Raw genomic sequence first — 57,671 nt, 5'->3', positions numbered from 1 at the left:
CATAGGACTGGAGACGGCGCAAGGCTTCCGGGGTGATATGGGGTTTAGGAAGTCCACGCGATCGCACATACAAACTGGTGTAATATTCTACCTGTACTTGAATATCTGCCTTCCGTACCCGTAGCGGTGGCACTTTAATTATATGACCTACACAGCGTTCAATTTGGGACTGGGCTTTTTCAGAAACTAACATAATTCTGGCTTGACTGGTGCGGGGTGCAGCCGTGGCTTCTCCCGGACGAGTCACGGGGGTATATGTCCCTGTTTTTAATAACTCTGCTACATCTGGTAATAATTCTGCTGGTAACTCCTGAATATTGTTTAAAACTAAACTTCCTTCCCCTAGCCATTCTAACAGTCCCGGTTTCCCCCCAGCACGACCGAATAAATCTGCGCCGCTAGTTTGCAACATCCCACAATTGACTTTAATTATCGGTTCACGGCGTTTGGGGGAACTAAAATGAATCAGGGCGGCAATATTATCTTTGTCTAAGCCTGGTTCGCCGAAAATTTCGACAGATTTCCGGTCAGTCGCCGCTTCGCGTATTTGTTCCCGCAAACGCAACGCATAGCGACTGGTGCCGACAATTCCCCTTTGGGCTTTGGTAACTAAATATGGTCGCAAAGCTACGGAACGTTCTTGTTCATAGCTTAACGCAGATGTCATCTGTGCTAATTCCTGCGCCAGTTGTCGAGACACAGCTTGAGTAATTTCGGGATATTGATTAACTAAGGCGCGAAACTCCGCCACCGGAATCACCCAGACATGAGATTCTGTGACAGCATTAATTGTGTATGGGGTTAATTCATCTAAGAGTAATTCCTTGAGGTGAATGACTGCACCCGGAAGAAAACCGCAAGGGAAGACAGGGTTGTTTTTATTGGTAATTTCAGTTTCTAGTTGACCATCTAGGAGAATATAAAGTGCTGTTGGGCGAGTCCCTTCTTGAATGAGAGTGCTTGCTTGAGGTATGACTTGTTCTTGAATCAGGGGAGCGATCGCATTCAACACTTCTGATGAGAGAATACTTAAAGTTGTTCGCTCCTGTAACCAGATAACTTTCTCTGGATATATGCTCATGAGTTCCCCGTGTTGTCTGCTTGCTATAACAGGAATTATCCCCAAAAATAGCGATGTGATGAGTGTATCTGATTTGCCGAATCTTTGGGTTCCCTTGGTGCTGTTAGGTTTAATTATACTGGCGGCGGTGTTTTTTAGTCGTAGCCGTTAGTTTCAGAGATATAGGGCAACAGTGAACCGGAAAGCTTGTTTTAAATTTCGATTAATTGACGAGCGTGTTAGTAACAGTTAGATTAGTGCTGATTTTTACTTCCGCATTTACCTGAGAACTCAAAGATGGTGGCAAATAACTCTACAGCAGCTAAAACCGTTGTGAATGTGACATTGGGGGGACAAACCACATTCGCTACAACCTTTGTTCCTACTGGTGCAGCCGGAACGATAAACGGCACTCAAACAAGATTAGGCGGTTTATCTGGTGTTGTTTACGATGCAGTTAATAATGTTTACTACTCGCTTTCAGATGCACGTTCTGATAGTAATGGATTAGCACGCTTTTATACTTTTACTGCTAACTTAAATAATCTTGCCACACCCGAAATCACCTTTACCAATGCTACGCCGTTAAAGGATATTAATGGTAATTTCTTTGCAGCTAACAGTCTCAACCCAGAAGGTTTTGCCTTAACTCAAAATGGTACAGTTTTTGTCGCTTCTGAAGGTGAGGTTAATATCAATGCAGGTATTGTCATTAACCCGTTTATTAAAGAGTTTAATTTATCTACAGGGCAGGAAGTGCGATCGCTGCCCATACCGGCGAACTTTTTACCAGTCATTGTAGATACCAATAATAGCGGGACAATCAATACAGGTGACACCCAAACTTCAGGCGTGCATAATAATTTGGCATTTGAAAGTTTAACTATCACCCCTGATCAAAATACTCTATACACAGCTACAGAAACAGCCCTCTTTCAAGATGGCCCACTAATATCTGACCGTATTCGTCGTTCGCGGATTATCCAATACAATCTAATCACAGGACAGCCAGAAAAACAATACTTATACATTACTGACCTAGCAGCAGAACCACCAACTGCTGAAAGACCACTAACTGGTAATGGTTTAGTGGATTTATTAGCAATTGATAACCGGGGTACATTATTAGCGTTAGAGCGTTCTGCATCAAGTGAAAGTACAGGTGCTAATCCCAGGTACACAATTAAACTTTATGAAGTGAAGCTACAAGGGGCTACAGATATTAGTAGTCAGAATACTTTACCATCAGATATTTCTGCTATTCAACCAGTCCAAAAGCGACTGCTATTAACTCTCGATCCAAATAGTTCTGTCGGTAATGTAGAAGGGTTAGCTTTTGGCCCCACATTACAAGACGGTCGTCAGTCAATTGTCTTAGTCGCTGACAATAATTTTAACACATCAACACAAATATTATCTTTAAGCGCACAAGTCAATACCATCTCTGCAAGTATCACCCAAAGTAGTGATAACACCAGTGTTACAGAAGGTGGTGTGACTGATAGTTATACAGTTGTCCTCACAAGTCAACCCACAACAAACGTTACCATCACTATTAATCCTGGTACACAAGTGACAACCAATGTCAATCAACTTGTGTTCACACCTCAAAACTGGAATATCGCCCAAACCGTCACAGTTACAGCAGTAGATGATAACTTAGCTGAAGGCAATCACACAGGCACTATTCAACACACAGTTACGAGTAGCGATACCAATTACAACGGCATTACCATTGATAGTGTCAATGTCAGCATCACCGATAACGATATCACTCAAGGGACATCAGATCAAGATTTTCTCAGAGGCACAAACAACAACGACATCATCAACGGCTTAGACGGCAACGACTACCTCATGGGAGGTGGAGGTAATGACACACTCGATGGTGGCATTGGTAATGACTACGCATTTGGTGGTGTAGGCGATGACAGCATTAGTGGTGGCGAAGGCTTTGACTTGCTCTACGGCAACGCAGGTAATGATACTGTTTACGGTGGCGAGGGCAATGACAACCTCGATGGCGGTACTGGTGATGATATCTTAGATGGGGGAGCAGGTAATGATATTTACACGGTAGACAGTATTAACGACCAAGTGATTGAGGCAGTTGATGGAGGCATAGATAAAGTTAACTCTTTTATCGACTACACCCTAGGAGATAACCTAGAAAATCTCACTCTGTTGGGTAATGCAGTCACTGGTACTGGTAACACCCTCAATAACCACATCATCGGTAACAATACAGCTAATACCTTAAATGGTTTAGGCGGTGATGATTGGTTGATGGGTAAAGGTGGTAACGACAGACTCAATGGTGATGCTGGTAATGACCGACTTGATGGTGGTACAGGTAATGATACTCTCGATGGTGGGGCGGGTAATGATATCTACGAAGTAGATAGTGTAGAGGATGTGATTATTGAAGCAGCAGATGGAGGTATAGATACAATCATTTCTATCGTAACATTGACATTAGGGGATAACGTAGAGAACCTGAGTTTGGTAGGTAATCAAACAATAGATGGTACTGGTAATGATGCTGCTAACCGAATTATGGGTAATAATCCTAACAATACCTTGATGGGTTTGGGAGGTGATGACTATCTTTCCGGGGGGGCAGGGGATGATACACTCATTGGTGGTGCTGGTAATGATACCTTAGTCGGTGGTCGTGGTGCAGATATCTTTGATTTGACTGGTGTTCTGACTGGTGGCTTTGATACTATCGTTGATTTCAAAGTCGGTGAGGATAACATTCATCTATCTGCATCTGAGGTTAGCTTGACAGCAGGAAGCTTAGACTCTAGCTTGTTTGTATTGGGTAGGAGTGCGACTACAGAAAATCAACGCTTGATCTACAATCAAGCTCAAGGTGAACTATTTTTTGATGCTGATGGTAGTGGCGGTGCTGCACAGGTGCAAATTGCCCGGTTCTCTAATCGTGCGGCTTTAACTGCTGAGAGTTTTTTGATAGTTTAAAGCATACCAGAATCAAGAGGTGCGATCGCCTATCATAATTAAAGATAAAATGATGATGGGATAGATTCCCGACTTCTCAAAGAAGTCGGGGATCTGAGTATTCCGTTTTTTTAAGGTCAATTCAGTAGTTGGCATTGTTCATCTAATGTTGCTAAAGGATGTTCAGTGTCTAGCCATGAAACCTGTGTTTCTAACTGTTCGCAGCACTCCCGCACTAAACGTAAACCTGCATCTCGTGATAGTTCTGCCGTGGTTGGGGTGAACTCTTGCAGAATCTTAGCTTCTATACTTTGATAATGATCTAATTCTGTTCTGAGTTGGGTTAAATATTTTGCCCCTTCTCCACCGTCGGCAATGGCAAATTGCAACACAGAATCAACGTAAGCCTTAACTTGGGGATGTTTCACTCCCTCGGTAGCCGCAGCATACAACAACTCACCATTTAAATACTCAAAATCTGGTACTAAAAGTTGCTCATCTGTGAGTTCAAAGGTACAAACTTCTTTAGTTGGTTTGACTTGCAGATGGTTACTTCTAACTCGGTGAGCCAGTTTTTCCAATAATGCGATGATAGCAATAGTCACACTGGGAAAATTACTATCTATACATCTGACTTCCACTGTACCGAGTTTGTTGAGACGGATGGGATTCCAAGCTGATTTGAGTAAGCTTCCTCCTGCTGCTAAAAATAAATGACGCTCAATTCCAGCTTGATCAATTGCTTCCAACCAAGCATAATAACGTTCAAATTGCAATTCAACTAAACTTTCCACACTTTCAGCATAAGGTCTGAGTCCGCCAACAGCTTGCAAATGGGTGTATACTCCTTCCCAGCCGAAAATTTCACTGCCCCGATAACGAATTGTGTGCGCCGCTAGCCCAATTGCTTGTCCTTCATAAAACGGACACGCCCGCCCTAATGAAATCAATACCGAATCACAAGCTGTAGCTAAGTTGTAAATATTGAGTAGTTCCTCTCGCTCGGCTGGTGTAGAGTTATAGGAGACTGCCACACGCGGATCAATTACCCCTGGCGGTACTTCTAAATGTAGATGTGTCCCCGTGCATTTGCCAGCGTGTAAAAATCTATCGTAGCCGACAGTCCGCGCTTGAATGTGGTAATTAGGCTGATCGCGCATCACTGGCATGATATGTAACGGGTAGCTAGAGAGAGGATAAAGCCGTAAACCTGTTTTTCGTGCTGCGGTTAATGCCAGTTTGAGGTTTTTTAAATACTCTTTTGCTAACTCTGTACCTGTGTAAGCTGGCGGTGTGTTAATCTCCAGCATACACTTGACGAACTCTGGTACAAAGTATTGTGAATTTAAACCTTGATCTGCTGCTGTTTGGCGGCAAATTTGCAAGAATTCATCGGCGCGATCGCTAATTTCACCTGCTTCATCGACTAAAAAAAATTCTTGCTCTAGACCGATGCGACGTTTTACTATATCCATATTATTTTTTTGAATAATCTATTATTAGTTATTAAATTCCAATATCAAATTTTATCTTTTGAATTTTCATAAAAACATTTCTTAATTATATGTAAAATATAACAATTTATATAAATATGTAGTTAAATATAACATCATTGACAATTTACTAATATAAAAGTTAATGTTACTGACTTAATTGATAATACATAGCTGGACTCCAAACCCTAAAATATTCAGCAATTAATATTACAGCAATCTGGGCTAGCAAAAGAGAGTAGGGGAGGCAGTCGAAAAAAACAAGTTTGGTTTTTCCAACAGCCTCCATCATAGTTAAATATAGGCAGCTTGATCTACACGGTGGACATGGCAGAATCAACTAATTTTTTTAATTTCAAGTAGGCTTCTGGTGCTGTCAAACAATTAGAAATGTTACCATCAGGAATACAAAATTCCCAGCTATCTGCGTAATAATGAATCACAAAGGAAGGAATTAGTTTTAAATTCACTGCCTGTCTACCTAATTCTTCTGTTTTTTCTAATAAGCTCTGTTCATCGTGAAACAAGTGGGTACTCATAATCATCACACCATATCTTGACACAACTTGGTAAATATCAGGTGGTGATCGAGTTGTTGGCTTCTAACCATCACCTTCAAAGCTGTTATAAACAGAAAATGTGAGGAACTTGTGAGGAATGCTGATGATTGCTAAAAAATTTGGGCATTGGGAATTGGGTATGGGATTTTTCCCCTTTGCGCCTCAGCTTTCTCAGCTTCCTCTACAATGGGAGATGATTTTAGGAACTGGGGAGTAAATCTTGATTGGCTAAATTTTTGCTCACCAGTGTCTTAGGTAATTGTGACCCCAGCACTATAATCATGATGGTCATGTAAGAAACAAGTGCCATCCATAAAAGGTGATTATTGTGGAGATACCAGCCTGTGACAGCTAGGGGTGTAAAACCTAATCCAAAGGCTAATAAAACGGCATTACGGATGATAGCACCCGACTTTAAGCCGATGAAGTACCCTTCCAACATGAAAGCAGTTGCAGTTAATCCTAAAAGCGGTAGTAACCAAGTGACGTAAATACTGATGTTTTCGTTGATTTCTGCATGATTAGTCAAGAGTCCAAATATTGTATCTGGGAAAATTACAGATGCGATCGCAAAGCCTAGAGCAATAAATAAACTGGTAATTATAGAAATACTCAACAATGGAATCATCTTCTCGGTTGTACCTTTACCCTGAAAGTTGCCAGTTAATGTTTGCGTTGTCATCCCTACACCTTGAATTGTGAACTGACTCAACAGGGCAATTTGCAACAGTAAACCGTTTTCTGCCAAGGTAATAGTTCCCATTGTCGCGCTTAAATTTGTAAAAATGGCATAGGTAGAAATTAACACTAAAAATCGCACCAGAATATTGGTTTTCAGCACAACAGTATCTTTCAATGCCTCCCAATCAAACACTTCTTGTAAGGCGGCTGGTAGTTCTGCCCATTGAATGCTAAAACCCACCCCCAGCAAACCAGTCACTAAGGCAAGATATTGACTGATGGCTGTTGCCAATCCCGCCCCCATGCTTGCCCAACCGCACTTGACAATCATTAAATAGTCCAGCAGCACATTAGAACCATTGGCAATGACAGACATCAGCAGCACCAGACTATTCATTTCTCGCCCGGTAAACCAACCAATTAACACAAAGTTGAGCAATACAGCCGGGGCTGCCCAAATTCTCGCAGAGAAATAATCAGTTCCCGAACTTTCAATTTCTGGAGAACCACTTAAAATCAAAAACCCCATCTTTTGGATTGGGTATTGCAGCAACAGAATCAGTAACCCCAATCCTAGGGCAATTAAAACACTCCGCATCCCAACTAATAATATGGTTTTGTGGTCATCCATGCCTACAGCTTGTGCAGTTAGGGCGTTCACACTGGAACGTAAAAACTTTAACACCCGGTAAAGATAGTCAAAGAGAATAGTTGCAAGAATAACTCCCGCCAAGTGGCGAATATCTGCTAAATGTCCCAAAAAAGCAATGTCAACAATACCCGCCAAGGGTACCATCATGTTGGAAAGCACATTAATGCTTGCCATTTTGTAAAAGCGAGGTAGAAAGTCATACTGGAGTGATACTGCCGCAAATCGCATAAATTGGCTCTAATGCAGTTATTAATGGAAATTGTCACTATTTCAGTTTAGGCGACAGGGCAAGAATATACAGTTTTTTGGTGACTTATGTAAAAAATAACGCGAAGTTTCTATAAATTAACTCGCGTTATTTGCGTCAAAAAATTGTATGGTTAATCGTTATATTTAGACATATTTAGGCAGCAAGTTTTTCCTCAAGAGGAATAAAAGTCTTTTTGCTAGCACCACAGATGGGACAATGCCAATCATCAGGAATAGCTTCAAAGGGTGTACCTGCTGCAATGCCAGAATCAGGATCACCAGTTACAGGATCGTAAATCATGCTGCATTGTCTGCATATCCATTTCCGGGTATTGGGATCTTCACTAGCTACTCTGGTTGTAGGTTCGCCACCATTTAATATTTCTAAAGCTTCTGTGTAGCGATCGGCGTGGTAATTTTCGATAAACTTGAGTAAGCCGAAACGGTGGGCGGCGGCGCGGAAGGTGCCAGCGTGTTCACTGGATTCTTGAGCCTGTTTCAGAAATTCTGCGGCGGCGGGATGATCGCGATCGCGTGCAGCATCTGCGGCAAAATTAGGATACATGGTGGTGTATTCGTAGGTTTCCCCTTCAATTGCCAAAGATAAACAACGAGAAACAATTTCTCGCTTTTGTTCGTCAGTCAAAGCCTCTGGATTTTCTACAACCAATTCTGGGTGTAACAACTCAAAATGAGCAAAAGCGTGTTCGGTTTCTTGTTCGGCGGTTTCCCGAAACAGTTTAGCTAAATCTTTAAATCCTAGTTTACGTGCCACCTCAGCAAAGAATAGATATTTTCGATTCGCCATTGATTCCCCAGCAAAGGCAGCTTCTAAGTTTTGCAAAGTTGTAAAGTTTGAAAGATCCATAAATTTTCGATACCTGACAAGTAATACTTGAAATGGAAAATACAGACTCAAAAATTGAGTAGATGAGCTACCACTTGTATAATTTACATTGTTTGAGACAAATTATTTAGTCCATATTTATTTACGGATTTTTTGAATGGTGACAGGAAAATTGCAGCATCAGCCAGAAGAGGGCAGGGATATTCTGTAGCCTCTAGTGACAGAAAATAAGTTACTTTGCTTGTAGAGACGTTGCATGCAACGTCTCTACAACTAGATTTATCGGCTCAATATGGCTCACGAAACATTTAGCTTGAGAAATTACGCCAAATCAAACAACAGAAATTCTGTACCGATATCTGTGCTGATTTCTAGTTTTTCCTCTCCGTGAATTTGCACACCATCACCTGCTGTTAATTCTTCACCATGCAAAGTTGCGACACCTTGAGCAATTTGTAACCAAGCATAACGATTTGGTTTAAGGTGATAATTGACTATATTGCCCGGTTCTAAAATAGAGGCGTAGATATCCACATCTTGATGAATAGTCACAGCACCATCACGCCCATCTTTAGCCGCAACTAGGCGGAGTTGTCCGCGTTTTTCTTCAGGGGTAAACGCTTTTTGTTCATATCTGGGAGATAGTCCCGACTTGTCTGGTAAAATCCAGATTTGCAATAGGTGAAGTGGTTCAGTTTTTGAGTGATTAAATTCGCTGTGCTGAATTCCATTACCAGCACTCATAATCTGAACATCACCGGGGCGAATCACTGAACCTGTACCTAAACTGTCTTGATGTTCTACTGCACCTGATAGCACATAGGTAAGAATTTCCATGTCACGATGTCCGTGGGTAGGAAATCCGGCACCGGCAGCGATGCGATCATCATTAATCACTCTTAACGCCCGAAATCCCATGCGCTTGGGATCATAAAAATGGCTAAAGGAAAATGTATGATAACTATCGAGCCAACTAATTTGACTACGCCCACGCTCGTTACGATGATGAATTAGGTAGTTAACTGTGTTCAAAGACATGGATTTACCTCATTTGCAAATTAGAAAGTAGTGATTTAGTAATGCTAAATTCGGAGAAAATGAGTGAATGATTAATAAAAGTCTATTGCTACTTTATTGCTAAATAATTTCTATGGGTTGATTATGGTTTAACTTTGTGATTCTGTGGTTGAGGGACTGCCAGAGCAAAAAATATCCAAAATGTAGGGTGCGTCAGCACGAGAAACCCTAGCTATCCCAAGAAAATATTCATACTGACGCACCCTACTAATAGTCGATTCGGATAATTTATTTTTCGGTGTTCTCTAAATATTTTATTTCCGAGAGTTGTTTATCTAAATTTGAACTATCTAAATAGTAAAGTATGGCAATATAAAATGAAAAGTACGCACTTAAAAGTGGGATACTTACCAAAAAGATACTAATATAACTATTCTAACAAACACGATATTATACAACTAAAATGAAGCAAAGAATCGACTACCAAAAAACAAAGACGCAAAGCGGCTAATAACTGCTTTGCGTCTTGATGTCAGGTTTTTAAGAATGTTTTAAACTTTCTTCAACCAGCTAAACATGGCGCGTAAATCTTTACCAACTTCTTCAATGGGGTGTTCTGCTTCTTGACGACGCATAGCGGTGAATCCTGGTTTACCAGCTTGGTTTTCCAGGACAAATTCCCGCGCAAATTGTCCAGATTGAATCTCGCTGAGAATCTTTTTCATTTCCGCTTTGGTTTGGGCGTTGACAACGCGGGGGCCACGGGTATAATCGCCATATTCAGCAGTGTTAGAAATGCTATCACGCATGGTTGCTAAACCGCCTTCTACAACCAAGTCTACAATTAGCTTGACTTCGTGCAGACATTCAAAATACGCTAATTCTGGCTGATAACCTGCTTCTACTAAAGTTTCAAAGCCAGCTTTGATTAAGGCACTCAAACCACCGCATAATACTGCTTGTTCACCAAACAAGTCGGTTTCGGTTTCTTCGCGGAAGGTGGTTTCGAGTATACCGGCGCGAGTGCCACCGATACCTTTAGCATAAGCCATCGCGCGATCGCGTGCCTGACCACTAGCATCTTGATAGACTGCAAACAATGCTGGTACGCCTTGCCCTTGTTCGTAAGTGCGTCTGACTAAATGACCGGGGCCTTTGGGTGCTACCATGACCACATCTACATTTGCAGGTGGTACAACTTGTCCAAAGTGAATGTTAAAACCGTGGGCAAAGGCTAATACATCCCCGGCTTTCAGGTTTGGCTCAATCTCGTTCTTATAAACTGTTTTTTGGACTTCATCAGGTAGTAAGATCATGATGAAGTCAGCAGCACTAGCAGCATCTGCCACGCTTTTCACAGTTAACCCTGCTGCCTGGGCTTTTTCTGCCGACTTACTACCCGGATACAGCCCCACAATTACATTTAAACCACTATCTTTCAAATTTAGGGCGTGGGCATGACCTTGTGAACCATAGCCGATAATCGCAATGGTTTTTCCAGCCAAAAGGTCTAAATTCGCATCTGTATCATAGTACATCCGGGCCATATAAAGTATCTCCTGTCAGCAACCTGTCTCATTTATTGGCAGGTTTTTGATTGTACCTTAAATCGTGTCACCACGAATTAACTTTGGGATGGTGAAAAAAGAATTCTGTACTCAGAAGTTCGCTCAACTTCTCCCCCACCCGTCTTGATTACTTCTGAGACTGTGCAATGTTGGCGATCGCTCACATATATCGTATATCCCCAACATCGATATATTGTTGCATCAGGCTATGTCTCAAAACAAGTCTCTACCCGTTTAGGTGGTTTCTTTATATACTGGTATCAGATTACTAAAAGTGTATTTCAAATTAATTTGATGTATGTTAATGAATTACATAATGTAAAATCTCCAAAAAATCACAGCGCAACTACTCCGTAATTTCTCTAGTTGAACCATAAAACTTTAGTCTAAATGCTGTTTTTATGAAGTTTCTAACAAATTAGCACTGACTCAACAGCCTGTATTAGATACTAAGATTATTAGTCAATTCTTGAACCATGCCTGGCGACTGTTCCTTGAGTTCTGAAACTTATTTAGTACAACTTTTGAATCAAATTACATCAGTTTCCTTGCAAATTCATCAAGGAGCTAATGTTGATGAGGTTTTGAATACTACAGTCGAAGAAACGCGGAAAATCTTGGCGTGCGATCGCGTTCTCATTTACCAAATTCTACCCGACGGTGATGGTGTAATTATTTCCGAGTCTCTTGGTAGGGATGATATCACACCAGTCATGGGTCAACTGATCTATGATCCCTGCTTTGCTGAGAAGTGGATAGAACCCTATCGACAGGGGCGAGTGCAAGTGATTAACGATATTTATACTAGCCAATTGCAAACCTGTCATATCGAGTTACTGCAACACTTTCAGGTGCGGGCTAATTTGGTAGTTCCTATCTTACTCAGGCATGAGTCAACACCTCACCTCTGGGGGTTACTGATTGCTCAACAGTGTATACATCCTCGTCGGTGGCACTCCTTAGAAATCGAGCTTTTACGTCATCTAGGGATGCAGTTAGGTATCGCCCTGGAGCATACACAACAGCAACAGCACCTCCAGCATTTAGTAACCAACCGGGAACAGGAGATTACTGAGCAGAAAGCCGCTTTAGAGACATACAAACAAATAGAGAAAGAGTTGCGCTGGCAAAAAGCATTGTTACGCTCGATGACGGATACTTCTCCGTTGGCTTTTTATGTGGTAGATAACCGCACAGATAACATTCTCTATTTCAATCACCGTTTCTGTGAAATTTGGGGAATTGAACATCTAGAACACCAGATGCAGCGTGATTTATTAAAAAATAATGACATTATTCCCTATTGTGTGTCATTAATTGCAGACGTTCCCGCCTTTGCTGAATCATGCAAACCCCTACAGAGTGAAGAAAATCGCTGCATAGTGGAAGACGAAATTTTGTTTACAGATGGACGGATGATTCGCCGCTTTTCCAGTCAGATTCGGGATGTTCATGATCAATACTTTGGGCGACTCTATATTTTTGAAGATATTACCTTGCGTAAACAAACAGAAGCCGCGCTTAAAGCCAGTGAGGAACGCTGGCAATTTGCCCTAGAAGGTAATGGCGATGGGGTATGGGATTGGAACGCTGAAACTGGGGAAATCTTCTTTTCCCGTCGTTGGAAAGAAATGTTAGGGTTTGCGGAAGATGAGATTGACAGTAACCTGAGCGCATGGGAACAACTGCTACACCCAGATGATAAGACGCGAGTCTATCAGGAAATTCAAAAGCATTTTCGCGGGGAAACTCAACAGTATGTGAGTGAGTACCGCGTCAGATGCCAAAATGGTACTTACAAGTGGATTTTAGATCGGGGTAAAATTGTCACTTATTCAAACAAAGGTGTTCCTCTGCGATTGATTGGCACCCATACTGATATTACTGAACGCAAGTGGATGGAAGAGGCACTCAGAGAGAGCGAAGCCCGTTACCGTTCTGTAATTACCACGATGGCGGAGGGGATTGTGCTACAGCAAGCAGATGGACAGATTATTACCTGTAATCAGAGTGCTGAGAGAATAATGGGACTGACACCTGATCAAATGATGGGGCGAGCCTTGATTGATTCGCGTTGGCGGGCGATTCACGAGGATGGCTCACCGTTTCCCGGAGAAGATTACCCGGCGATTGTTACCTTACGCACGGGAAAACCACAATTTAACGTCGTCATGGGTGTTCATCAACCTGATGGTAATCTCGTCTGGATTTCGATCAACTCCCAACCATTGTTTTATCTGCAACAATCGCAACCCTATGCGGCGGTGGTGTCATTTACGGATATCACAATGCAAAAGCAAGCAGAAAAAGCATTAAAACGGCAGGTAAGACGAGAACGCACCATCCACGCGATCGCCCAAAATATCCGTCAATCCCTCGACTTGGAACAGATTCTTAATACTACCGTGGCTGAGGTACGGCAATTTTTACAAACTGATCGCGTCGTTATCTACCGCTTTAATGCTAACTGGAGTGGTGTGGTGATTACTGAGTCTGTTGCCTCGGAGTTTTTAGCAATTCGGGAGATGGAATTTACAGATAGCTATTTTGTGGAAACCCAAGGGGGAACTTACCATCAAGGGCAAGTTAATGTTGTCTCGGATATTGACAAGGCTAATTTTACCCCCTGCCATTTAGAGTTACTACAAAAGTTACAAGTCCGAGCCAAGTTGGTGGTACCGATTTTGCAGCAACAACAAACTTGGGGGTTATTGATTGCTCACCATTGCAGCGCGCCTCGTCAGTGGCAACCTTTTGATATTGAATTGTTGACTCAACTAGCAACGCAGTTAGCGATCGCCATCCAACAGTCAGAATTGCATGAGCAACTGCAAATTGCCAACCAGCATCTACAAAACTTAGCTTTGATTGATCAATTGACACAACTAGCTAATAGACGCTGCTTTGATCAGCACCTCAATCATGAATGGCATCACCACACCTGTAAACAACGCCCATTGTCGTTAATTTTATGCGATATTGATTATTTCAAGCAATACAATGATACTTATGGTCATTCAGCCGGGGATGTTTGCCTGCAATCAGTTGCTCAAGCCCTGAAACAAGCAGCCAGACAAAGCAACGATTTAGTTGCTCGTTATGGTGGGGAAGAATTCGCCCTGATTTTACCAGACACAGACAGTGATGGCGCGATCGCAGTTGCCCAATTTGTGCAGGAAGCTATCCAAAAACGGCAAATTCCTCACGCTGCCTCTGCTGTAGCTTCATGGGTGACAGTCAGTATTGGCATTGCCACTGTCATTCCTACACCCAATATGGTAGCTCTAGACTTGATTAATGCTGCCGATCAAGCACTTTATCAAGCCAAAGCACGAGGACGCAATAATTACTACATTTATAATGGAGTCATCAATCTCTAGTCCCAAGCTGGCAAGTGGTGAGCATTGATATTAATAAATAGTTATCATATTTGTGAGGGCTAGGGAACAGGGAACAGGGAACAGGTAACAGGTAACAGGTAGCAGGTAACAGGTAACAGGTAGCAGGTAACAGGTAACAGGTAACAGGTAGCAGGTAACAGGTAACAGGTAACAGGTAACAGAGTCAGATAAAAGTCTGCATCTTCAGTTAATCATCAGTAATTAACCGGAATTGATATGAGTGGTTTATAATATGCTGAACTCAGCCCAAAATAAAGCCAAAGAAATCATCCAAAATGTTGTTGAGACTACCCAAGAGAAAACCACTGAAATTACTGAAGAAGCTATTTTTCAAGCTGTTGATCAAGCACTCAATGTAATTGAAATAGCTAGTAAAAGAGTGCGGGAAAGAAATATACCTACAGAAAAAGTTTCCCTAGAAGTTAGCGTCAATATTATGGGATTAATTGAACTCAAAATGCAAGCTAATGTACCTAATCAAGAAGAAGTAAAAGAAGTAATCTTAGCCGTTAATCATAATTCTCATCAGTAGTCAACATTCATCCGCGTACCCTACAGGTTATTGGTAGCGTCTCATAAGAGAAGCAAGCTATATCTGCGTTTATCTGCGTTTATCTGCGTTTAATTATTTGTCTTCTCACTCTCGTTCAGGTGGGCATTGCCAACAAAGTTAAACTCAGAGTTTGAGGCAATTTCCAGCAATGCCCACCCTACACAAATGGTTGGTAAGGTGCGTCAATAAACGTATTTTTCATATCTGATGCACCCTACTAATATCCCAGTAGCGTAAATCCTGTTATTGCACAATATCAGGAATTGCTGATGGATATACAGATTCAGCGATTAATACAGGCTTATTGGTGTATTCTGCTTCGAGTTGCCTTTCAAAACCCGTATCCCAATTAAAGTCGTATTCTCTTTCAATGTCAGCAACAACAAATGGACGTAGTACACCAGTAACCACAACTTGCTCACCATCTCTCACTGGTGTTTGTCCCTGGGGATATAAAACTAATAAATCTTGCCCACCAATTAACCTGTCTTCATCAAGGGTAAAGGCATTATTACCAACAATTTCTTCAACTTCCGCAGGTACGGCAATCACCTGATTATAATATGCGCTGGGATTGGTAGTCAATGTCCCTGGCTTGACTGCGGGAGCAATAGATTGAGCGATAATAGCTGGTTTACTTTCGTATTCTCGATATAAATTTGGATCTAAATCTAGCCCGTATTCTCTTTCAATTTCGGTAATGACAAAGTTAGCCACTTTACCTGTAATTTGTAATTCTGTATTCTCAGGAAGCGCGGCTGGCTTTCCTGAAGCATTCACAACTAAAATTGTTTCACCACTTAGAAATTCATTGTCGCTAATTGTGAATGTACTGGCACTAACTTTTCTAACTGGTTCACTTCTGACACTCACAATTCTACCTAAAAGAGCGTTGGTGTTATCTGCAACTTGTTCAGTAGTCACATTGCTTTCAGATTCACCAATTTCTCTACCACCTAAGTTATTGGTACAAGCAGGAAGAAATATAATTGTCATAGCTAGAGCGATTAAACCTGTTCGTTTGCTGCTCAAGCTGCTAACAGTATGATAATGTTTATTCAACATGAAAAAATCTCCTCGTAACTTTAGCAAAGCTAATTACAAGTTCAGTTGCTAATCGGATAACACCTGACTAAAGCAGATGCAATTACTGCTTGTAATTATGGCAACGAGTAAATTGTTTGCTTTGCAGTAACACACTGATTTCATCCTAATAGGTTAAAAATTAAATGTCTTCTTTCGCAAGAATGAAAAAAAGGCATTACATCCTCGCAAAATCAATCAAGCCCAAGGTATTTGCTTGATTTATCCTGCATTTATGCAATGCCATTTTAATTTATAGACTATAGACTTATTTCATTGGTTGTAGTTTCGTCACTTTCAATTTAAAAGGCCCGACTCCAGTCTCACCAAAAGAGCGCACTCTCACAATATAAGTTCCTGTTTCATTGATGCGGGTAAACAGTAAAGAATTACTGGTACCATCAGGGCCGTCATCATTTTCTGCTACTGTCGAACCATTGGGTGCTAACAGGGTGATGATACAATCAAAGCTATCAGAACTTAAATCAATTGCGAGATTATCGCCTTTATTCAATTTGATAGCATAATCACGAGCAAAACCACCCTGACCTGTGGGAATATCTTTTTCCGAAAGGGTATCAGTAATTTCTTTAAAATCAGTTAATACCACAGGACTATACAATTTATTTTGAGCGAAAGCGGCGGTTGAACTCATCACGATTGCCAATAATGTAGCTGGCAATAGGATAATGTTGCGTAAATTTTTATAAATATGTTTAGTGAGCATAACCAGAGATGTTCCCAAGATAACAGGGTAAGTTTGTTGATTTTTCAGAGATAGGTTGCCCATCCATTAATTTTTGGTATCTTTGTGTTTGACAGGAGTGGCGATCGCTGCTAACCCTAAAACAACAATTCCAGACTGACGCAGTATATGCACAGCAGAGCGCGCCGTAGCACCAGTAGTGTAAATGTCATCCACTAACAATACTGGGTTTTGCGGCGGGCGAGCGCGAAAATCTGAACCAATAGTAAAAGCTGCACTTAAGTTATTTTCTCGCTCCGACGCAGATAAACCAAATTGTGCTTGAGTCTCGCGCACTCTGGCTAAACCATTTTCTTTTAATTTTAATCCAGTTGTTTGACAAAAGCTGTGGGCGATTAATGCCGCTTGATTGAAACCCCGTTGTTTTTGCTTGCTGGGGTGGAGTGGGATTGGTACTACTAAAATTTGTTGCTTTTGATGAAGCGAATTTAATAACCAAGTTTCTCCCATCCATTGTCCTAAAGGACGAGCGATTTGTGGCTGACGTTCATATTTCATTACCGCGATCGCACGTTTAATTATCCCACCATACACACCCCAGCTAAACACAGGTATGGGAGGTTTCCATAAACTATGAGGGTGATGGTGTTGACATTTTTTTAACTGTCTAGTGCAGTTTTCACAAAACACACCGGATGTAGAACGTTGACACAGAGGACAATGAGATTGTAGAAATAAATCCAGAAAGCCTTTCAACATTGGTGAGAGATGACCGAGGCGTGAAACTATATTGTCTCTTAGAGATATTTAACATACACGCGATCGCAGCGTGGAGTTTCCACACCTGTAGCTAGCTGATAGCCGTTGTGTTCATACAATTTGACTGCTTCTACCAACACGCTGGCAGTTTCAATCCAAATTTGTTCAAAACCACGGTTAGCGATCGCTGCTTCTAACTGTTGTAACAAATATTTCCCCAATCCTAAACCCCTGACGCTGGGTAAAAGATACATTTTCCTGATTTCCACGGCATTTTTACCCCGATTTACCGGATAATATGCCCCCGTACCCACTATTTGACTTTGGTGTTCAATTACCCAAAACTCGCCACCTGTGGCTAAATAAAACTCTTCGACTTCCAGCACATCACGATCTGCGCCTTTAGGTTCCCAACCCAAACCGTATTCTGATAATACGTAACTGATGATGGCGGCGGCTTTAGTGCGATCGCTTTTTTGCCAGTTACGAATTAAGAAGTCTTTGTAGTAGCTGTGCATTACCGTTTATGGGTCAGGTGTGTACAGAAAAGTCTTCTGGAAATCTTCCCGAATTTACCCAGCGAATAGCTTCTCTTGCTGATTTTAACGCAGGTGACGCAATCACAGCATGATAAATCAGAATTTCTCCAAGTTTCCCTGGTCTAGAAATTTGTTTTTGGGCATAATCATTCACTTTAACTAGCAATTTTCAACTAGCAAGTCACAAACTGAAAATACCGATAGATTTCTGCTGATTCCAATCATAGAAACTGGTTATCCTACCCTCTAGCTGAGTCTGATACCATGTACTTATTAAGCGTTTCTTAACACTTCAAGTTTAAATGAGTTAAGTCATGAAGTTAAATGTGACAAGATTGCTAATTCTCGGTGTTGTCATCCTGGCATCTGTACCTGCAATTGCTCAAAATCAAGGTAATTCCTTTTCTGGTAGAGTTCAGCGAGTCTGGGAAGATGGATTTAGGTTAAACACCGGTAATCGTGCCATCACAGTCGATACTTATGATATCTGTGGAGATAACACAACCCGGCACATATCGGCTGGTGAGCAAGTCACCGTAACAGGCGAATTTGATGGAGGCGAGTTTGATGCCTTTTCAGTCACTAAAACTAATGGCACAAGAGTTTGCCAGTAGAGGCAACAACAAAGCAACAGACACAGCGCACAAGCAAATCCCAAACCACAAATTTAATTAGCAGCAAAATCTCTGCGTACCTCTGCGCTTACATAAAATAGTGGGAAGTTTGAAAGCCCACCAGTAACACCCTGAAAATCCCAAAAATTTTCAGGGTGTTACGTCCTTTAGGGGTGGGATGAAAAACAACTCAAGCGGCTTTAGCCGCAGTGATATTTTGTACTTGTTATTTATTTACGCTATACTATAAAGCGTAACTTAGTCGATAGTAAATCCCAGTGCATCACGGTAGAACAGAAAACATTCTCTGTAGTTAGAGACGAGTAACCTGATATGTGTTAACCGTAGCGACATAAATAGTGCCTGATTTTACTAACTATGAATTCTAGGCTCTGGATGTAAATTTACCAGTAACTCACTTTCAATTATTGATAATTCATCCAGCCGTTGATTGACAATAGTACGGTCAAAATAAGTATCAGCTAAAACCCAATAAGTACCGAAGTGTCGCGCTTCTGATGCCATCAAACCCTTGTAAAACTTGGCTAATTCTGGCTCAGGACAGTGTGTAGCTAATAGTCCTAAACGTTCATGACTCCGCGCTTCAATTAAACCTGTCACGAGTAAGGAATCTAAAAAACGTTCAGGTTCTTGGGGACGCACAGCTGCTTTTAAACCTGCGCCATAGGGAGGTGGTGAGAGTGGTGCTAAAGGGATATTTCGCCTTTCTAACCATTGATTCACCAATTCAAAATGTTCTAATTCTTCACGGGCGATCGCTGTTAATTCCCGCACCATTTTAGTATTAGAAGGATAGCGAAACATAAAATTTAACGCCACCCCAGCCGCTTTACGTTCACAGTGGGAATGATCCAGCAAAATAATATCTAAGTTAGTAATGGCTTGTTCTATCCAAGCATCACTGGTAGGTTGCTTTAGTGCATTAATGGTTGGTAACACAGAGTTAAGCATAGGGCGATAAAACTAAACAAATAAGAATAGTGCTGAATATGTCAGCAAATCGATTTTAATGTAAATGGCGGTGTTTTAGTTCTGAGGATATAGATCCCCAACTTCTTTGAGAAGTCGGGGATCTGAGTATAATGTTTTTTGAAATTAGTGTTAATAGTTGGTTCAGGGGGCAAATATCCGGTTTAAGAAAGAGATGATTTCAGCCCAAGCAGAGGTAGAAGCGGCGGCATCGTAGCGATAACCATCATCTCGCATGAAAGTATGTTCTGCTTCGTATAAATGTACGCTGTGAGGAATTTTAGCATCCTCAAGGGCTGTAATTAAAGTGTGTCGGTCATTTTCGGGAATGTGAGGATCAAGAGTACCAAGTACAAGCAGCATTTCCCCGTTGACTTCGCTGACTCGGTGGATAGTATCGGCTATTCCCTTACCTAATTTACCACTGGGTATCCCTGTAGGGTAGCAGCAAACAGAGGCTTTAATTTCCTGGGCAAAAGCAGCCCGAAATGATAAATGTCCACCAATACAAAAGCCGAGAGTGCCGATTTTATTGGCATCAACCGATGTGTCAGCTTTCAGGAAATCAATCATAGCCCGACAATCAGCATCATATTCTGCGATCGCAGTTCGTCGTGCATGATCATTACCTCGCATTCTACCAAGGTCATCCGGCTCAATCACTAAACCAATCGGTTCTAGGCGATGAAAAATTTCTGGTGCTGCTACTACATAGCCAAATCCCGCTAAGTAGTTGACTAGGCGAATCATTGCCCCACCTAACTGATAAATATCACTGTAAAATAAAATACCTGGATATTTTCCGACTGGCTTTGGTGATGCCACATAAACACGCATTAAGCTATCATCAACTCTCAACTCCACGTTACGCTGAGTGATTTGCACGTTTTTCTCTCCATCTCATGCTTTCAATAGCTTTTACAGCAGTGAGTCAGCAAATCGGGATAGGGTTAGGGGATAGGAACTGATTAAAAAATTTTATCTAATTTTGCTTATATCTACTCAAAAACTATGCTACAGTGTTTGTATGAGTAAGTTATCTATATCGGAAGCAGCAAAATTAAAAGGTGTAAGTGTTTCTACACTTAGAAGATGGGAATCTGAAGGTAAATTAATTCCTGAGAGAACAGCTAGTGGTCATAGAAGATATGATTTAGCTCAATTACTAGGAATTAAGCCTGATCTATCTTACACAATTGGTTACTGTCGAGTGTCTAGTCATGACCAAAAAGAAGACTTAGAAAGACAAAAACAAGTTGTTGAATTATTTTGCTCTCAAAATGGTTGGCAATTTGAAATCATAGAAGATTTAGGTTCAGGCTTAAACTACAGCAAAAAAGGATTGAAAAGGTTAATCCGATTAATTGTTGATAGTAAAGTTGAACGTCTTGTTTTAACCCACAAAGATAGACTACTAAGATTTGGTAGTGAATTAATTTTTAGTCTTTGTGAACATTTCGGTACTGAAATTGTGATGATTAACCGAACTGAAGATTCTACTTTTGAAGAAGATTTAGCACAGGATGTTTTAGAAATAATTACAGTTTTCTCTGCTCGTCTTTATGGATCTAGAAATCATAAAAACAAGAAAATCATTGAGGAGTTGAAAGAAGTTGCTGATAGGATTTAAAACTGAGTTAAAAATCAATAATTATCAGCGTACTCAATTGATAGGACATTGCGGTGTTGCTCGTCATGCTTGGAATTGGGGTTTAGCACTAACCAAGCAAATACTTGATCACAACAAAGAATACCCCAACTCTCAAATAAAATTTCCTACAGCAATAGATTTACACAAATGGTTAGTAGCATTAGTTAAGTCGGAAAACTCTTGGTATTATCAATACTCAAAATCAGCACCACAAGAAGCTCTACGAGCTTTAAGAACAGCTTGGGATAGATGCTTTAAAAAAATATCAGGTGTACCAAAATTCAAAAAAAGAGGTAAAAACGATAGTTTTACTTTAGAAGGTACTGTCAAGATTTTAGGTTCTAATAAAATTCAAGTCCCTAAAATTGGAGTTTTAAAAACTCATGAAAGACTACCTCAAAAAGAAATTAAATCAGTAACTATTAGCCGTCAAGCTGATAGATGGTTTATTAGCTTTAGATTTGATGTAGAAAAACTAGAAAATAATTCCAATAGTATTGTTGGGGTAGATTTAGGCGGAAAAAATTTAGCTACTCTATCAACAGGTGAAATAATAGAAGGGGCAAAGTCTTACAAAAAATATGAATCTAAATTAAATAGACTCCAATGGTTAAGTCGAAATAAAATTATCAATTCAAATAATTGGAGAAAAGCACAATTAAAAATTGCTAATTTACATCTGAAAATAGCTAATATCCGTAAAGATACATTACACAAACTCACCACACTTTTAGCTAAGAACCACAGCAAAGTAGTAATTGAGGATTTAAATGTATCTGGAATGTTAGCTAACCGAAAGTTAGCAAAAGCAATTTCAGATATGGGATTTTATGAATTTCGTCGCCAATTAACTTACAAATGTGAATTATATAATTCCGAACTTGTGGTAGTTGATAGATGGTATCCCAGTTCTAAAACTTGTTCTAGCTGTGGGACTAAAAAAGAAAATCTCACACTCAATGATAGGGTTTTCAAATGTGAAAATTGTGGTTTTGAGTGTGATAGAGATTTAAACGCAGCAATTAATTTATCCAAAATTAATTTGTCAAAAGCTGTCAGTTAGACAGTGTTAGTCTGTGGACTGGATAATGCCGACATTACCAGGATGAAGCAGAAAATAAACGTCAAACTCTATTTAGTACAAGTTATCTTTTTTAGAAAAGTCTAAGTAGGTAGGTTTGAGTAAGTTTTATGTAACGGACTATTCAATTGTAGAGACGTGGCATGCAAAGTCTCTACCAACTATTGACGATTGACTGTTGCTTTAACTTTTCTCTCATTCCCAGATTACCTTGTAAACCGCCCGTGTGGATTAAAAGCAAGCGATCGCCTATGGGAAAAAATCCTTGTTGTATTAAATCCATCACCCCATAAAACATTTTTGCGGTATATACGTAATCAAGAGGGACATCATGAATTTTGGTAAACTCTTGGCTAAAGGCTAAAAGTTGCTCATTTACCTTGGCATAACCGCCACAATGGTAGTCACAGACTAAATCCCAAGGTGCAGGAGTAGGATATGGTGCAGGTAAATCAGAGGCGAGGTATTGCGTCAGTAAGTTGTTGATATCTTCTCGGAGAAAGTCACCATTTTTCAACACCGGGAAACCAAACACTTTCTGTGGTGATGCTAAGGAAAGAGTCAACCCAGCTAAAGTAGTAGCTGTACCACAAGCCACACAGACAGTATCAAAAGCTGTTTGTACTTCCCGAACTATCTCTGTACAACCGCGCACACCATTGAGATTACAACCACCTTCAGGAATGATAAACACCTCACCAAAACGCTGGCGTAATTGTTCCTGTAATTCTGGGGTGTGACGTTTGCGGTAAGTTTCGCGGTCAACATATACTAATTGCATCCCTTGTTGAGCAGCAAAACTGAGAGTAGGATTCAAGGGTAAAGTTTCCTCACCACGAATCACACCAATAGTGCGAAATCCTAACAGATTCCCAGCCGCCGCCGTTGCATAGATATGATTAGAATAAGCACCGCCAAAGGTGAGTAATGTAGTGTAATTTTGTTGTTTGGCAGCTAAGAGATTGTATTGCAGCTTAAACCATTTATTCCCGTTTACCGTCGGGTGCATCAAGTCAAGACGCAGTACAGATATTTCCACACCTGCATTGTTAGCAATTTGGCTGTTGATGGGCTGTGTGGGTATTGGGCTGATAGCATGGGGCATCATCATACAATTTAGCTTATAGCGTTTTTTAGTCGAATCAGGTACAAATCAGGACTTACGCAACTGACACATTAGTAGGGTGCGTCAAATGTTAAAAATCTGTTAATTTTTCCAGAATAATCTGCGCTGACGCACCCTACAACAAAGTTTCATAATCACACTGGCGTAAGTCCTAAAATTTATCTGCGTACCCTGCGGGCAGCCAGCTATATCTGCGTGCATCTGCGTTTAATTCCGACTGACTGTACCTCACTTGAATGGTAATTGCTGTTGAATTCTCATGATAAACATTGATTCATTTCAATGTTAGATAAATTATCATCCAAACTGACGCTTGACTGGTTGCTTAATAAATATTTCTAATCAATAGCTTTAAATATTGACATTTTACCAATCGAGATTCTCAAGTTAAATATAGGAATAAGCATACTAAAAAACAATAATATTATTTTGGATAACTCCAATGGTCGCAATCACAGAAAATACTCAAATTATTGCTAATCCTGGGCTTTTGACGGTTCAAACTGTAGAAATTGCTAGCGAAACAACAGCTATTCGTTGTTTAGATTGGGAACGCGAGCGTTTTGATATTGAGTTTGGTTTACGCAATGGTACAACCTATAATTCTTTCTTGATTCAAGGTGAAAAGATTGCTTTAGTTGATACTTCTCATAGAAAGTTTGAACAGTTATATCTAGAGTTAATCACAGGATTAATTGATCCAAATCAGATAGACTACCTGATTATTAGTCACACAGAACCAGATCATAGTGGATTAGTCAAAGACATTTTGCAGTTAGCTCCTGATATTACCGTGGTTGGTGCGAAGGTGGCTATACAATTTTTAGAAAATATGGTTCACCAGTCTTTTAAATCAAAGCTGGTAAAAAGTGGCGATCGCCTAGATTTAGGCAACGGTCACGAGTTAGAATTTATCTCTGCCCCTAACTTACATTGGCCTGATACAATTTTCACCTACGACCATAAAACAGGCATTCTCTACACCTGTGATGTATTTGGAATGCACTATTGCGACGACCAAACCTATGATGAAAACTTCCACTCCATAGAAGCAGATTTTAAGTATTACTACGATTGTCTGATGGGGCCGAATGCGCGCTCTGTGGTAGCGGCTTTAAAACGCATCGACAAATTAGAAATCAAAACCGTCGCCACCGGACACGGGCCTTTACTACAACATCATATACCTGAATGGATCAAACTTTATCAAAACTGGAGTTTAGAACAAGCAAAAACAGAGACATTAGTCGCGCTATTTTATGCCGAAGATTATGGCTATAGTGAGCATTTAGTCAGAAATATCGCGCATGGATGTACAAAGGCGGGCGTAGAAGTAGAATTAATCGATTTAATCACTGCTGAACCGCACGAAGTCAGAGAAATCGTAGCACAAGCAGCCGGATTAATTATTGCTATGCCGCCTCAATCGGTGGTGAATGCACAAGCAGCTTTAAGTACAATTTTGGCGGCGGTACATCATAAACAAGCGATTGGTTTATTAGAATCGGGCGGTGGAGAAGATGAGCCTGTATTTCCCTTACGCAATAAATTCCAAGAGTTGGGATTAACAGCAGCATTTCCCCCAATTTTAGTCAAAGAAGCCCCCAACCAAACCCTAGAAAAACTGTGCGATGAAGCGGGGACAGATATGGGACAATGGTTAAATCGCGATCGCACCATCAAACAAATCAAATCAATTAATAGTGAATTAGAAAAAGCCCTCGGACGCATTAGTGGGGGACTATATATTATGACTGCCAAAAAAGGCGAAATTCACAGCGCGATGTTTGCCTCTTGGGTGACACAAGCTAGTCTTAACCCTTTAGGTGTAGCGGTGGCAGTCGGTAAAGAAAGAGCCATTGAATCCTTACTGCAATTAGGCGATCGCTTTATTTTAAACGTACTTGCAGAAGGCAACTATCAAGGATTAATGAAGCATTTCCTCAAACGTTTTCCCCCCGGTGCCGACAGATTTGCCGAGGTGAAAACTTATCCTGCTAGCAACGGTGCGCCCATTCTAGCAGAAGCTTTAGCCTACATGGAATGTGAAATTACCAGCCGCATGGACTGCGGTGATCATTGGATTATCTACAGCACAGTAAAAAGCGGCAGAGTCGCCGATATCAACGCACTCACCGCCGTTCACCACCGCAAAGTCGGTAATCATTACTAGAAGGCAGGAGGCAGGAGGCAGGAGGCAGAAGATTATCCCTCATCCCCCTTATCCCCATCATCCCCCTTATCCCCAACCACCAATCCCCAAATAGCTATGTATAAACACGTAGAAGATAACCCACTTTCTCTGTATGAAATCAATCGCAGTCGCATTGTTCGCAGCTTGGAACTGATCCAAGATGTCATTGTGATTTCCTTATGTATCGGGTTATTTAGTTTCATGGCGATTCAGGTAAGAGATATGTTTCTCTCCCTGCTTCCGCCCTTAGACTTTCATGTTGTGACAGCCGATATTTTGTTTTTGCTGATCTTGGTAGAGTTATTTCGCCTACTAATTATTTACCTGCAAGAACAGCGCATATCTATCGGCGTAGCTGTTGAAGTCTCCATTGTTTCCGTTTTGCGAGAAATCATTGTTAAAGGTGTACTAGAAATCAATTGGAGTCAAGTTCTAGCCACTTGTGCCTTCCTCTTAGTTCTCAGCGTCCTTTTAGTTGTACGAGTTTGGCTACCCCCCACCTTTGAAGGTATTGATCCCGAACAACAAATATCTCAACGCTACAAAAAGCGCACCAAGCAAGAATTAGCACAAACCAATGGCAGATGAGGGTTTAGAAGGTACTGAGGGCTAGGAAGAAGCCGGGGAGGTATTAGTTATCTCGTATCTTGCACCATTCTCAATCAGCTTGAGGTGGGCATTGCCAAGAACCTAAAATTAAGGCTTTGAGCAACTTGCACGCAATGCCCACCCTACAAAAATTATCATCCAGGAACAGGTGCAAGATGTGTGTTATTCAATTTTTAATTATATGCCCAATGCCCCATGCCCATTTTGAATTTTGAATTTTGAATTTTGAATTTTGAATTATGACTATCTCCACCTCTATTCGCCCCAGAGATGTACAAGTTGCAGAAATTGGCCAAGATACGCTCGTACTGCGATCGCGTACTTGGGAAAGATTAAAATTTGAAGTTGAGTATTCCCGTCAACGGGGAACTACAGCCAATTCTTATCTCATCCAAGGCGACAAAATAGCTTTAATTGATCCTCCCGGTGAATCTTTCACCAAAATTTACCTAGAGGAACTAGCCCAACGTCTCGATGTCACACGCCTCGATTACATTATTCTCGGACACGTTAACCCCAACCGCAGCGCGACATTAAAAGTATTGCTGTCGCAAGCCCCGCAAATAACTTTAATTTGTTCTCGTCCGGCTGCTAACATTCTGAAATCATCGTTTCCTGAATGGGAAGCCCGTATTCAAGCTGTACGCTGGGAAGACACCCTAGATTTAGGAAAAGGACATCGGCTCAATTTTATCACCGTCCCGACTCCCCGGTGGCCGGATGGACTTTGTACTTATGATACTGCTACCAAAATTCTGTACACAGACAAGTTTTTTGGGGCGCATGTCTGCGAAGATACCCTATTTGATGAAGACTGGAAAAAGTTAGACGGAGAAAGACGTTATTACTTTGACTGTCTCCATGCACCCCAACCTAAACAGGTAGAAGTCGCCTTAGATAAATTAGCAGGATTAGGGGCTAGATGTTACGCACCTGCTCATGGCCCTGTGATTCGCTATAGCCTGAGTCGTTTTACTCATGATTATCGCCAATGGTGTCAGGCACAGAAATCTCAAGATTTCAGTGTAGCGTTGTTGTATGCTTCTGCCTATGGCAATACAGCAATTGTAGCTCAGGCGATCGCTCAAGGTTTAATTGAAAATGGTATCAACGTCGAGTCTATCAACTGTGAACTCGCAGATACAGCAGAAATTACCCGCATCATCGAAGCTTGTGACGGTTTTATTATCGGTTCTCCCACACTCGGCGGCCATGCACCAACGCAGATTCAAACCGCTTTAGGTATAGTCCTTTCCACAGCCGCAAAAACAAAATTAGCTGGCGTATTTGGTTCCTACGGTTGGAGTGGAGAAGCCATTGATTTAATTGAAAGTAAGCTCAAAGATGCTAACTACCGCTTAGGCTTTGAAACTATTCGAGTACGTTTTAGCCCCACACCAGACACCCTACAAGAATGTCAGACAGCCGGGGCGAACTTTGCCCAAACCTTGAAAAAAACCAAAAAACTCCGCAATACCCGCCAAGCTGCCACCGAAGCCCAAATTGACCGCACTGATCAAGCTGTAGGGCGAATTATTGGCTCTTTGTGCGTCGTCACTACCCGCGACCAAGACAACCACAAAGGTATTTTAACTTCTTGGGTATCACAAGCCACATTTAACCCCCCAGGAATTATGCTGGCAGTCGCTCAAGAACAGAATGCAGACTTAATGCGTCATCCTGGGGATAGATTTGTGCTGAATATCCTCAAAGAAGGTAGAAATGTCCGGCGTTATTTTTCCCGTCAAAGTACACTAGGGGAGAATCCCTTTGCTCACCTTGGTACTAAAACTGCTGATAACGGTTGTTTAATTTTAACTGAAGCATTAGCCTATTTAGAATGTACAGTGAAAAATCAGCTTGAATGTGGTGATAGATGGTTAATTTATGCTGTCGTCGATCAGGGAGAAGTCTTAGAAAGTGAGGGCGTAACTGCTGTAGAACATCGCAAATCAGGCAGTTATTTTTAATTGATACCGAGTCACAGTCCAAGATTGTAGGGGATTAGCATTGCTAAACCCCTACTTTTGCTGTTTTATCAAGTCTTTTGTTATGTCAAGACCGGTTAATTACTGATAATTAACTGAAGATGCAGACTTTTGTTTAACTCAGTTGCCTGTTGCCTGTTGCCTGTTGCCTGTTCCCTGTTGCCTAGCCCTCACAGATATGATAACTATTCTAACGGACATGATGTTATTATAATTTATGGCTAAAGTTTTTGACTGTATTACAGAACAACTGCAAGAGTTTATTGCAGCCCAACATCTATTTTTTGTGGCTTCTGCACCTCTCAGCCCTGATGGTCATGTTAACCTGTCACCTAAAGGATTAGATTGTTTTCGGTTGCTGTCACCTCATCAAGTAGCTTACTTGGATTTAACAGGCAGTGGCAACGAAACCTCAGCCCATCTTGAAGAAAACGGGCGGATAACTTTAATGTTCTGTGCCTTTGAAGAACCCCCTTGTATTTTACGTCTCTACGGACGGGGAAAGACAATCTTACCAACTTCCCCAGATTGGAATGATTTGTATTCATTGTTTCACCAAATACCAGGGACTCGTCAAATTATCCTGGTTGATGTGGAACGTGTGCAGACATCCTGTGGTTTTGCTGTACCACTTTACGAATATCAAGGACAAAGACAGACTTTAATTAATTGGGCGGAGAAAAAAGGAGAACAAGGTATAAAAGACTATCAACAGCAGAAAAACACTGTCAGTATTGACGGTTTACCGACTCCACTCGGTAAAATACCCTAAAACTTAACTTTTGGGTATGAATTATATTGTGCTTTCCTGTTGATACCAGCGCACAAGAATAAAGTTGAGCAATGATAGAAATAGGTAACTAAGACAGTCTATGACTATTGCTCAGTCAAACCGCCAGATGCTCACTGCCCTAAAAACAGTTTCACAACTCGCCAGTATCATTGTCACTTTGGTTGGTGGTGCTGTTTTGGTGGGTTGGCTGTTTGATATTCCCATCCTCACCAGCTTTTTTCCTGGGTGGGTAGCAATGAAAGCGAAAACTGCTCTAGGCTTTGTGTTTTCAGGTTTAGCATTATATTTGCTCAATAGCAGAGGAAATCGCCCGCGTCGAGTGATTCAGGTGTTGGCGGTGGCGATCGCATTTCTGGGATTACTGACAATCAGCCAATATATATTAGATAGAAATTGGGTAATTGAGCAGTCGAGAGCGATCGCTACTTCTGAATTGGCTCGAATACCACTACCAGTTGCCTTAAACTTCATCTTAGTTAGTGTAGCACTGTTTGTTTCGGTACTGCGTCATGTCCCCTACCGACTGGTGCAATTGCTGACACTGGTTGCAGCCTTTTTTTCCCTACAAATTTTGATGAGTTTCAGTTATGGCAACCAATCCGAAGTGTATGCAGTTACGCCAATATTCAGTTTGACATTCTTTACGGGGATAGCTATCCATACTGCTGTGACATTTGTGATTCTCAGCCTTGGTATTTTATTGGCGGCTCCGGCTGAGGGATGGATGCGCTTAGTTGTTAGCAATACCGTGGGTGGAATTACGGCTCGGATATTGTTACCAGCAGCGATCGCTATTCATTTTGGTTTAGGCTGGTTGCAAGTTCTCGGAGAACGCATTGGTTTGTTTGATGAAGCCTTCGGGCTTTCTTTGCACGTAACTGGCAATATCATCGCTTTTCTAGGGTTAACTTGGTACTGTGCCGAACGCCTTTATCGTTTAGATAGCCAGCGTCAGCAAACACAAGCAGCACTCACAGATGCCTACAATCAATTGGAAGCCAGAGTAGCGCAACGCACCGCCGAACTATCTCAAGCCAATCAAGCTTTAAAACGGGAAATTGCCGAGCGCAAGCAAGCAGAGCAGTCTTTGCGCCAAAGTGAAGCAAAATTTCGGCGGGCGATTCTGGATGCTCCTCTACCTATGTTGTTACACGCCGAAGATGGAGAGATACTACAAGTTAATCATACTTGGACAGAAATTACTGGCTACCATCCCGCAGAAATTTCTACAATCGCAGATTGGACAGAAAAAGCTTACGGTAAACGTCAAGAACAAGTACAGACTGATATCGCTCGCTTATATCATCTTAATCGTCGCATTTACGAAGGGCAATATGTAATTAGAACCAGCACAGGTGAAACACGCATCTGGGATTTTTATTCTGCCCCCCTTGGTAAACTACCCGATGGTAGACGTTTAGCCATTAGTACAGCTATTGATATCACCGAACGCCAGCAAGCTGAGAATCAATTGCGAGAGCAAGCCCAATTGTTAGATTTAGCCTATGAAGCTATTTTTGTCCGGGATAATCATAATACTATCAGATATTGGAACCGCAGTGCTGAACAACTCTATGGCTGGACAAGTGCAGAAGTATTAGGCAATTCACCACACACCCTGTTACAAACAGAATTTCCTGATCCTGACTTAGACTTTCAAGCTACGCTGCTGCAACAAGGACATTGGCAAGGTGAATTGAGACACACACGAAGAGATGGCAACCAAATTATAGTAGAAAGCCGTCAAGTTTTGATGCGAGATGCTCAAGGTCGGGTAAAGGGTATTTTAGAAGTCAATCGAGATATTACTGAACGTAAGCAGATTGAGCAAGAGCGGCAAAGATTAGCGTCAATTGTGGAAAATATCCCTAACTTTATTGCGATCGCTAATCTCGATGGTCAATTAATCTATGTTAATTCGGCAGGGCGCGCAATGGTTGGGTTAGAACCAACAGCATCATTAACCCAACTCCAAGTCACTGATTTTCATCCACCAGAATACGAAAATTTCTTGTTACATCAAGTTTTGCCTACCATACTAGAGCAGGGATATTGGCAAGGAGAGTCACTGTTACGTCATTTTCAGACAGAAGAATTAATCCCTGTTCATCAGTTATCATTTATCAATCGCGATCGCCAAACTGGTGAGCCGTTGAGCATTGCCACAGTTATCCGTGACATTCGCGAAATCAAACGTGTAGATGCAGAACGTCTACGACTGTTGCAACAGCTAGAAATCGAACGCTCGCGATTAGAACAAGTATTACAGCAAATGCCTTTAGGTGTCTCAATTTCGGAAGCTCCTGCTGGCAGACTGCTATTTCACAACCAGGAAGCAGTCAGACTGCTGCGCCATCCCATGCTGCTGCTAGATACTTATCAAGATTATATTCAATACGGCGCAATTCACGCCGATGGACAGCCTTATCATCCTGAAGAATACCCAATTACCCGCGCTTTGCTGAATGGCGAAACCATCAAAGCCGAAGAAATGATTTATCGCCGGGGTGATGGTACTACCACGTTTTTTTCAGTAACTGCTACTCCCATTATGGATCAACGGGGACAAATCATCGCCGGTGTGAGTACCTTTGAGGATATTTCAGAGCGCAAACAAGCCGAGGAGAAAATTCGTCAACTCAATGCTACCTTAGAGCAACGGGTACAAGAACGCACCGCCCAACTAGCAGAAGTCAATCAGGAGTTAAAACGCTTTACGTACACAGTTTCTCATGACTTGCGCTCGCCTTTACGTGCTATCCGAGGGTTGATAGCAGCTTTAGTAGAAGATTACAGCGATCGCTTCGATGAACTAGGACAAGAATATACACAACAGATTAGCAATTCTGCCCACAGGATGGATCAGCTAATTCAAGACTTGCTTGCTTACAGCCAACTCAGCCAAACTGAGATTCAGTTGCAAGTGGTTGATTTAACCAGTGTCATGCAAGACATCCTCAGCCAATTGAGACTAGAACAACAAGCCAGACAGGCAGAAATTACGGTGACTTTTCCCCTCCCTCCAGTCATCAGTCAGCCGACAGTTTTAACTCAAGTGTTGATTAATTTGCTGACTAACGCCATGAAATATGTTCCACCCGGCATTCACCCCCAAATCAGAGTTTGGGCAGAACAGCGACAGAATTGGATTCGCCTTTGGGTTGCAGACAATGGTATTGGCATCGCACCGGAATATCAAAAGCGGATTTTTGGCGTATTTGAACGCCTCCACGCCGTCGATTCCTACTCAGGCACAGGAATAGGATTAGCAATCGTCCAAAAAGGTATAGAACGCCTAGGCGGAAAAGTTGGGGTGGAGTCTCAGCCAGGAGCAGGAAGCCAGTTTTGGGTAGAACTGCCAGCAACATAACTTTTATTTAAGGTAGCAATCAATGCCAGATTTTCAGGTGAAAACAGTATTATATGTTGAGGATGATGCAGTCTATGTTTTGTTAGTCAGACGCGCTCTGCAACGCTCCAAGTTAGAGCAATTACCTAATTTGCAGACTGTAGTCACAATGGAAGATGCTCAACGTTATCTGTTAGGGCAAGCTCCTTATGAGGATAGGGTTGCTCATCCTTTGCCCAGTCTGGTTTTGACAGATTTACGATTACCTGGACAGTCAGGGCTGCAACTTTTGCAATGGATACGGGAAACTCCACAATTTCAGCATCTCCCGGTTGTCATGTTGACTGGCTCGGCTTTAGATGAAGATATTCAACTAGCTTACCAGCTAGGGGTGAATTTTTGTTTGGTAAAGCCAGATAATGTTGATGCTTTAGTCAGTATTATTCAGGCAATTAGTATTTATTGGGTGCCACCGCCAACCAAGCTGATTATTGACTACCAGGGAACAGGCAACAGGCAACAGCTATAAGACTTTGTTCCTCAAATTTGTACCTCATTTACCCCCAATCTGCTGTAAATTGCTGGATGAGATTGGCAACGCTAGCCAAGAATTTGTCTGGCTCGATGGGTTTGGCTATATGCTTTTGAAACCCTGCTTGGTAGGCTTTTTGTTGGTCGGTTTCACTGGCGTAAGCTGTCAGGGCGATCGCTAATATTTTCTCATGGGGATGTAATCTATGAATCTGCCGCAAGAAAGTATAACCATCAATTTTAGGCATGCCAATGTCACAAATGATTAAATCTGGTTGAATTTTGTGAAACATTTCCAGGGCTTGACTAGCAGATGCGGCAGTTGTGGCGATCGCTCCATGTTGTTCTAGTAAAAATGCCACGAATTCGCGGGAATCTGCCTCATCATCAACTACCAAAATCCGCACTCCTTCTAAACTTATACGTGGTGACAAAGATTGTTGTGGGTCATCTTCTCTAGCAGCATAATTGAGAATCGGTAGTCTGACAATAAAACTAGACCCTTCTCCTAAGCCTGGGCTGTGTGCTGTGACTGTGCCGCCATGCAGTTCTACTAAATGGTGTACAATTGCTAACCCCAAACCTAAGCCAGTGGAGGAACGGGTAATAGAACTATCTGCTTGACAAAAATAATCAAAAACCTGGGGTAAAAATTCCGGTGCAATTCCTATACCGTTATCACTAACCGTAATTTTGGCCTGAAAATCTATCTCCTCCAGCCGAATTTCCACACGACCCCCAGATGCGGTAAACTTCACAGCATTCGTGAGTAAATTCCAGATTACCTGTTGTAGTCGTTCGGGATCACCAAGTACCTTACTGACATCTGGCTGACAGTTAACAATAATCTCCACTCCTTTAGCCTCAGCTGCTAACCGCACCGTTTCTATAGCAGATGCCACGATGGATGATAAATTGACGGGACATTCTTTTAATTTGAGCTTACCACGCAAAATTCTGGAGACATCCAGCAAATCTTCAATTAATTGCGCCTGAATTTTGGCATTACGTTCAATAATCTCTAAGGCACGGTTTAAGGTTGTGGTGTCATATTTGCGGGTTTGTAAAATTTTCGCCCATCCCAAAATCGGATTGAGAGGCGATCGCAATTCATGAGACAACACGGCTAAAAATTCATCTTTAATCCGGTTGACTCGCTCGGCTTCTTCCCGTGCGGCTTGCTCCCGCATCAGCTGCGATCGCTGTTGCTCTAATTGTTTAATCTCACTCACATCTCGGCTGAAAGTCAACACATACTCCACCACACCCTGCGGGTTAATCTCCGGTACTACCCGTGATTGATAAATTCTTATTCCCCTAGGCGTAGGAAATTCAAACTCAATAAATTGCTCCTGAGCAGTGGTAAAAGCCAGACGCAGCAATGTATCCCAGCGCAGATAAATATGTTCTGGTATTCCCAATTCTGCATGAGTTTTACCAATCAATTTAGTTGGGGGTAAACCAAGAGCTTGTTCTATCGCTCGGTTGACATATACATAGCGCAAATTCACATCAAACCGGGCAATCACATCTGGGGAATTGTCTAACAGAGTCTGCCAATTTTGCTGTTGCTGATGCAGAGTAGGGTTTGTTAGTTGAGGATTTTCTGTGTATAAAACAGCTTCCATCTGCTTGCGTTCTGTAATATTTTGCCAATAGACACTCAATTTAGTCGGTGTGGGATAGATATAGACATCAAACCAAGCATTCATCTCAGGACAAAATTGCTCAAACTGGGCTGAAGATTGTTGAGCGATCGCTCGATGACATTCCTGAGCAAAAATAGAACCGAGAAATTCTGGACAAACCAGCCAAAAATTGTTACCGAGCAACTCAGCACAACTTCTGCCAAAGATTTGGGCAGCTTGAGCGTTAACAGCACTCACTTGCCACTCTCGGTTATAAGTAATAAAAGCTTCAGTCAAACCCTTGGTAACTTCAGCAACTTGATCCTTCACTAACTAGCCTCATCGAGAAAACTATCGTTGAACATCAAAACATCCCGTATGAATTCCCAGATGCAAACAATATCTAACCACGTTGAAATAGTAACTCTGCCACAGTGATTTTATGGGTACTGGTTCGTTAAGATATTTATACTAACGCCCAAAGTGGATTAATGTCTTGCAATGCTTAGTCTGGGAACTGAAAACAGAGACAAGGGGATTTTTCCTGGAGAATTTCTGGAATTAGGGTTAATTTATCAGAATTTGATGTAATTTTTGCAATATACATATTCTCGGCTATACCTTGCCAAACCTAATTATAGTCGGCAAAGCTGACCCCATTAGGACTTACGCAAGTGTCACATTAAATATGTCTTGTAGGGTGCGTCAGACTGCTTAAATGCTGTCAATAAACTTATGCTTGATATCTGACGCTCCCTACTAATATTCTAGTTGCGTAAGTCTTACCTAATATACTTAACATATTTCAGGTATTATTTAGTATACAGATAGTAATTGAAATATAATTTATTATATTAATTAATTTTTATTTTGCCCAAACTTAAGTTTAATTATCCCAATAATATCATGTCCGGCTAATTACTTATGATCAGTTTTCGATACTGACTTTTCTCTTTTCTTGTTCCCTGATCCTTCCTGTTCCCTACCCCAACAGATATGACAACTATTCAAACGAACATGATATAAATCATAGATTTAATGGTATTCCACACAGGGATGAATCAGACCACCTCTAATTGCCTCCTACCTCGCAGCCTTCTTCAAGATTAAACCCAGCCAACAATTAGAACCTCATATAACCTCGGATCAACTATAGAGAAAATTTTTAGTCAACAAATATGATCAACTGTCTAAAGGCTGAAAAAATCTTGAATAAATTTAACCTTTAGTTAGTTGTATGATTCAGCGAAAAATTTAAGAATGATGTGTAGTTTCAGCCTGTTTTTTGCTACACCAAAATTTATGACATTGATATCATCAAAAACTTATGGTATTGCCCAAGTAATATGCTATGTCAAAACCATAGATTTTGATATGCAATTATATCATGGTAAATATCAAGCATTTCTTACCACAAATTCTATAACCTTGGTGGATTGTTGCCAATAATATATTCGCCGAAGCTGAATAATGAATAAGTTGATTCAGAAGAAAATTAAAATTTTTGGAGGATATTTTCGTGTTTAATTGCTTTCATTGGTCATCAACAGGTGGTAAATTCCTCGCTTTAGGATTAGCAACAGCTACACTTGCCCCGATAACAATTTCTAGCGTGGCGTTAGCTGAAAACACCGCACCTCATACAACAGAAGCTAAAAGCACCATATACGCACAAAATGGTAATGATATTGTTTCCGTGGCTGCATCTAATGATTCTTTTACAACCTTGACTTCTTTACTCAAAACCGCAGGTTTAACAGATATCTTACAACAGCCAGGGCCTTATACAGTTTTCGCACCCACAGACCAAGCATTTGCCTTATTACCGGCTGGGACTATAGAACAATTACAGCAACCACAGAATAGAGAATTATTAGTTCAAATATTGCGCTATCATGTAGTTCCTGGCGAATTAACAGCTAATCAACTCAGATCAGGAGAACTAAAAACAGTTGAAAACTCACCTTTAACTGTAAAAGTTGACACTGCTAGGAACCAAGTGACAGTCAACGAAGCCACAGTTATTCAGCCAAATATTCAGGCGAGTAATGGTGTCATCCATGCAATCAATCAAGTCTTGATTCCACCCAACCTCACCGGAGAGCAATCACAACAAGAAACGAATCAAACGAATCAAATGAATCAAGCGCAAGCACCCACTGATATTGTCGCACCAGGTAGAGCTACTCGTGGCGGCAGCAGCTACGTTGGTGTTGCTGGTAACATTGGTATAGGTGGTGACACGGCTCTGGGTGAAAGTAACTTTGCGGTAATCAGCAAAATTGGTTTAACACCCACCATATCAGCACGTCCATCAGCATTGTTTGGGGACGATACAGTATTTCTCATACCCTTGACTTTAGATTTTGCCCCGCGTTCAGTCGATCCTGCTGGTGTGTCACAGTTCGCTGTATCGCCTTACGTCGGTGCTGGCGTAGCTGTGGAAGTTAGGGATATTACTGACCTGGGTTTGCTGCTCACAGGTGGTGTAGATGTACCTTTAGGGCAACGTTTGACACTTACAGGTGCAGTAAATGCCGCATTCGTTGATGAGACTGATGTAGGCTTGTTATTAGGTGTAGGCTACAATTTCTAAACATTGCTGACATCAATTCAGAGATTGTATTCCATACATCCCGTAGTCTCGTAGGGTGTGTCAGACTGCTAAAATGCTCCAATACACAAATTTTTTCTATCTGACGCACCCTACTAATATGTCAGTTGCGTCAGTCCTGAATTATATCATGTCCGGCTAATTACTTATGATAAGTTTTCGATGCTGATCTTTTCTCTTTTCTTGTTTCCTACTCCAACAGATATTCACGTATTTTAAATTCGCTCACAGACTAAGACAGTTGCCTTTTCGCCGCGAGTAATCCGTAGTTCTTCGTCAAGATAGAGAATAGACAGACGACCTTTAGGCGATCGCTCCATTGTAAAAGCCACTTCACCAGTTGTATTATTCATACCTTGGGGGGGAACTAACCCAAACATCAACCGCAAAAACACAGACATCAAATGTTCTTTAAAAGTTCTTTGTTTAGGTTGACTTTGCTGACCAAAAACCCCTCGCCAAGCATCTATTTGATTAAGGTTTTGCGGTGCTAAAACGCCTCCAGTAAATTTGACTTGCAGCACCGTATCACTAGCAGGTTGACAGACTCCTAAGTTACGCACAACCCCCGACAATGGGGCAGAAGACTCATCAATAGTAGTAAATTCCACAACAATATCATGGGTGCGTTGTTCACCATTACCTACAGGCAACACAGGTTGCAACACTCGGTCAATTACTAATTTTAATCCCGTCGGCTCAAACATATTGAAAGCCAAACGACCCAAGGTATAAGCAAACTTACCATTAGGAAGCAATTCCCCACCCGGAAAATTCGGCGCACTAATCAACAGCCATGTCCCATCCATAAGTGTATTGTTACGGGCTGGGGCTGTCTGAGGGTTCACCGCCTGAAGATTTTCAATAGCAGCAATTACAGCTTGATCTTTGGTATTGCCATTACTAACAGCCAGTGCTTGACGTAAAGCAATTTTAGCCTCTGCACATTTGCCTGTGTCTACTACCATAGCGTTGAAATTTGTGAGTTCAACTGATCAGGACTTACGCAACTGGCATATTAGTAGGGTGCGTCAGATGTTGAAAATCCGTTGATTTTTAGCAAATTCTCTTTTCTGACGCACCCTACAAAAGACTTTGATGAATACACGTCCGCAAGTCCTACTGTAAATGTAGACCAACGATGGATTTCTCAACTCTTATCTGCCAGGAAGTTTAAAATATTGTTACATTTTTGGTGATAGTGCATCAATATCTACATATCTCACCATGACCAACAGCCTGTTACAATCACCATCCCCAACCAGTCCCGAAACCCTACCAGCAGGTGGACAAGATCCAGAGCGTTTTGACTGGCTAGAAGTTTGGTATCCTGTCCATTATGTGGAAGACTTAGACAAATCCCAACCGACTCGCTTCACCTTACTAGAGCAGGATCTTGTGTTGTGGTGGGACAACAACGAACAAACCTGGAGAGCCTTTGCAGACCAATGTCCACACCGTTTAGCCCCCCTTTCCGAAGGTAGAATTAACGAAGATGGCTGGTTAGAATGTCCTTATCATGGTTGGGCATTTTCGGGAACGGGCAAATGTGAAAGCATCCCCCAACAAGCCCCAGGAAATCAAGCCGAAACTTCTCAACGTGCTTGTGTGCAGTCACTACCTACCACAGTTTGCCAAGGACTTTTATTCGTTTATCCTGGTAAAGTAGAGAATGCCGCAAAAACCAAAGTTCCCATCGTTGAACCGCTAGAAGAAAACCCAGAGGGGTGGGTTTGCCTGAATACCTTTCGAGACATACCCTATGATGCCCTGACATTAATGGAAAACGTCCTCGATTCTAGCCATATACCCTACACCCACCACCGCACCGTCGGCAACCGAGCTAATGTATCACCTGTTAACTTAGAGGTGGTAGAATCTGGGAAATGGGGATTTAAAGGAACTTGGGCAGAAGGCCCCCGTAAAGGCACTTTAGGCAGACAAGATACTACTTTCATCGCTCCGGGCTTGATGTGGCATGACCTCACCTCGAAGCAGTTTGGTAGAACACTAACTGTAGTTTATGCTACTCCCATCCGTAAAGGAGAATGTCGGCTATTTGCCCGTTTTCCGTTTAAGTTCTCCTCAAAATTACCAGGGCTATTTCTCAAACTGACTCCACGCTGGTACTCCCATATAGGGCAGAATGGCGTATTGGAAGATGACCAAATTTTTCTACATTACCAAGAAAGATATCTCGCACAACGGGGTGGCAGTGCTAACGTCAACAAGGCTTTTTATTTGCCAACTAAAGCTGATGCTTTCGTATTTGAGTTGCACTCGTGGCTGAAGCAATATGATGCTGAACCATTCCCCGGAGAAACTTTAGCACCGCCACTAACCAAAGAAGCCTTATTAGATAGATACCATTCCCACACGAAAAAATGTGCTAGTTGCCGTACTGCCCTGAAAAACCTGCAACGTTTGCGTCTGGGAGTCGGTATAGCCACGGTATTGGTTTGGAGTTTGTTGCCGTTACTCTTATTGATGCAGCAACAACCTTCTACAATTACTGCTATCGTTTTGACGGTGGTTGTTTTACTGGGTGCGGGGGCTTGGTTTGGTTTAGGCAAATTCGAGCAACGGTTTTATAAGGGTAGAGACATTCCACCGAGAAATTTAGCGGAGAAGTAAAGACTGGGCATGGGGCATTGGGGTAAAATTTTCCCTGCTCCCCTGCTTCCTCATCTGAAAAATTCTGATTTGACAGGCACTATCACCGATTAGCTGCGTCAATTATCGTGATTAAGCTAAATCTGCATTAGTTTATCTGGTGCAGTAGTTTGGTTTGCCTGAAAATAACAGGACTTACGCAACTGGCATAATAGTAGGGTGCGTCAGATATCAAAAAAATGCTTATTGACAGCATTTAAACAGTCTGACGCACCCTACAAGACTTATGTAATGTGACACTTGCGTAAGTCCTAAATAAATTCACCTGATTGATTCAGCATACATATTTACAGAGTAATGTCAACGCAATTTCAACGCCAAAGTAAACTAATTAACTCTTGGGTTGCTAAATTATTAGCCATACATCAGCAATTATCTTTCATTCGTCCTAGTTGGCGTTCAATTAAGCGTTTTCTCCCTTTCCTGTTTGCTATATCCCTGGCTACAGTATTGACACTAGAAAACCTTAGCCCTGTAACCGCTCAACTTCCCCAGTTACCAGCTTCAGAAATTCGCGGGGTTTGGCTGACGAATAATGACTTTAATATCTTAAGAAATCGCGCTAAGGTGCAAGACACTCTTGCACAATTGCGGAGGTTAAATTTTAATACAGTTTATCCGGTGGTTTGGAATGATGGCTACACAAAATTTCCCAGTGCAGTAACGCAAAAAAAGGGTATCCCTTTTTTCTTTAGAGGTACAGAGGGACAAGATATTATTGCAGACATCATTACTCAAGCTCGTAGTCAAGGGTTACTAGCCATACCTTGGTTTGAATTTGGCTTCATGGCTCCCTTAACTTCCGAACTTGCATCACAACATCCAGACTGGTTGACGCAAAAGCAAGACGGAACCCAAACCTCAATTAGTGCTGCGGGTGAGGTGGCTTGGCTGAATCCTTTTCACCCAGAAGTACAAAAGTTTATTACTGACTTAGTAGTAGAAATCATTACCAAATATAACGCGGATGGTATTCAATTTGACGACCACATGAGTTTACCTGTTGATTTTGGGTATGACAAATACACGATTAACTTATATACCCAAGAAACTGGTAGCCCTCCTCCACCCAACCCGCAAGCTCAAGCTTGGATGCGATGGCGAGCAGATAAAATCACGGCGTTTATGGTAGAACTCAACAAAGCTGTGAAAGCGAGAAAACCAAATGCGATTTTTTCTGTTTCTCCTAATTACTATGACTTTGCTTATAAATTACAACTACAAGACTGGCTCAACTGGGTACGCTTAGGTGTTGTAGATGAGCTTGTAGTTCAGGTTTATCGCAATGATTTGCAAAGTTTTAACAGTAAACTAATTACTCCAGAAATCATTGAGACACAAAAATTAATTCCTACTGGTATAGGGATTATGACAGGGCTGAGAAATCGCCCTGTTGCTATATCTCAGATTCAGTCTCAAGTTAGGGCGGCTCAACAACGCGGTTTAGGTGCTGTGTTTTTCTATTATGAAAGTCTTTGGGATTCTGCTCCTGAACCTGTGGCGCAGCGACAAGCTGGATTTCAAGCCCTGTTTTCTCAAACGGCTAGGCGCGATACTTCCCAATTTATCGCCCGAAAACCTAGTTTTGATACAATAACTTTACCATTGTCTAATAGGGTTGTTGCTGGTCAACGGGGTTATTTTGTTGAGGTAGCAGTTGCTGGTGGTCAGCCAAGACGGGTTTTATTAGATACAAGCTCGGCAGGGTTGAGAGTTACTAGAGAGTTTCTAGGAAATGCCCCTATCAACAGCACTGGTCAAATTGTTAGGGAAGTTTTAAGTGATGGTACTGTTTTAGAAGGTGAGTTAGTTTACACTAATTTCCGAATTGGTTTGATTGCTAGTGAAGAACCTGTTCCGGTGCAGGTTGTCACCAGTCGCCAATGTATCCCCCAAAAACCTAATTGCTCTGCCAAAAGTGGAAGACCTTTCTCTGGTATTATCGGTGTCAACTATTCTGAGCGCACACTTCCCTATAATCCTCTGAGAAAATTACCAGGAAATTTGAGTAATGGATTGATTATTGCTGGTAATGGTAGTCTGATTCTGGGTTTGACTGCAAATAATCAACAAGGTTTTAAGATGGCTTCTTTGAGTCCATTACCTGTGATGAATGGTGTACCGGGTAATAGATGGGATTCTCGACTGAATGGAGTTTGCTTAACTATTTCTGGGAGTGGGATGAAAAATAGTTGTAATAACAGAATGGTTGTTGGGACAAGTAATGGTATGACTGAATTTAAGTCTGCTTCTCTGATGGGTAAACTGAAACCAGGAAGGTTACGCCCAGCAAATTCTGTGAAGGTAGGAATTCCTAGCGTGTTCGATTATAGTCTTGTACCAGGAAACCGCGACGGGTTTAATGTGTGGAATCTCAATGTTTCGGCTCAGGCAGAGCAACCTATACTAATAAATACTGGTATGGGATTTTTTGATCGATTTAATGTTCTGTTTGACTCGGTGAATGGGCGGATGGGTTTTCGGAAAATTTGAGAATACTCCTATCTTGCAGCATTCTCAATCAGAATAGGCGATGTACAGCCGAGAACTTAAAACTGAGTGTTTGAGCAAATTGCTAGCAATGCCCACCCTACAAACTCAGGGTTTGAGCAAATTGCTAGCAATGCCCACCCTACAAACTGGCTGTTGCTAGTTTCTTGATAGCAATTGTGCGTTTAAGGCTTTGGTGATGCGATCGCTCGTAAATTGCAAGTGGGCTAAAGTGTAAATATCTAGTTGTTTACCAAATTTTCTCAGCTTGATATTAATCGCCTTTTGTAGTTGGCGTAGTTCGTACCAAGCTAGTGTACAAGCATCTTCTGGTAAATCTTTGGTATCAAGGAGCATTTCTAGCATAATATTTAGGTGTTCTCGTTGCAATGAACGACGAATACTAGAAATTGGCTGCGGTTGTTGGGTGGCTACAATTTCTGTCCAAATACCTGTTTGTAAGCTGTCAAATAGTTCTGGGATGGTTAAAACTTGATCAGGTTGGCTTTTTAATTCTAAATCTCGTAACCGATGTAGGCGATCGCTATCTAAGAGCGACCTTAATATTCTACTCTGAAACTGCAAAATTCTTTCGTGAATCGGATAATCAAGGCGGCTATTCCGTACTGCACTCCCCCAATGTTCCCAGCGTGGCGGTGCTAGCTGATTTAATAATTGTGGTGAGAAGTTAAAAGCATCTTCAGCAAAGACATACTCTTGCAACTTTTCTAAAGCCTGACGTTGTTTGAGCCTTGGCACTGGCACAAATACCCCAGAATGTTCATCACTCAGATGGAGTTGCTGAAATGATTGCCCACCAATATACTTAGATAACAACCTGGCATTACGAAAATAATATTGCAGTATCCTATTAAATAAGACAAGCGTGTTGCCATAGCCGTCTCCTTTTGTCAAATGATGCTCATTCAGATGCTGCCAGATGACGCGGGCGTTATCCATTTGCCATTGGGAATAGACTAAGACATCACTACTCATATCCCAGACATTCGCCAGGGGATTAATATCCCAAATATCTTCATCAGTGGCATAAGATAATTCTGGTTGAGGTGATGCTAAAGCAATTTGCTCTAAAAATTCTTTTTCTGCTTCCGGTATGCTAGACTGCATTGCTGTCTGCGGACTGGGTTTATATCCATACTCTATCGCCCATTCATCATAGGGGCCAACAACCCAAGGAAAATAGTCACCTTGTTTTACTCCCGGTGGTGCTAAATTCACGGGCAGATAATCCATCACCGAAGCGGCTAAACCTTTTGTGTGGGTGATTTCTGTGTTATTTAATTCTTGCGGCGATAACATGGTGCTGCCTTGAAAGTTGTGGCGTAACCCAAGCGTATGTCCGACTTCATGAGCAATTAGAGAACGCAGATATTGATGTACATACTCTTGCATGATTTCAGGCTGTGGTTTAGTTTCTGGCAACAGTGACAATGCCAATGCTCCCATAGCCGCTTGATTTGCGGATTCTGTACTATAGCAAACTTCCGAGGAATGCAAATCAAAATTTTGACATGAGTTGTTAGTTGTTTCTTTCAGGGCGCGATATTGTTGCTGAATGGAACGCACCATGTTAGCATCAATGATAATATCTGCATCCAATATTTCCCCGGTGAAAGGGTTAACTCGAATCGGCCCTTTTGCAAAACCTGCATCTAGGGAGTTAAACCAGCGAATTGTATTGTAGCGTATATCTGCTGGTTGCCAATCAGCATCATCGGGCATTTGTCGGACTTCAATAGCGTTTTGAAATCCGGCTTTTTTAAAAGCTTGATTCCACATCAACACACCTTCCCGAATCGCGTCACGGTATTCTAGGGGAACAGCGTTTTCAATCCAAAACACTATCGGTTGTTTGGGTGGAGATAAGGGTGCGTGAGGATCTGCTGGTTCTAGATGCCAACGATTGATGTAACGTACAAAGGTATCTGGGGTGTTATTTTTCGAGAAATCTTGAAAGGCTGTAATAAAATATCCTACTCGGTCGTCGGCTAGTCGGGGAATATAGCCGTTATTTTCTGGTAGCTGGGAAAAACTGTAATGTACTTTGAGCGTTAATGCCCTGCTATCAGGTAAAGTAATTAAATCTGCTCCTTCGGCTGAGGAAAACCCGTAAATGGCATCTATTTCTACATTCTCTGGAAAGCTGTTGAGATTACCAAAATAAGATTTACTGGTTTCTAAACGGTAATCGCTTTGTAAGGAGTATTTTAATATAGAAGTTAAGCCGGGAAAGTCCCGCATCAGCAAGTCATCCAGGTTGATGAGAATGTTTTTACTCTCAGGATCAATAGTTTCTATTTCCAGTGCATAAAGAACTGAATCACTAAATGAACGAGCGAGCGATCGCTGTTCTGGTTCTGTAACATCAGTGCGAAATTTCACATTACGCACCACAAAATGCAAATGATTGTTTACTTGTCGCCAGTAAAACAGAAAATCCGCCAAAGGTAAGCCACTATAAATCCCACTTTCCCCAATCCCTGATTCCAGTGTCACCGTAGCTAGATAGTTTTTATTTAACTGTTCTGGTTTAATTTCCCAGTAAACTTGTCCTGATTCCTGACTGTAGTACAGGTTGAATAATCCCTCTAATTTCTTTTTGGCTGTGACTATCTCACGAAATCGGCGGTAATCTTCCCTTCTACCTGTCCCCATCATATCAGCACTGGCTAAATTTTCCACTCCTGAAAGTGCGTTTAATTGCTGTATATCCGGCTTTACCAATTGGTTAGCTACCGCTTCATCAACATTTAAGAAAAAAATACACAATATTATTGTGTAAATTGCTATTTTCCTGATCCAGTGTTGCATCAATCCACCTTGGTCAGATCAATATTGTGGCTTGACAATCAAAAACACCACTAGCTGCTCACCAGTGTGTTTTTCCATTGCTATTAGCGTTTTTTGCTAATTTTTACTTTATAAAATAAAATTCGCTAGATAGCAATATTTACGTCTTACGATAGATGAATAGTCAAGCAAAAAAATGTGTAGCCAACTACATTTAGTCGGCTGAGAATTTATCAATGGCTGATGTTTCCCGAATATTGCTTGTTTACATCCAGTAACAACCAGGAAATTTGTAGGTAAAGTCCTGGTGAATATACAACATTGACAGTGATAATTTTCTCTTCTGGGTTTTACTGTCGATTAGAGTCTTGTATTCCTGCTCAAAACTACTAAAAGTAAGAGATAAATATGTGATTTTTTGATGATTTTAGGCTTGTGGTGCGATGAAGGTATATGCCTTGCAAGTTGTCATACCCATTTTATGTAAGTTTGTGACCAAGATATATCCTAGAGACGTTCAATGTAACGTCTCTACAGCCAAGAATCAAGAACATCTATGGCTATGCCACACAAGCTAAATCAAGGAATGGTATCACCTTGAGCATCAAAGCAGATTGTGGTGATCATGCCAATAGCACTATACGCATAGCTTGATTAAGAGCTTGGTGTCAGTCCAGCTACCTGATAGCAAAGCAGGTTTTAAATAATAATATAAAACTTAAAAAGTCTAGCTCAATATATTCCTAAAGACTCAGGGAGTAACTAGAATTTTTGAGTTGATGTTTATTTCTTTAGGCAGACGGTAAAACAAGTTTAAATTCTTATATTAGAGGCTGTTAAATTATGCTATTGCCAAACAAGCTAGACGTTAAATCTCAATTTTAAGTCTGATTAATCGGTAATCAAGAGGAAAAAAATCCCCCTTTTCTGATTATGTGATGCAAGAGTTTTTCAAGATTGGTGAACCGATGATTGAAAACTTGCCAACCAGCAATTTTGTCTAACTATTTGCAATTGTGAAATTTATAAGGAGAGAAAATGCTTACACCCAATAGATATAAAAATTCAGGTTGGAATACTCGCATAGGTGGAACATTAATTGCATTAACAGCTTTATTGATTCCAGCTTGTGCAACTCCTGAACGCCAGGTAACTGTGCCTGAGACAACCACAGAGGAAGCTCCTACTGTTCCGTCTAGACAGGTAGCAGAACAAGATAATGTAACAGCACCGGAAGTTAGTCAAAATACGGAAGCCCTGATTGGTAAATTGGTGACTATTAGGGGACAAGATATTAATAGGGTGAATGACCAAGTATTTACAATTTCTGATAGAGAAGCCTTTGGTGGTGAAAGAATCGCAGTTGTGAATACTACTGGTGAGCCTGTTAATTTGCCCTTGCCTCAAGATACGAGATTACAAGTTACAGGTACTGTGAGCAGGCTTGATCCTAACACGATTAAACAAGAATACGGTGTAGATTTAGGTACAAATGAGTATAGAGAGTATGTAGGTAAACCAGCCATTATTGCCCGTTCAATTGCACTAGCACCAACACCAGGAGAAATCAACGAAAATCCGCAACTTTATTATAATAAAGCTATTTCTGTCCCGGCTAATGTGTCTGAAATTTATAGCCCTAACGCATTTTTGGTTGAGGATAGAGAAGTTCTAGGAGTCAACCCATTATTGATTCTAGTCACCGATAAACTCAAAGACAAAGCACCGATTAAAGAAGGTGAAAGGGTGGTGACTACTGGTACGCTACGCCCATTTGTGATTACTGATATTGAGAGGGAATACAGTCCAGCTTGGGATGCACCATTGAGAGCAAGGCTAGAGAGAGAATATAGCCAAAAACCTGTGCTAATTGCTGATGGTATCTATCCTTCAGCAGTACCATTAGGTACTAGATAATTGGTGGTATGATTAGGCGATCGCACTACTTGCAGGATGTTAGGCGATCGCCTATCTATTGATGATGTGGGAACACCAAAAAATAAATTATCCAAATCGACTGTTAGTAGGGTGCGTCAGGATGAATATTTTCTTGGTATAGTTAGGGTTTCTCGTACTGACGCACCCTACATTTTGGAGATTTTTTGCTCTGGAAGTCCCGATATTCTCGACTAGAAGCCAACGCCATCCTCTGGAGATTCCTTAACATGGCTATTTTTGCTTGTTCTCGAACTGCCTCTAGTCCCGAATAGATACATATACCTTTTGTCAAGACACAGTTAATCGCTTCTCTACTCCCAAATATAGAAATTTGGTGTTTCTTGCACAGCAACCCTCCCCCCAAACAGATAAAAATTTGTATTCTAAAGTTAATAGGTCTTAATAGTTCTTAGAAAAACTGGTGCAAGAAGATTTTAGATTAATTGTCGATTTAGTCTCAGTTTTGGCAGTTGCCGCCTGTGGCGGTTTGTTAGCAGCTATGCTAAGACAACCTGTATTGCTGGGCTATCTGATCGGCGGGATGGTTGTGGGGCCGGCTGGGTTAGGGCTGATTAAAGAAGTTGTGCAGGTGGAAACACTGGCGCAGTTTGGAGTCGCCTTCTTATTATTTGCCTTGGGCGTGGAATTTTCCTTCGCGGAACTGAAAAAAGTGAAAGCGATCGCCCTCGGTGGTGGTGGGCTACAAATCGCCTTGACAATCCTGATTACAGTGGTAGTATGTGGAGTCACAGGAGCATGGGGAACTTTACCCGCTAAAGGTGTGTTCTTAGGGTCAATTCTCTCCCTATCTTCCACAGCCGTTGTGCTTAAATGTTTGATGGAGCGCAACGAAACCGAAACACCCCAAGGTCAGGTAATGCTAGGGATTTTGGTAGTGCAAGACTTAGCCCTAGGGTTAATGCTGGCGGTGTTACCTGCACTACACGAACCAGGGGAAGCTATCGGGGTTGCTGTCTTAACAGCCTTGGTACGAATTGGTTTATTTGCGGCGGGTGCAGTGGTAGCGGGGATTTGGCTCATACCACCTCTATTAAGACTTTTAGCCCGCACCGAAAGCCGAGAACTATTTTTATTAGGTGTGGTGGCGTTGTGTTTAGGTATTGCCCTACTGACAGAATATTTAGGACTCTCCATTGAAATGGGGGCGTTTGTGGCTGGGTTGATGATTTCAGAGGTGGAATACGCCGATCAAACTCTCACCTATGTAGAACCACTGCGAGATATTTTTGCAAGTTTGTTCTTCGCCGCCATTGGGATGTTAATTGATCCGGTGTTTTTGTGGCACAATCTGGAATTAATTTTAGGGTTAGTCGCCTTAGTATTCGTCGGCAAGTTTTTAATTATTACCCCTTTAGTAAAAGTATTTCGCTACCCCTGGAAAACAGCCTTAATCGCTGGGTTAGGATTGGCGCAAATTGGGGAATTTTCCTTTGTGCTAGCCAGTGAAGGACAGGCTTTAGGGTTGGTATCTCGACGCATATATTTACTGATTTTGGGAACTACAGCCGTGACACTCATGCTCACCCCATTTGTGATGCGGTTAGTACCATTTATCTTTAATTTGTTGGAATCAATACCTTGGTTGCAACCTTATTTAGATGAAACTCACGCCAAAGATGTCTCAGAAGAACTACCATTTAAAGACCATGTAGTAGTCTGTGGTTATGGGCGAGTCGGTAAAAACTTGGTCAAGCTGTTAAAGCAGCATAACTTACCTGTGGTAGTAATTGACCAATCAGAAAGCCGAATTCAGCAATTACGAGAAGCGAAAGTACCTTATGTCTATGGTAATTGTGTGAGTTTACACGTTTTAGAAACGGCTGGGGTGAATCGTGCCAAAGGAATGGCGATCGCACTTCCTGATCCCATGAGTATCCGCTTGTGTTTGAAACGGGCTTTAGAATTGTGTCCCGAATTAAATTTAGTTGTTCGGGCTACCCAAGATAAAAATATTGAGGTGCTGTATCAACTAGGCGCAAGGGAAGTAGTCCAACCAGAATTTGAGGCAAGTTTAGAAATGGCTACTTACCTGTTAACTGGTTTAGGTTTTTCACCGTCTATATTGCAACGGGAAATGCAGCAAATTCGTAATGATCATTACTTAGATTTGCGCCCAGAGCGTACTGCTTCCCAGGTTTCCCGCCATTTAGAACAAGTCACCCGCGACTTAAACCGTCGTTGGTATCCCTTACCATCAGATTCGCCCCTAATTGGCATGAGTTTAGAAGAAGCAGATATCCGCTACCTTACCGGAGTTAGTTTAATGGCGATTCGCCGCGCTAACAGTGAAGAAATTGATTATCCCAATCCTCACACTAAATTAGAAACAGGCGATCGCTTGTTAGTTGTGGGAGCATCAGAAGAACTAGCAGCCCTGGCTGAATTAGCTCAAGGTAAGGTAGCTGTACCAGGAGCGAATAACGCTTGTCAGTGGGTGACAGTCAAGGCTCATGCTGCCATTGTCGGTAAACGGATCACAGACTTAGCTTTACAGCCAGAATTTGGGGTGGAAATCCAAGCTATCCGCAGGGATGGTAAATTTATCCGCGTTCCTGATGGCAACATCGGCTTACTTGCTGACGATCAAGTGCTGCTGTGCGGTAGCGCAAAAGGTATAAATCAATTGCAATCCCTATTTATCAGTCAAATACCCTTATCCATTCCGATGGTGAAAGCCCAGGAAACACAATCCATTAAGGAAATTGTGTCTGTTGATATTCACAAAGAGAATTCATAGGGGACTGGGGAAGCAAAGGAGCAGAGGAAGCAGAGAAAAAAACATTTACCCAGTCCCCAATCCCCAGCCCCTACCCTGAAGGGGTTGATTTTAGGTAGGCGATCGCTGATTTCCAAATAGTGATTTGTTGACTGTTTTCATCAATCATACAAAGACAGTGGGGGTCTTGCCATAAAATCCTACCCCTGATCAAGTCGCCAGAGACTAGCTTAAACTCTACTGTTTCTTTTTCTTTAATCAGGGTTTGAATTTGCCGAATGCTGGGCAGTGAGGTGTCAAAATCAGTTATAGCCATTTTTGATAATGATGGAATAATTTAGGGAATGGGGCATAGGGAATAGGCAGGGAAGAAAAACTATTACCCAATGCCCAATACCCAATGCCCGATGCCCAATATTTAACATTGATAATTCATCCTGAAAAAAATGGCAATCGAATTTACTAAGTATCACGGTCTAGGCAATGACTTTATTTTGATTGATAATCGCGCCTCAAAGTCGCCTGTAGTGACTCCTGAGCAAGCTATTGAATTATGCGATCGCCATTTTGGTATCGGTGCTGATGGTGTGATTTTTGCCTTACCTGGAGCAAAAGATACTGATTACACCATGCGGATTTTTAACTCCGATGGCTCAGAACCAGAAATGTGTGGTAACGGCATTCGCTGTTTAGCAGCCTTTTTAGCAGATTTAGAGGGTTTGTCCCGCACTAAAGACACCTATCGTATTCATACTTTAGCTGGTGTGATTACACCCCAACTCATGCCCGATGGTGAAGTGAAGGTAGACATGGGTTTACCCAGGTTATTGGCGAGTGAAATACCTACTACCCTAACTGCGGCTGACGCAAAAGTAATTAACCAACCTCTAGAAGTAGAGGGGACAACTTGGGATGTCACCTGTGTGAGTATGGGGAATCCTCACTGTATTACCTTTGTGGAAGATGTGGCGGCGATTCCTTTGGAAACCATCGGCCCGAAATTTGAACATCATCCTGTGTTCCCCCAACGCACCAACACCGAATTTATTCAAGTTGTCAGTCGTGACTACCTAAAAATGCGCGTCTGGGAACGGGGCGCAGGAATTACACTGGCTTGCGGTACAGGTGCTTGTGCTTCCTTAGTGGCTGGGGTGTTGACTGGAAAATGCGATCGCGCCGCCGTGGTAGAATTACCTGGTGGTCTGCTGCATATTGAATGGTCAGAAGCAGACCAACGAGTTTACATGACAGGCCCGGCTGAGAGAGTATTCACTGGGAAAGTCTAATTGCAAAAGTTTGCAGTCAGGACTTCACCTAAAGCTAAATAGATCCCCGACTTCTTTGAGAAGTCGGGGATCTGGATATTACGTTTTTTAAGTTGAGTGACTTATTCAGGAAAAAAGGAGCGAATCACAGTAGAAAATCTTGGTAAAAGAGGGGATGTAATTTCGTCATCGCCGGAAAAAGTCCCAAATAACACCAATTCAGTTTGTTCTCGCCGATAAACTGTCACCTGCTGATTTATGTAATCAACAATCCAATACTCACCCACAGCTTGAACTGAATAAAGTTGTAGTTTTGCTTGTTTGTCTTGAAGTTCGTGTTGTTTTTCTGGTGATAAAACCTCAACTACTAACTCTGGCGCGCCTGTCAAATGTCCAGCTTCATCTTCAATTTTCGCTAATCTTTCTCGACTTACCCAGACGATATCCGGTATGATGTTGTCTACTGGTGAAAATAACACCCCTGGACTTAAAATTGTTTCTCCTAAATTACTCAACTCAGACCAATTATCCAGTTGTCGCCATATTTTGCCACAAACTTGCTGATGACGGCGGTGAGGTGTACAAGTTAAGAAAAGTTCACCATTAATGATTTCGTAGCGTGTTCCCTCGTGCTTGGGTAGTACCTCTAAATCGTCAGATGTCCAACTTACTCCGTTAGCAGGTTGGTTCATGAATGTCTTTGTTTGGCTGGTGGCTTTTGAATGTTTAATTTTATTTAATGAAAAATTTTTAGAAGTCAGATAATAGCGACTGAGAACCGTTTGCAGATTTTTCTTGGATACTTCTTCACCCACTGCTAAAGAAAGCGATCGCCACAACTGCGAACCAACTTGTTTAATATAATCATGTTCATAATTTAATTCCTTTGCAATGGCTGCATAGGTGCATCCTAGCCAGCTTTTCTGAAACACTACAGATTGAACGTCATTTAGCTTTTGTCCAAACTGAGTAGAGTGTAGAAGTGTATCAACTAGGTTAAGGGCTTCTTGTGCCATCATAGTCAGCTAGACTCATTTTTTGCTTGCACTTTGAGATATTTCACTCTGTCATCAAGCATTTTCGTGATATTTAATATTTTTTTACAGTAGGTACTCACCTTTTCTCACCGACACAGTGATGGTTTTGAAGTTATGACTATAATTATCAAGCTAATAAGCAGAGAATAAATTATGAAATTTGGTATTGATATCGGACACAACTGCCCTCCTGATACTGGCGCAGTCGGGATTAAAAAAGAAGACGAGTTAACCAAAGCCGTTGGTACTCGGCTGATGGAAAAACTAAAAGCCGCAGGGCATACCGTTGTTGATTGTACTCCTAACAGTGCTAGTGGTGTCAACGATTCTCTCAGGCAAAGAGTTAACAAAGCCAATGCCAATAATGTGAATGTTTTCGTTTCGATTCACTTTAACGCCGCCAATAGCAAAGCTCACGGTACAGAAGTTTTTGGTATTAGTAACACATCCCAAGGCATAGCTCAATCAGTTCTCAAAGAAATTGTCAAACTTGGGTTTAGAGATAGAGGTGTTAAATCAGGCAATTTCTTTGTTTTGAGAAATACCCAAATGCCAGCTATCTTAGTTGAGTGCTGCTTTTGTGACTCTAAAATAGACATGGATTTGTTTGATGCCGAAAAAATGGCAGAAGCAATTAAGGATGGATTAATTGGTGAAGATGAAGAAGAAGCACCCAAACCAGATAAAAATTACATTTTAGAAATTACAAAGCCAACAATTTTAAAACCATCTACAGAACAAGCATCTGATTTACCCAAGGATACATTATTTGATATTACCCCAGGCAATTATCCAATTTTAAGTTTCTTATTTGAAGAACAGCATTATTGTGTAACTTGGCCTGATAAAAGTAAAGGCAACCGTAACAAACATTTTGTATTTGCTGAACACTGCAAAATCCAAGAGAAGTGATGATGTAGCGGGGAGGGGGCAATCAATTCACGCATAGTCTGCGGCTAGGCTTACGCCTAAAAAATTCAAAATACCCTACGGCGCGGTAGCCTCTCTGTTCGCGGAGCGTCCCGTAGGGAAAGAGAAGCAAGCTACAAAATTCTTGCATTAAATAATTTAGGTTTCAACATCTCCCCTGTTCCCCTGCCCCCCTCCTGTTTCCTGAATTATTGTTGATTAAATATTTTAAATCGGGGAAAAATATGACATTATTAGATGATTTAGTCAATAAATATTCCCAAACAGATTTAGGTTTGGTATTTACAAAAGTCGGAATTGATGGTAACAAAATTTCTGAAATCAATCGCCAAGTTTTAAAAGAAGTTACCCTAGCACAATGGTTACTAGAATCAGGCAGAGCCAGCAGTGATTTAGCCACCAAAGCTAATAATTTTGCGGGGTTGAAATGGCGAGAACCTGATATGATAGGTTTTGCCGAACCTTTGAAAATTAAAGTACCTTCTGAAACTGAAGAAGTTACATTTTGCAAATTTGCAGATGTTGATGCTTTTATTGTTGGATATTGGAAGTTTTTAACCCGTTCTCCCTACAAAGGCTTAGAAGAACATACAAATACACCAGAAAACTTTCTCGGCTTTTTGAAAAGCAAAGGTTATTCATCTGCTCCTGACTACATCCCTAAAATTGTCAACTTGCTACCAGAAGCACAAAAATTACTCACTAATGTTAGTGGCGTTGAGATTCTCCCTTCCCCCGTGTCAGTCGAACAATTACAAGTAATTCGTGCGCCGCAAGAATTAACTGTAGGGCAAGTTTTTAATATTGAAGGTGTAGCGCGTTTAACTGACAAAGGTAGAGTTATGTCAGTGATGATAGACGATCGCTTCCCCGTGGAAGGTGTGAAAATTGGTGAGGATGGTAAATGGCAATTAAACTTTGTGTTTAACCAAGCTGGCGATCGCACTATGTTACTAGGAATTGATGACCAAAGTCTAACACTCAAGTTTAAAGTCATCCTTCCCGTAGCTCAACAAAATCAATCAACATCAACCACCCCGGAAGCTACAGTCATTCAACTCACCGGTAGCGTAGGAGTTGGCGGAGTTAACAAACCTGATGATGTCAAAGCAGTAAAAGCGAGATTGTATGAGCTAGGTTACACCTGGGCAGGTGAGCCTAACACCCCCAGCATCAACAGAGGACTTTATGACGCAATTCGACTATTTCAGTCAATTATTGCCGGTCGTAGCACTGTTCAAGGTGATGGTAGAGTAGATGTTGATGGTACAACTCACCAATGGTTGCAAGCCGCTAACGCGCCACGATGGGTGTTAATGCCAGAAAGTGAACCTGATAACGGTTTCATTAACGGTGAACTAGCACAAACTCACGATCATCATGATTTTGGCACCCACTGGCTAGCGGAGACAATTAAAAACATTGCCCAAGACTATCAAAACAGTTATCGCAATACTCGTCCGAATGCTGCACCATTCGCCATCAATGATGTCAGCCTACCGCATGGCGGCGACACTCCCGACCATCGGGGACATGAAACTGGTATGATGTGTGATGTGTTCTTACCTAGAAAAAATGGGCAGTTTGGCGGCATTAGCTGGACAAATGCAGAATATGATCGAGATGCAACACGAGCTATTCTTAAATCGATTCGTCAGCAAAAGTTAGTCAGACTTGGGGCGGTTTTCTTCAATGATTCTACTCTGATTAGAGAAGGACTTTGTAAACCTCTAGGTGGTCATGATCATCATATTCATTTTGAAATTAACCCACCAGCTAGAAGCTAATAAGTAGCTCAACTTAAAAAAACGTAATACCTAGATCCCCGACTTCTCAAAGAAGTCGGGGATCTATCCCATCATCATTATATTTTTAATTGCCTTACAATTTCTGTCCAGCAAAAATAGAACGTACTTCACCATTCCGCCGGACTATGGCTTCACCGTTACTTACATCTACTAATGTCCAACCGCTAGAACCAATGCTTTCACCAATATGGATACGACGGCTGACACCGTTGATTTCAAATAGTGCTACTGATTTATCACCCAACTCTAGCAAGCCTTCGAGTGTATGGGTAGATGCGGGTGTTGGTGGGGTAACTGTAAGTGTTGTTACTGGTACTGTTGCCTGATTTGTGTTGGTCGGTGATTGTGGTAAAGTTTGACCAAAGGGAATCACTGGTAACTTAGGTAGAGAACTGGGTGACTGCTGAACTTTGATAGGTGCATTCTGCACTGGCACGGGTTTCATTTCAGAACGAATAGACGACGCTGACATATTGACTTTGGCTGGTTTAGCACCTGCTGGGACTTGATTGGAGTTATTCTTGACGGTGTTAGGTTCAGCCGTCGGCGATTTTGCCACTGGTGGTAAAGGTGCGGGCATCCCAGGTATCGATGGCGGTGCGTAGCGCATCGGTGATGGTGCTTGGTAAACAGGTATATAGATGCGTTCGACAACGTTTGTGGTTTTGCTGGGGGTTGGTGGTGTATTGCTGGCGGTTAGGGGTGATGGTAGATTACTAACAGGCTGATTGTTGTTGAGTGCAACGGCTGATGAGGAGGAATTGACGTTATTGCCTACCTGAGAACGGACTGACTGGTTAGTTGCCCTATTTTGTTGATCGATGATGGCTAATGCTCCCATCATGTAATTAACTAACTCTGTCTGTGCATCTGGTTTTGTAGCTACTTGTGCTGATGGCAGATGAATATTTGGTTGAGTTGGTTGGATGAGTTGGGAAGTGAGAAGGGCTAACAGTTGTGATTGCAAGAGATATAATACACCTGCGATCGCCACACCGATAGTTGTCCCCAGTAATAACAGTTTGCCCAAAGTTAATTGAGCTTTTTCTGTAGTTTTACTGATGGCTTTGATTTGCGGTTGATCAACTACAACTGCACTTACCTGTTTGTTCTGAATCGCTGTCACAGTCTTTACAGGATGGTTGACTGTGGTAGATGAAACTATCTGCTGTATATCTACAGTTTGCAGAGGTTCATACTCTAGGGTGCGTTGCTCGGTTCCTGCACTATACGACAAATCGTTGGCGACGGGAGTAGCTTGACGTAGTTTTCGTCTGCTATTATTATCAAGCAGATTACCACTCAAATCAAGTATCTCGTCGATATCGGCAAAAAGTTCATCCATCAAGCCATCAGCATAGAATTCGATTGACCAAGGTTCGTTAACAATTAAGTCCTCTGATGGCTCTGGAATAATAAGATGGTTGCTAACTTTTTGTAACATAGGCATTTTGGGTGGTAGTTGCCAGGATGGGGCAACGCCGCCCCTTCTGGGTATCAGGAATTATTAAAAATATTCAGTGTTCGTCCACGCTAGACAAGTGATTGTTAAGTGTATTAAATTCCACTTCAAACAGGGCATATTTGATCATGCCAAGGCTGAGGCCTTGTCATCTATCATACCCATCTCCTCTTCTACTATACTCACCCGTAATCAAGATCAAGTTAGGTCAAAGCCGCAAACCCTGATTGGCTCTTAGCTTGGCGTAATTCTAAGAAAATTAACAAAGCGTTCACATCAGCCGGATTTACACCACCGATACGGGCAGCTTGACCGATGGTAAGCGGTTTTACCTGATTGAGTTTTTCCCTTGCTTCTTTAGAAAGGGTATTGATTTGTGTGTAATCTAAATCCGCAGGTAACTGGCGGTTAGCTTGACGGGCAATTTGTTCAATTTGGCTTTGTTGTCTAGCCAGATAACCAGAGTATTTAATGTCAATTTCTGCCCCTTCTCTCTCCGCTTGGGTCAGGGTGGGGTTGCCTAGTCCATACCTGTCAAGGTGAATATAATGGAAGCCAGGGCGACGCAATAAGTCAGCTAGGGTAATCGAACCTTTGATGGCTTGTTGGGTATCAGAGGCGATCGCTTTACCTATGTCATCATTTTCTTTCACTCTCGTAGCATACAGCCGTTCTTTCTCGGCGGCAATCTGGGCTTGTTTGTTGGTGAACAGTTCCCATCTGCGATCGTCAATTAAACCAATTTCCCGTCCCAAAGGTGTCAAACGTTGGTCAGCATTATCAGACCGCAGCAATAAGCGATACTCTGACCTACTGGTGAGCATCCGGTAAGGTTCCCGTAAATCCTTGGTACACAGGTCATCAAGTAATGTACCGATGTAACTTTGCTCACGGGGTAAAATAATCATTTCCTGCCCACGGGCAAACCGCGCCGCATTAATTCCGGCGACAATTCCCTGGGCGGCGGCTTCTTCATAGCCTGTTGTCCCGTTGATTTGTCCCGCACAAAATAACCCGGCAATCTTTTTAGTCATCATTGTCGGATAACACTGGGTAGCGGGTAGGTAGTCATATTCCACCGCATAGGCTGGACGTAACATTACGCAGTTTTCCAAACCGGGTAGACTCCGTAACATTTGCAGTTGCAAATTTTCCGGCAACCCTGTAGAAAACCCTTGTATGTACAGTTCGGGAATATCCCGCCCTTCTGGTTCAATAAATAT

Annotated in this window: 42 protein-coding genes and 1 pseudogene (2 of these 43 cut by a window edge); 20 read left to right on the top strand and 23 right to left on the bottom strand. The window is 41.7% G+C overall.

Translation table 11 applies throughout. The features are described 5' to 3' along the window. A protein-coding gene (locus AACS98_RS18895; RefSeq protein WP_066382676.1) for a sigma 54-interacting transcriptional regulator crosses the window boundary here: on the bottom strand, positions 1-1,081 show its start. It extends 1,445 nt beyond the left edge of the window; 1,081 of the gene's 2,526 nt are visible here — the first part of the coding sequence; the start codon lies at positions 1,079-1,081; the stop codon falls past the left edge of the window. Between the two features lie 279 nt (positions 1,082-1,360). Here AACS98_RS18895 and AACS98_RS18890 point away from each other — a divergent pair, with 279 nt between their 5' ends. Next, a complete protein-coding gene (locus AACS98_RS18890; protein ID WP_339373724.1) occupies positions 1,361-4,042 on the top strand; it encodes an esterase-like activity of phytase family protein in 2,682 nt (893 codons plus the stop codon). Positions 4,043-4,158: 116 nt separating this feature from the next. On the opposite strand, the gene AACS98_RS18885 is transcribed toward AACS98_RS18890, so the two are convergent. From AACS98_RS18885 to ilvC, 6 genes are all read right to left on the bottom strand, one after another. Further along, positions 4,159-5,496: a glutamate-cysteine ligase family protein gene (locus tag AACS98_RS18885; RefSeq protein ID WP_156481700.1), complete on the bottom strand. Its 1,338-nt coding sequence runs from the start codon at positions 5,494-5,496 to the stop codon at positions 4,159-4,161. Positions 5,497-5,828: 332 nt separating this feature from the next. Further along, positions 5,829-6,053 (bottom strand): hypothetical protein, encoded by a 225-nt coding sequence (locus tag AACS98_RS18880; protein ID WP_066382673.1) that lies wholly within the window; start codon positions 6,051-6,053, stop codon positions 5,829-5,831. 220 nt (positions 6,054-6,273) lie between these two features. Further along, on the bottom strand, positions 6,274-7,635 hold the full coding sequence (gene gntT / locus AACS98_RS18875; RefSeq protein WP_066382672.1) for a guanitoxin biosynthesis MATE family efflux transporter GntT: 1,362 nt from the start codon (positions 7,633-7,635) through the stop codon (positions 6,274-6,276). Between the two features lie 175 nt (positions 7,636-7,810). Continuing rightward, positions 7,811-8,524, bottom strand: coding sequence for a rubrerythrin family protein (locus AACS98_RS18870; protein WP_066382670.1), 714 nt, complete (start codon positions 8,522-8,524; stop codon positions 7,811-7,813). A gap of 300 nt (positions 8,525-8,824) precedes the next feature. After that, on the bottom strand, positions 8,825-9,541 hold the full coding sequence (locus tag AACS98_RS18865) for a pirin family protein (RefSeq protein ID WP_066382668.1): 717 nt from the start codon (positions 9,539-9,541) through the stop codon (positions 8,825-8,827). 530 nt (positions 9,542-10,071) lie between these two features. Then, complete coding sequence (ilvC, locus tag AACS98_RS18860; protein WP_066382665.1) at positions 10,072-11,067, bottom strand: ketol-acid reductoisomerase; 996 nt, start codon at positions 11,065-11,067, stop codon at positions 10,072-10,074. A 515-nt stretch (positions 11,068-11,582) separates the two neighbouring features. On the opposite strand from ilvC, the gene AACS98_RS18855 reads away from it, so the two are divergent. Together AACS98_RS18855 and AACS98_RS18850 are read left to right on the top strand one after the other, a co-directional pair. After that, on the top strand, positions 11,583-14,468 hold the full coding sequence (locus AACS98_RS18855; protein ID WP_198161156.1) for a diguanylate cyclase domain-containing protein: 2,886 nt from the start codon (positions 11,583-11,585) through the stop codon (positions 14,466-14,468). A gap of 253 nt (positions 14,469-14,721) precedes the next feature. Then, positions 14,722-15,021 carry a hypothetical protein gene (locus AACS98_RS18850; RefSeq protein WP_066382663.1) on the top strand — a complete coding sequence of 100 codons (300 nt, stop codon included), beginning with the start codon at positions 14,722-14,724 and terminating at the stop codon, positions 15,019-15,021. Positions 15,022-15,285: 264 nt separating this feature from the next. On the opposite strand, the gene AACS98_RS18845 is transcribed toward AACS98_RS18850, so the two are convergent. From AACS98_RS18845 to AACS98_RS18825, 5 genes are all read right to left on the bottom strand, one after another. Next, positions 15,286-16,107 (bottom strand): hypothetical protein, encoded by an 822-nt coding sequence (locus tag AACS98_RS18845; protein WP_066382662.1) that lies wholly within the window; start codon positions 16,105-16,107, stop codon positions 15,286-15,288. A 286-nt stretch (positions 16,108-16,393) separates the two neighbouring features. Then, a complete protein-coding gene (locus AACS98_RS18840) occupies positions 16,394-16,852 on the bottom strand; it encodes a PPC domain-containing protein (protein WP_066382902.1) in 459 nt (152 codons plus the stop codon). Between the two features lie 66 nt (positions 16,853-16,918). After that, positions 16,919-17,590: a ComF family protein gene (locus AACS98_RS18835; protein WP_066382661.1), complete on the bottom strand. Its 672-nt coding sequence runs from the start codon at positions 17,588-17,590 to the stop codon at positions 16,919-16,921. Positions 17,591-17,628: 38 nt separating this feature from the next. Further along, positions 17,629-18,108, bottom strand: a complete 480-nt coding sequence (locus AACS98_RS18830; protein WP_066382655.1) for a GNAT family N-acetyltransferase — start codon at positions 18,106-18,108, stop codon at positions 17,629-17,631. 13 nt (positions 18,109-18,121) lie between these two features. After that, positions 18,122-18,283: a hypothetical protein gene (locus AACS98_RS18825; protein WP_157087539.1), complete on the bottom strand. Its 162-nt coding sequence runs from the start codon at positions 18,281-18,283 to the stop codon at positions 18,122-18,124. A gap of 160 nt (positions 18,284-18,443) precedes the next feature. On the opposite strand from AACS98_RS18825, the gene AACS98_RS18820 reads away from it, so the two are divergent. Next, entirely contained in the window at positions 18,444-18,743 is a 300-nt protein-coding gene (locus tag AACS98_RS18820) for a hypothetical protein (protein ID WP_066382654.1), read from the top strand. A 372-nt stretch (positions 18,744-19,115) separates the two neighbouring features. Here AACS98_RS18820 and AACS98_RS18815 read toward each other — a convergent pair whose 3' ends face one another. Both AACS98_RS18815 and AACS98_RS18810 read right to left on the bottom strand, forming a co-directional pair. Beyond that, complete coding sequence (locus AACS98_RS18815; protein ID WP_066382653.1) at positions 19,116-19,715, bottom strand: tRNA-(ms[2]io[6]A)-hydroxylase; 600 nt, start codon at positions 19,713-19,715, stop codon at positions 19,116-19,118. A gap of 162 nt (positions 19,716-19,877) precedes the next feature. Then, positions 19,878-20,618 carry a dienelactone hydrolase family protein gene (locus tag AACS98_RS18810; protein WP_066382651.1) on the bottom strand — a complete coding sequence of 247 codons (741 nt, stop codon included), beginning with the start codon at positions 20,616-20,618 and terminating at the stop codon, positions 19,878-19,880. Positions 20,619-20,760: 142 nt separating this feature from the next. Between AACS98_RS18810 and AACS98_RS18805 the strand changes: the two genes are divergently transcribed. Then, complete coding sequence (locus AACS98_RS18805) at positions 20,761-21,363, top strand: IS607 family transposase (RefSeq protein WP_066382645.1); 603 nt, start codon at positions 20,761-20,763, stop codon at positions 21,361-21,363. Next, positions 21,347-22,447: an RNA-guided endonuclease InsQ/TnpB family protein gene (locus tag AACS98_RS18800; RefSeq protein ID WP_066382643.1), complete on the top strand. Its 1,101-nt coding sequence runs from the start codon at positions 21,347-21,349 to the stop codon at positions 22,445-22,447. Before AACS98_RS18805 ends, AACS98_RS18800 begins: the two co-directional genes overlap by 17 nt. A gap of 172 nt (positions 22,448-22,619) precedes the next feature. Here the strand turns inward: AACS98_RS18800 and AACS98_RS18795 are convergent, their stop codons facing one another. Continuing rightward, positions 22,620-23,570: a 1-aminocyclopropane-1-carboxylate deaminase/D-cysteine desulfhydrase gene (locus tag AACS98_RS18795; RefSeq protein WP_066382900.1), complete on the bottom strand. Its 951-nt coding sequence runs from the start codon at positions 23,568-23,570 to the stop codon at positions 22,620-22,622. Positions 23,571-24,033: 463 nt separating this feature from the next. Between AACS98_RS18795 and AACS98_RS18790 the strand changes: the two genes are divergently transcribed. The 6 genes from AACS98_RS18790 (at position 24,034) to AACS98_RS18765 (ending at position 33,053) form a co-directional block, all read left to right on the top strand. Beyond that, positions 24,034-25,764 (top strand): diflavin flavoprotein, encoded by a 1,731-nt coding sequence (locus AACS98_RS18790; RefSeq protein ID WP_066382641.1) that lies wholly within the window; start codon positions 24,034-24,036, stop codon positions 25,762-25,764. Positions 25,765-25,860: 96 nt separating this feature from the next. Further along, positions 25,861-26,373: a phosphate-starvation-inducible PsiE family protein gene (locus tag AACS98_RS18785; protein WP_066382639.1), complete on the top strand. Its 513-nt coding sequence runs from the start codon at positions 25,861-25,863 to the stop codon at positions 26,371-26,373. A 260-nt stretch (positions 26,374-26,633) separates the two neighbouring features. Beyond that, positions 26,634-28,364 carry a diflavin flavoprotein gene (locus AACS98_RS18780; RefSeq protein WP_066382637.1) on the top strand — a complete coding sequence of 577 codons (1,731 nt, stop codon included), beginning with the start codon at positions 26,634-26,636 and terminating at the stop codon, positions 28,362-28,364. A gap of 235 nt (positions 28,365-28,599) precedes the next feature. After that, positions 28,600-29,154: a pyridoxamine 5'-phosphate oxidase family protein gene (locus AACS98_RS18775; RefSeq protein ID WP_066382635.1), complete on the top strand. Its 555-nt coding sequence runs from the start codon at positions 28,600-28,602 to the stop codon at positions 29,152-29,154. A 100-nt stretch (positions 29,155-29,254) separates the two neighbouring features. Continuing rightward, positions 29,255-32,545 (top strand): PAS domain-containing sensor histidine kinase, encoded by a 3,291-nt coding sequence (locus AACS98_RS18770; protein WP_066382633.1) that lies wholly within the window; start codon positions 29,255-29,257, stop codon positions 32,543-32,545. A gap of 22 nt (positions 32,546-32,567) precedes the next feature. Beyond that, on the top strand, positions 32,568-33,053 hold the full coding sequence (locus AACS98_RS18765; protein ID WP_066382631.1) for a response regulator: 486 nt from the start codon (positions 32,568-32,570) through the stop codon (positions 33,051-33,053). A 28-nt stretch (positions 33,054-33,081) separates the two neighbouring features. Here AACS98_RS18765 and AACS98_RS18760 read toward each other — a convergent pair whose 3' ends face one another. Beyond that, entirely contained in the window at positions 33,082-35,013 is a 1,932-nt protein-coding gene (locus AACS98_RS18760; RefSeq protein ID WP_066382629.1) for a hybrid sensor histidine kinase/response regulator, read from the bottom strand. A gap of 1,285 nt (positions 35,014-36,298) precedes the next feature. On the opposite strand from AACS98_RS18760, the pseudogene AACS98_RS18755 reads away from it, so the two are divergent. After that, positions 36,299-37,279: pseudogene (locus tag AACS98_RS18755) on the top strand (fasciclin domain-containing protein); the annotation flags it as partial. A gap of 233 nt (positions 37,280-37,512) precedes the next feature. Here AACS98_RS18755 and AACS98_RS18750 read toward each other — a convergent pair. After that, positions 37,513-38,265 carry a PAP/fibrillin family protein gene (locus tag AACS98_RS18750; RefSeq protein ID WP_066382627.1) on the bottom strand — a complete coding sequence of 251 codons (753 nt, stop codon included), beginning with the start codon at positions 38,263-38,265 and terminating at the stop codon, positions 37,513-37,515. Between the two features lie 259 nt (positions 38,266-38,524). Between AACS98_RS18750 and AACS98_RS18745 the strand changes: the two genes are divergently transcribed. Next, entirely contained in the window at positions 38,525-39,931 is a 1,407-nt protein-coding gene (locus tag AACS98_RS18745; protein ID WP_066382626.1) for an aromatic ring-hydroxylating dioxygenase subunit alpha, read from the top strand. Between the two features lie 336 nt (positions 39,932-40,267). Further along, positions 40,268-42,463, top strand: coding sequence for a glycoside hydrolase family 10 protein (locus tag AACS98_RS18740; RefSeq protein ID WP_082803814.1), 2,196 nt, complete (start codon positions 40,268-40,270; stop codon positions 42,461-42,463). Positions 42,464-42,619: 156 nt separating this feature from the next. Here AACS98_RS18740 and AACS98_RS18735 read toward each other — a convergent pair whose 3' ends face one another. Then, complete coding sequence (locus AACS98_RS18735; protein WP_066382625.1) at positions 42,620-45,292, bottom strand: zinc-dependent metalloprotease; 2,673 nt, start codon at positions 45,290-45,292, stop codon at positions 42,620-42,622. A gap of 1,017 nt (positions 45,293-46,309) precedes the next feature. Here AACS98_RS18735 and AACS98_RS18730 point away from each other — a divergent pair. Continuing rightward, positions 46,310-47,188 carry a hypothetical protein gene (locus AACS98_RS18730; protein ID WP_066382624.1) on the top strand — a complete coding sequence of 293 codons (879 nt, stop codon included), beginning with the start codon at positions 46,310-46,312 and terminating at the stop codon, positions 47,186-47,188. Here the strand turns inward: AACS98_RS18730 and AACS98_RS18725 are convergent. Then, on the bottom strand, positions 47,155-47,283 hold the full coding sequence (locus tag AACS98_RS18725; protein ID WP_255362916.1) for a hypothetical protein: 129 nt from the start codon (positions 47,281-47,283) through the stop codon (positions 47,155-47,157). The two genes, AACS98_RS18730 and AACS98_RS18725, sit on opposite strands and share 34 nt — an antisense overlap. A gap of 347 nt (positions 47,284-47,630) precedes the next feature. Here AACS98_RS18725 and AACS98_RS18720 point away from each other — a divergent pair, with 347 nt between their 5' ends. Continuing rightward, positions 47,631-49,967, top strand: coding sequence for a cation:proton antiporter domain-containing protein (locus AACS98_RS18720; RefSeq protein ID WP_066382620.1), 2,337 nt, complete (start codon positions 47,631-47,633; stop codon positions 49,965-49,967). Between the two features lie 70 nt (positions 49,968-50,037). Here the strand turns inward: AACS98_RS18720 and AACS98_RS18715 are convergent, their stop codons facing one another. Continuing rightward, a complete protein-coding gene (locus AACS98_RS18715) occupies positions 50,038-50,262 on the bottom strand; it encodes an Hfq-related RNA-binding protein (protein ID WP_066382618.1) in 225 nt (74 codons plus the stop codon). A 130-nt stretch (positions 50,263-50,392) separates the two neighbouring features. Here AACS98_RS18715 and dapF point away from each other — a divergent pair, with 130 nt between their 5' ends. Further along, positions 50,393-51,232, top strand: a complete 840-nt coding sequence (gene dapF / locus AACS98_RS18710) for a diaminopimelate epimerase (RefSeq protein ID WP_066382616.1) — start codon at positions 50,393-50,395, stop codon at positions 51,230-51,232. Between the two features lie 101 nt (positions 51,233-51,333). On the opposite strand, the gene AACS98_RS18705 is transcribed toward dapF, so the two are convergent. Beyond that, positions 51,334-52,230: a Uma2 family endonuclease gene (locus AACS98_RS18705; protein ID WP_339373722.1), complete on the bottom strand. Its 897-nt coding sequence runs from the start codon at positions 52,228-52,230 to the stop codon at positions 51,334-51,336. 171 nt (positions 52,231-52,401) lie between these two features. Here AACS98_RS18705 and AACS98_RS18700 point away from each other — a divergent pair, with 171 nt between their 5' ends. Both AACS98_RS18700 and AACS98_RS18695 read left to right on the top strand, forming a co-directional pair. Then, on the top strand, positions 52,402-53,160 hold the full coding sequence (locus AACS98_RS18700; RefSeq protein ID WP_066382614.1) for an N-acetylmuramoyl-L-alanine amidase: 759 nt from the start codon (positions 52,402-52,404) through the stop codon (positions 53,158-53,160). 242 nt (positions 53,161-53,402) lie between these two features. After that, the gene (locus AACS98_RS18695; protein WP_066382612.1) at positions 53,403-54,965 is read left to right on the top strand and encodes a glucosaminidase domain-containing protein; all 1,563 of its coding nucleotides are present in this window, start codon (positions 53,403-53,405) and stop codon (positions 54,963-54,965) included. 94 nt (positions 54,966-55,059) lie between these two features. On the opposite strand, the gene AACS98_RS18690 is transcribed toward AACS98_RS18695, so the two are convergent. Together AACS98_RS18690 and mnmG are read right to left on the bottom strand one after the other, a co-directional pair. Further along, entirely contained in the window at positions 55,060-56,436 is a 1,377-nt protein-coding gene (locus tag AACS98_RS18690; RefSeq protein WP_339373721.1) for a hypothetical protein, read from the bottom strand. A gap of 215 nt (positions 56,437-56,651) precedes the next feature. Then, on the bottom strand, positions 56,652-57,671 hold the 3' portion of the coding sequence (gene mnmG, locus AACS98_RS18685) for a tRNA uridine-5-carboxymethylaminomethyl(34) synthesis enzyme MnmG (protein ID WP_066382610.1). It continues 903 nt past the right edge of the window; the window shows 1,020 of its 1,923 coding nt (coding positions 904-1,923); the start codon falls outside the window, past its right edge; it ends in the stop codon at positions 56,652-56,654.

The organism is Anabaena sp. CA = ATCC 33047, assembly GCF_963870205.1.
In the GTDB taxonomy this organism is placed as follows: Bacteria; Cyanobacteriota; Cyanobacteriia; order Cyanobacteriales; family Nostocaceae; genus Trichormus.
This window is presented reverse-complemented; position numbering and strand designations above follow the sequence as displayed.

Bases quoted from the DNA above. Each gene is read 5' to 3' on its own strand.
- AACS98_RS18885 (WP_156481700.1), bottom strand. From the start codon at position 5,496: ATGGATATAGTAAAACGTCGCATCGGTCTAGAGCAAGAATTTTTTTTA.
- AACS98_RS18880 (WP_066382673.1), bottom strand. From the start codon at position 6,053: ATGAGTACCCACTTGTTTCACGATGAACAGAGCTTATTAGAAAAAACA.
- gntT (WP_066382672.1), bottom strand. From the start codon at position 7,635: ATGCGATTTGCGGCAGTATCACTCCAGTATGACTTTCTACCTCGCTTT.
- AACS98_RS18870 (WP_066382670.1), bottom strand. From the start codon at position 8,524: ATGGATCTTTCAAACTTTACAACTTTGCAAAACTTAGAAGCTGCCTTT.
- AACS98_RS18865 (WP_066382668.1), bottom strand. From the start codon at position 9,541: ATGTCTTTGAACACAGTTAACTACCTAATTCATCATCGTAACGAGCGT.
- ilvC (WP_066382665.1), bottom strand. From the start codon at position 11,067: ATGGCCCGGATGTACTATGATACAGATGCGAATTTAGACCTTTTGGCT.
- AACS98_RS18850 (WP_066382663.1), top strand. From the start codon at position 14,722: ATGCTGAACTCAGCCCAAAATAAAGCCAAAGAAATCATCCAAAATGTT.
- AACS98_RS18845 (WP_066382662.1), bottom strand. From the start codon at position 16,107: ATGTTGAATAAACATTATCATACTGTTAGCAGCTTGAGCAGCAAACGA.
- AACS98_RS18840 (WP_066382902.1), bottom strand. From the start codon at position 16,852: ATGCTCACTAAACATATTTATAAAAATTTACGCAACATTATCCTATTG.
- AACS98_RS18835 (WP_066382661.1), bottom strand. From the start codon at position 17,590: ATGTTGAAAGGCTTTCTGGATTTATTTCTACAATCTCATTGTCCTCTG.
- AACS98_RS18830 (WP_066382655.1), bottom strand. From the start codon at position 18,108: ATGCACAGCTACTACAAAGACTTCTTAATTCGTAACTGGCAAAAAAGC.
- AACS98_RS18820 (WP_066382654.1), top strand. From the start codon at position 18,444: ATGAAGTTAAATGTGACAAGATTGCTAATTCTCGGTGTTGTCATCCTG.
- AACS98_RS18815 (WP_066382653.1), bottom strand. From the start codon at position 19,715: ATGCTTAACTCTGTGTTACCAACCATTAATGCACTAAAGCAACCTACC.
- AACS98_RS18805 (WP_066382645.1), top strand. From the start codon at position 20,761: ATGAGTAAGTTATCTATATCGGAAGCAGCAAAATTAAAAGGTGTAAGT.
- AACS98_RS18795 (WP_066382900.1), bottom strand. From the start codon at position 23,570: ATGCCCCATGCTATCAGCCCAATACCCACACAGCCCATCAACAGCCAA.
- AACS98_RS18790 (WP_066382641.1), top strand. From the start codon at position 24,034: ATGGTCGCAATCACAGAAAATACTCAAATTATTGCTAATCCTGGGCTT.
- AACS98_RS18785 (WP_066382639.1), top strand. From the start codon at position 25,861: ATGTATAAACACGTAGAAGATAACCCACTTTCTCTGTATGAAATCAAT.
- AACS98_RS18780 (WP_066382637.1), top strand. From the start codon at position 26,634: ATGACTATCTCCACCTCTATTCGCCCCAGAGATGTACAAGTTGCAGAA.
- AACS98_RS18775 (WP_066382635.1), top strand. From the start codon at position 28,600: ATGGCTAAAGTTTTTGACTGTATTACAGAACAACTGCAAGAGTTTATT.
- AACS98_RS18770 (WP_066382633.1), top strand. From the start codon at position 29,255: ATGACTATTGCTCAGTCAAACCGCCAGATGCTCACTGCCCTAAAAACA.
- AACS98_RS18765 (WP_066382631.1), top strand. From the start codon at position 32,568: ATGCCAGATTTTCAGGTGAAAACAGTATTATATGTTGAGGATGATGCA.
- AACS98_RS18750 (WP_066382627.1), bottom strand. From the start codon at position 38,265: ATGGTAGTAGACACAGGCAAATGTGCAGAGGCTAAAATTGCTTTACGT.
- AACS98_RS18745 (WP_066382626.1), top strand. From the start codon at position 38,525: ATGACCAACAGCCTGTTACAATCACCATCCCCAACCAGTCCCGAAACC.
- AACS98_RS18740 (WP_082803814.1), top strand. From the start codon at position 40,268: ATGTCAACGCAATTTCAACGCCAAAGTAAACTAATTAACTCTTGGGTT.
- AACS98_RS18735 (WP_066382625.1), bottom strand. From the start codon at position 45,292: ATGCAACACTGGATCAGGAAAATAGCAATTTACACAATAATATTGTGT.
- AACS98_RS18730 (WP_066382624.1), top strand. From the start codon at position 46,310: ATGCTTACACCCAATAGATATAAAAATTCAGGTTGGAATACTCGCATA.
- AACS98_RS18715 (WP_066382618.1), bottom strand. From the start codon at position 50,262: ATGGCTATAACTGATTTTGACACCTCACTGCCCAGCATTCGGCAAATT.
- dapF (WP_066382616.1), top strand. From the start codon at position 50,393: ATGGCAATCGAATTTACTAAGTATCACGGTCTAGGCAATGACTTTATT.
- AACS98_RS18705 (WP_339373722.1), bottom strand. From the start codon at position 52,230: ATGATGGCACAAGAAGCCCTTAACCTAGTTGATACACTTCTACACTCT.
- AACS98_RS18700 (WP_066382614.1), top strand. From the start codon at position 52,402: ATGAAATTTGGTATTGATATCGGACACAACTGCCCTCCTGATACTGGC.
- AACS98_RS18695 (WP_066382612.1), top strand. From the start codon at position 53,403: ATGACATTATTAGATGATTTAGTCAATAAATATTCCCAAACAGATTTA.
- AACS98_RS18690 (WP_339373721.1), bottom strand. From the start codon at position 56,436: ATGCCTATGTTACAAAAAGTTAGCAACCATCTTATTATTCCAGAGCCA.